At 63.5% G+C, this 57,209-nt stretch carries 55 protein-coding genes and 1 tRNA gene (1 of these 56 running past the window's edge); 18 read left to right on the top strand and 38 right to left on the bottom strand.

The window, feature by feature from the left end:
- The 7 genes from QRM57_RS15690 to QRM57_RS15660 form a co-directional block, all read right to left on the bottom strand.
- Positions 1-981, bottom strand: partial view of a peptidoglycan D,D-transpeptidase FtsI family protein gene (locus QRM57_RS15690; protein WP_235520429.1) — the 5' portion only. It extends 816 nt beyond the left edge of the window; the window shows 981 of its 1,797 coding nt (coding positions 1-981); the start codon lies at positions 979-981; its stop codon lies beyond the left edge, outside the window.
- 42 nt (positions 982-1,023) lie between these two features.
- A complete protein-coding gene (gene ftsL / locus QRM57_RS15685) occupies positions 1,024-1,680 on the bottom strand; it encodes a cell division protein FtsL (RefSeq protein WP_235520428.1) in 657 nt (218 codons plus the stop codon).
- Positions 1,677-2,675, bottom strand: coding sequence for a 16S rRNA (cytosine(1402)-N(4))-methyltransferase RsmH (gene rsmH / locus QRM57_RS15680; protein ID WP_257371317.1), 999 nt, complete (start codon positions 2,673-2,675; stop codon positions 1,677-1,679). Before rsmH ends, ftsL begins: the two co-directional genes overlap by 4 nt.
- 166 nt (positions 2,676-2,841) lie before the next feature.
- Positions 2,842-3,273, bottom strand: a complete 432-nt coding sequence (gene mraZ, locus QRM57_RS15675) for a division/cell wall cluster transcriptional repressor MraZ (RefSeq protein WP_211711325.1) — start codon at positions 3,271-3,273, stop codon at positions 2,842-2,844.
- Positions 3,274-3,740: 467 nt separating this feature from the next.
- Positions 3,741-4,109 (bottom strand): SCO2097 family morphological protein, encoded by a 369-nt coding sequence (locus QRM57_RS15670; RefSeq protein ID WP_257371316.1) that lies wholly within the window; start codon positions 4,107-4,109, stop codon positions 3,741-3,743.
- A 238-nt stretch (positions 4,110-4,347) separates the two neighbouring features.
- Positions 4,348-5,610 carry a DNA polymerase IV gene (dinB, locus tag QRM57_RS15665; protein ID WP_257371315.1) on the bottom strand — a complete coding sequence of 421 codons (1,263 nt, stop codon included), beginning with the start codon at positions 5,608-5,610 and terminating at the stop codon, positions 4,348-4,350.
- 92 nt (positions 5,611-5,702) lie between these two features.
- Positions 5,703-5,969 (bottom strand): hypothetical protein, encoded by a 267-nt coding sequence (locus QRM57_RS15660; protein ID WP_257371314.1) that lies wholly within the window; start codon positions 5,967-5,969, stop codon positions 5,703-5,705.
- Between QRM57_RS15660 and QRM57_RS15655 the strand changes: the two genes are divergently transcribed.
- Together QRM57_RS15655 and QRM57_RS15650 are read left to right on the top strand one after the other, a co-directional pair.
- Positions 5,968-6,258: a hypothetical protein gene (locus QRM57_RS15655; RefSeq protein ID WP_257371313.1), complete on the top strand. Its 291-nt coding sequence runs from the start codon at positions 5,968-5,970 to the stop codon at positions 6,256-6,258. The genes QRM57_RS15660 and QRM57_RS15655 overlap by 2 nt on opposite strands.
- Positions 6,255-7,349, top strand: coding sequence for a polyprenyl synthetase family protein (locus tag QRM57_RS15650; RefSeq protein ID WP_257371312.1), 1,095 nt, complete (start codon positions 6,255-6,257; stop codon positions 7,347-7,349). The genes QRM57_RS15655 and QRM57_RS15650 overlap by 4 nt, the downstream gene beginning before the upstream one ends.
- Before the next feature lie 116 nt (positions 7,350-7,465).
- Here the strand turns inward: QRM57_RS15650 and QRM57_RS15645 are convergent, their stop codons facing one another.
- Entirely contained in the window at positions 7,466-7,819 is a 354-nt protein-coding gene (locus QRM57_RS15645; RefSeq protein WP_235520422.1) for an Rv2175c family DNA-binding protein, read from the bottom strand.
- 255 nt (positions 7,820-8,074) lie between these two features.
- On the opposite strand from QRM57_RS15645, the gene QRM57_RS15640 reads away from it, so the two are divergent.
- Both QRM57_RS15640 and pknB read left to right on the top strand, forming a co-directional pair.
- On the top strand, positions 8,075-9,433 hold the full coding sequence (locus tag QRM57_RS15640) for a lytic transglycosylase domain-containing protein (protein WP_257371310.1): 1,359 nt from the start codon (positions 8,075-8,077) through the stop codon (positions 9,431-9,433).
- 78 nt (positions 9,434-9,511) lie between these two features.
- Positions 9,512-11,563 carry a Stk1 family PASTA domain-containing Ser/Thr kinase gene (pknB, locus tag QRM57_RS15635; protein WP_284987247.1) on the top strand — a complete coding sequence of 684 codons (2,052 nt, stop codon included), beginning with the start codon at positions 9,512-9,514 and terminating at the stop codon, positions 11,561-11,563.
- Positions 11,564-11,634: 71 nt separating this feature from the next.
- On the opposite strand, the gene QRM57_RS15630 is transcribed toward pknB, so the two are convergent.
- Positions 11,635-13,038, bottom strand: a complete 1,404-nt coding sequence (locus QRM57_RS15630; RefSeq protein WP_235520419.1) for a class II 3-deoxy-7-phosphoheptulonate synthase — start codon at positions 13,036-13,038, stop codon at positions 11,635-11,637.
- Between the two features lie 66 nt (positions 13,039-13,104).
- Positions 13,105-13,896, bottom strand: coding sequence for a lysophospholipid acyltransferase family protein (locus QRM57_RS15625; RefSeq protein ID WP_257371307.1), 792 nt, complete (start codon positions 13,894-13,896; stop codon positions 13,105-13,107).
- Positions 13,897-14,005: 109 nt separating this feature from the next.
- Here QRM57_RS15625 and QRM57_RS15620 point away from each other — a divergent pair, with 109 nt between their 5' ends.
- The 3 genes from QRM57_RS15620 to QRM57_RS15610 are packed head-to-tail and all read left to right on the top strand — an operon-like array spanning position 14,006 to position 16,135.
- Positions 14,006-14,794: an alpha/beta hydrolase gene (locus QRM57_RS15620; protein WP_284987304.1), complete on the top strand. Its 789-nt coding sequence runs from the start codon at positions 14,006-14,008 to the stop codon at positions 14,792-14,794.
- A complete protein-coding gene (locus QRM57_RS15615) occupies positions 14,791-15,594 on the top strand; it encodes an alpha/beta hydrolase (RefSeq protein WP_284987246.1) in 804 nt (267 codons plus the stop codon). The genes QRM57_RS15620 and QRM57_RS15615 overlap by 4 nt, the downstream gene beginning before the upstream one ends.
- Positions 15,581-16,135, top strand: a complete 555-nt coding sequence (locus tag QRM57_RS15610) for a hypothetical protein (RefSeq protein ID WP_284987245.1) — start codon at positions 15,581-15,583, stop codon at positions 16,133-16,135. Before QRM57_RS15615 ends, QRM57_RS15610 begins: the two co-directional genes overlap by 14 nt.
- Before the next feature lie 46 nt (positions 16,136-16,181).
- Here the strand turns inward: QRM57_RS15610 and QRM57_RS15605 are convergent, their stop codons facing one another.
- A complete protein-coding gene (locus QRM57_RS15605) occupies positions 16,182-17,240 on the bottom strand; it encodes an ROK family protein (RefSeq protein ID WP_284987244.1) in 1,059 nt (352 codons plus the stop codon).
- A gap of 186 nt (positions 17,241-17,426) precedes the next feature.
- Between QRM57_RS15605 and QRM57_RS15600 the strand changes: the two genes are divergently transcribed.
- On the top strand, positions 17,427-19,238 hold the full coding sequence (locus tag QRM57_RS15600) for an AMP-dependent synthetase/ligase (protein ID WP_284987243.1): 1,812 nt from the start codon (positions 17,427-17,429) through the stop codon (positions 19,236-19,238).
- A gap of 84 nt (positions 19,239-19,322) precedes the next feature.
- Here the strand turns inward: QRM57_RS15600 and QRM57_RS15595 are convergent, their stop codons facing one another.
- A complete protein-coding gene (locus tag QRM57_RS15595) occupies positions 19,323-22,718 on the bottom strand; it encodes a pyruvate carboxylase (RefSeq protein ID WP_284987242.1) in 3,396 nt (1,131 codons plus the stop codon).
- Between the two features lie 302 nt (positions 22,719-23,020).
- On the opposite strand from QRM57_RS15595, the gene QRM57_RS15590 reads away from it, so the two are divergent.
- Entirely contained in the window at positions 23,021-23,830 is an 810-nt protein-coding gene (locus QRM57_RS15590) for a ParA family protein (protein ID WP_284987241.1), read from the top strand.
- 89 nt (positions 23,831-23,919) lie between these two features.
- Here the strand turns inward: QRM57_RS15590 and QRM57_RS15585 are convergent, their stop codons facing one another.
- From QRM57_RS15585 to gcvH, 5 genes are all read right to left on the bottom strand, one after another.
- Positions 23,920-24,513, bottom strand: a complete 594-nt coding sequence (locus tag QRM57_RS15585) for a MerR family transcriptional regulator (RefSeq protein ID WP_011774391.1) — start codon at positions 24,511-24,513, stop codon at positions 23,920-23,922.
- A 236-nt stretch (positions 24,514-24,749) separates the two neighbouring features.
- Positions 24,750-25,253 (bottom strand): bifunctional nuclease family protein, encoded by a 504-nt coding sequence (locus tag QRM57_RS15580; RefSeq protein WP_231339091.1) that lies wholly within the window; start codon positions 25,251-25,253, stop codon positions 24,750-24,752.
- Positions 25,253-25,969: a transcriptional regulator FtsR gene (ftsR, locus tag QRM57_RS15575; protein WP_257371341.1), complete on the bottom strand. Its 717-nt coding sequence runs from the start codon at positions 25,967-25,969 to the stop codon at positions 25,253-25,255. The genes QRM57_RS15580 and ftsR overlap by 1 nt, the downstream gene beginning before the upstream one ends.
- A 20-nt stretch (positions 25,970-25,989) precedes the next feature.
- A complete protein-coding gene (locus QRM57_RS15570) occupies positions 25,990-26,466 on the bottom strand; it encodes an FHA domain-containing protein (protein ID WP_235520410.1) in 477 nt (158 codons plus the stop codon).
- 133 nt (positions 26,467-26,599) lie between these two features.
- Positions 26,600-26,986, bottom strand: coding sequence for a glycine cleavage system protein GcvH (gene gcvH, locus QRM57_RS15565; RefSeq protein ID WP_211711344.1), 387 nt, complete (start codon positions 26,984-26,986; stop codon positions 26,600-26,602).
- A gap of 117 nt (positions 26,987-27,103) precedes the next feature.
- On the opposite strand from gcvH, the gene QRM57_RS15560 reads away from it, so the two are divergent.
- Positions 27,104-27,262, top strand: coding sequence for a hypothetical protein (locus tag QRM57_RS15560; RefSeq protein WP_284987240.1), 159 nt, complete (start codon positions 27,104-27,106; stop codon positions 27,260-27,262).
- Positions 27,263-27,342: 80 nt separating this feature from the next.
- On the opposite strand, the gene QRM57_RS15555 is transcribed toward QRM57_RS15560, so the two are convergent.
- Positions 27,343-28,551, bottom strand: a complete 1,209-nt coding sequence (locus tag QRM57_RS15555) for an MFS transporter (RefSeq protein ID WP_284987239.1) — start codon at positions 28,549-28,551, stop codon at positions 27,343-27,345.
- A 174-nt stretch (positions 28,552-28,725) separates the two neighbouring features.
- On the opposite strand from QRM57_RS15555, the gene QRM57_RS15550 reads away from it, so the two are divergent.
- Positions 28,726-29,172, top strand: a complete 447-nt coding sequence (locus QRM57_RS15550; protein ID WP_284987238.1) for a MarR family winged helix-turn-helix transcriptional regulator — start codon at positions 28,726-28,728, stop codon at positions 29,170-29,172.
- Between the two features lie 127 nt (positions 29,173-29,299).
- Here QRM57_RS15550 and QRM57_RS15545 read toward each other — a convergent pair.
- The 10 genes from QRM57_RS15545 to QRM57_RS15500 form a co-directional block, all read right to left on the bottom strand.
- Positions 29,300-29,376, bottom strand: a tRNA-Pro gene (locus QRM57_RS15545).
- A 141-nt stretch (positions 29,377-29,517) separates the two neighbouring features.
- A complete protein-coding gene (der, locus tag QRM57_RS15540; RefSeq protein ID WP_235520406.1) occupies positions 29,518-31,068 on the bottom strand; it encodes a ribosome biogenesis GTPase Der in 1,551 nt (516 codons plus the stop codon).
- 10 nt (positions 31,069-31,078) lie between these two features.
- Complete coding sequence (locus QRM57_RS15535) at positions 31,079-31,813, bottom strand: lysophospholipid acyltransferase family protein (protein ID WP_257371300.1); 735 nt, start codon at positions 31,811-31,813, stop codon at positions 31,079-31,081.
- Complete coding sequence (cmk, locus tag QRM57_RS15530; RefSeq protein ID WP_257371299.1) at positions 31,803-32,516, bottom strand: (d)CMP kinase; 714 nt, start codon at positions 32,514-32,516, stop codon at positions 31,803-31,805. The genes QRM57_RS15535 and cmk overlap by 11 nt, the downstream gene beginning before the upstream one ends.
- Positions 32,516-33,622, bottom strand: a complete 1,107-nt coding sequence (locus tag QRM57_RS15525) for a prephenate dehydrogenase (RefSeq protein WP_257371298.1) — start codon at positions 33,620-33,622, stop codon at positions 32,516-32,518. The genes cmk and QRM57_RS15525 overlap by 1 nt, the downstream gene beginning before the upstream one ends.
- A gap of 3 nt (positions 33,623-33,625) precedes the next feature.
- Complete coding sequence (locus QRM57_RS15520) at positions 33,626-34,837, bottom strand: pseudouridine synthase (RefSeq protein WP_211711352.1); 1,212 nt, start codon at positions 34,835-34,837, stop codon at positions 33,626-33,628.
- A gap of 149 nt (positions 34,838-34,986) precedes the next feature.
- Positions 34,987-35,643: an SMC-Scp complex subunit ScpB gene (scpB, locus tag QRM57_RS15515; RefSeq protein WP_235520402.1), complete on the bottom strand. Its 657-nt coding sequence runs from the start codon at positions 35,641-35,643 to the stop codon at positions 34,987-34,989.
- A complete protein-coding gene (locus QRM57_RS15510; protein ID WP_284987237.1) occupies positions 35,636-36,553 on the bottom strand; it encodes a segregation and condensation protein A in 918 nt (305 codons plus the stop codon). Before QRM57_RS15510 ends, scpB begins: the two co-directional genes overlap by 8 nt.
- A gap of 27 nt (positions 36,554-36,580) precedes the next feature.
- On the bottom strand, positions 36,581-37,480 hold the full coding sequence (locus tag QRM57_RS15505) for a ParA family protein (RefSeq protein ID WP_257371296.1): 900 nt from the start codon (positions 37,478-37,480) through the stop codon (positions 36,581-36,583).
- Between the two features lie 252 nt (positions 37,481-37,732).
- Positions 37,733-39,079, bottom strand: coding sequence for a cation:dicarboxylate symporter family transporter (locus QRM57_RS15500; RefSeq protein ID WP_235520399.1), 1,347 nt, complete (start codon positions 39,077-39,079; stop codon positions 37,733-37,735).
- A 139-nt stretch (positions 39,080-39,218) separates the two neighbouring features.
- Between QRM57_RS15500 and QRM57_RS15495 the strand changes: the two genes are divergently transcribed.
- The 6 genes from QRM57_RS15495 (at position 39,219) to QRM57_RS15470 (ending at position 45,952) form a co-directional block, all read left to right on the top strand.
- The gene (locus QRM57_RS15495) at positions 39,219-40,865 is read left to right on the top strand and encodes a sensor histidine kinase (RefSeq protein ID WP_284987236.1); all 1,647 of its coding nucleotides are present in this window, start codon (positions 39,219-39,221) and stop codon (positions 40,863-40,865) included.
- A complete protein-coding gene (locus QRM57_RS15490) occupies positions 40,862-41,575 on the top strand; it encodes a response regulator (RefSeq protein ID WP_284987235.1) in 714 nt (237 codons plus the stop codon). The genes QRM57_RS15495 and QRM57_RS15490 overlap by 4 nt, the downstream gene beginning before the upstream one ends.
- Before the next feature lie 72 nt (positions 41,576-41,647).
- Positions 41,648-42,289 carry a GntR family transcriptional regulator gene (locus QRM57_RS15485; RefSeq protein ID WP_284987234.1) on the top strand — a complete coding sequence of 214 codons (642 nt, stop codon included), beginning with the start codon at positions 41,648-41,650 and terminating at the stop codon, positions 42,287-42,289.
- A 26-nt stretch (positions 42,290-42,315) separates the two neighbouring features.
- Positions 42,316-43,836, top strand: coding sequence for an MmgE/PrpD family protein (locus tag QRM57_RS15480; RefSeq protein WP_284987233.1), 1,521 nt, complete (start codon positions 42,316-42,318; stop codon positions 43,834-43,836).
- Positions 43,837-44,742 carry a methylisocitrate lyase gene (gene prpB, locus QRM57_RS15475; RefSeq protein WP_284987232.1) on the top strand — a complete coding sequence of 302 codons (906 nt, stop codon included), beginning with the start codon at positions 43,837-43,839 and terminating at the stop codon, positions 44,740-44,742.
- A 70-nt stretch (positions 44,743-44,812) separates the two neighbouring features.
- Positions 44,813-45,952 (top strand): bifunctional 2-methylcitrate synthase/citrate synthase, encoded by a 1,140-nt coding sequence (locus tag QRM57_RS15470; protein ID WP_284987231.1) that lies wholly within the window; start codon positions 44,813-44,815, stop codon positions 45,950-45,952.
- Positions 45,953-46,030: 78 nt separating this feature from the next.
- On the opposite strand, the gene QRM57_RS15465 is transcribed toward QRM57_RS15470, so the two are convergent.
- Positions 46,031-46,525: an 8-oxo-dGTP diphosphatase gene (locus tag QRM57_RS15465; protein WP_284987230.1), complete on the bottom strand. Its 495-nt coding sequence runs from the start codon at positions 46,523-46,525 to the stop codon at positions 46,031-46,033.
- 57 nt (positions 46,526-46,582) lie between these two features.
- On the opposite strand from QRM57_RS15465, the gene QRM57_RS15460 reads away from it, so the two are divergent.
- Positions 46,583-47,338, top strand: a complete 756-nt coding sequence (locus QRM57_RS15460; protein WP_284987229.1) for a hypothetical protein — start codon at positions 46,583-46,585, stop codon at positions 47,336-47,338.
- A gap of 21 nt (positions 47,339-47,359) precedes the next feature.
- Here the strand turns inward: QRM57_RS15460 and xerD are convergent, their stop codons facing one another.
- From xerD to QRM57_RS15415, 9 genes are all read right to left on the bottom strand, one after another.
- Entirely contained in the window at positions 47,360-48,319 is a 960-nt protein-coding gene (xerD, locus tag QRM57_RS15455) for a site-specific tyrosine recombinase XerD (protein ID WP_235520390.1), read from the bottom strand.
- A 2-nt stretch (positions 48,320-48,321) separates the two neighbouring features.
- Positions 48,322-48,984 (bottom strand): NUDIX domain-containing protein, encoded by a 663-nt coding sequence (locus QRM57_RS15450; RefSeq protein WP_284987228.1) that lies wholly within the window; start codon positions 48,982-48,984, stop codon positions 48,322-48,324.
- 27 nt (positions 48,985-49,011) lie between these two features.
- Positions 49,012-50,757, bottom strand: a complete 1,746-nt coding sequence (gene pyrG / locus QRM57_RS15445; protein WP_235520388.1) for a CTP synthase — start codon at positions 50,755-50,757, stop codon at positions 49,012-49,014.
- A gap of 132 nt (positions 50,758-50,889) precedes the next feature.
- Positions 50,890-52,629, bottom strand: coding sequence for a DNA repair protein RecN (gene recN / locus QRM57_RS15440; protein ID WP_284987227.1), 1,740 nt, complete (start codon positions 52,627-52,629; stop codon positions 50,890-50,892).
- Positions 52,630-52,632: 3 nt separating this feature from the next.
- Positions 52,633-53,655, bottom strand: coding sequence for an NAD kinase (locus QRM57_RS15435; RefSeq protein ID WP_284987226.1), 1,023 nt, complete (start codon positions 53,653-53,655; stop codon positions 52,633-52,635).
- Between the two features lie 13 nt (positions 53,656-53,668).
- A complete protein-coding gene (locus QRM57_RS15430) occupies positions 53,669-54,481 on the bottom strand; it encodes a TlyA family RNA methyltransferase (protein ID WP_284987225.1) in 813 nt (270 codons plus the stop codon).
- Between the two features lie 3 nt (positions 54,482-54,484).
- Positions 54,485-54,733, bottom strand: a complete 249-nt coding sequence (locus QRM57_RS15425) for a hypothetical protein (RefSeq protein ID WP_235520384.1) — start codon at positions 54,731-54,733, stop codon at positions 54,485-54,487.
- Positions 54,734-54,742: 9 nt separating this feature from the next.
- Positions 54,743-55,729, bottom strand: a complete 987-nt coding sequence (locus QRM57_RS15420) for an HAD-IIA family hydrolase (protein ID WP_284987224.1) — start codon at positions 55,727-55,729, stop codon at positions 54,743-54,745.
- The coding region (locus QRM57_RS15415) for a hypothetical protein (protein WP_284987223.1) at positions 55,722-57,209 on the bottom strand (1,488 nt) is incomplete at its 5' end. The genes QRM57_RS15415 and QRM57_RS15420, both read right to left, overlap by 8 nt.

Below are 57,209 nucleotides of genomic sequence, written 5' to 3'. Positions count from 1 at the left end.
GATCACAGCCGCGGCGGTGATCATTTTCTCCACAGAACCCGGCTCGTATGCGGCTGTCACAGAGCGCACGCCGCGGTCCTTGGCATCGACCTTGCCCGGATCATTCGGGTCGGGTGCGTTGGTGTCGGCCAATGCGATGAGGTTGCCGGTCTTGGTGTCCATGACGATGATCACGCCCCACTCGGCGCTGAGCTTGTCGACCTGGTTCTGGATAGCTTGCTGGGCAAAGTACTGGATGTCGGTGTTGAGGGTCAGTTTGACGTCACTGCCATCCACGGCAGGGGTCAGCTCGTCAGTTGCCACCGGAATCCGGAGGCCATCTGCACCAATTTCAAAGACGCGCTTTCCCTCGGTGCCTCGCAGCACATCATCCTGTGTCTGTTCGATGCCGGCCTGACCGCTGGTGCCATCCTGCAGGAACCCTATGACTCCGCCGGCCACGCTGCCATTGGGATAAACCCGCTTGCTGACACCTTCTGCCACGATTCCAGGAATCAGGAGTTTGGAGATCCGGTCCTCGAGCTCCGGTTTGACGTCCTTGGCCACCACCGCATACTTTTTGTCGCCGGTCAGGGCATCACGGACTTTGCCCTCGTCGGCTCCCAGCAGGGCAGCCAGTTCGGAGATTCCCTGGTCCCGGGTGACGACGTCGAGTTCTTCGGTCTTCTCGTTATAGCGCTTGAACGAAGCCGTGTTGGTGTTCTGGACCTGGTCCACCACGATGTTGTAGCGAATCACGCTGCTGGCCAGGACCGTGCCTTTGGAGTCTACAATCTTGCCCCGTTCGGCGGGCAATACCTGGGGTGTCAGTCGGCTCGCAAGGGCGGCTTCGGCCATTCCGCCCACGTCAAGTCCCTGCACCATGAACAGCTTGCCGCCCACTACAAGCAACAGCGTCAGCATGATGCCAAGGCCAACACGCAGCCGCTTCCTTGCCGCCGGCGTCTTCGGTTTTTTCGATGTGCCGGGGTTCTGCGCCACGTGGATTCCTTGCTGCTGGCCTTAATTCAATGGACTGATGGGCTACTGCCCTGGTGCCTTCTGCTGCGGAGCAGGTACCGATCCCCCGTGCAGTTCCACCGGCGGGGTTGCTGCCGTCCCAGCCGCCGGAGCGGCAGGCGTGGGGGCCGGAGCGGCCGGTGTTACTGGCTTGAGGTTCTCCAGCGGGTCCTTGGTAGTCACCGACGGAACAACATCAAGCATTCCTGCCACCGCGGGAGGAGCGAGCTGCGCACCGGGCTTGTCCCCCTTAACCGCAGGAGTCGCCTTTCCCGTAACTGTCATGGTGTCCACATCGATCTGGCCTTTCGCCGTGGACGGTACCATTCCCAATTCTGCAGCCTTCGCGGCCAGATTCTGCGGAGCTTCGTAGTTCTGCTTCTTCTGTGTCAGATCCTGGTTTTCCTTGTTAAGGGACGCGGCTTCCGCTTTGAGCTGCACCAGTTGGTACTGCGCTGTAGACACTGAAATGTTGAGTACCAGGACGGTCAGCAGCGCAGCTGCCATGGCCACGAAGCACAGGACGACGAAGGGCGTCCTCCGCTTCCCGGGCGCACTGCGGACCAAGGAAAGCGGTGTGCGTGCCTTCCTCGGCGCATCCGGCTTTCCCGCGGGAACTGGCAATGCGCGTGCCGTGTTGCCCACTACGGAGGGCGATGTCTTCGCTGCGGCGCTGCTCATGCGTCTCTCCTTGGTTTGATACGCTCCACTGCCCTGAGGCGGGCAGATGCCGCACGCGGGTTTTCAGCGATTTCTGCTGCTGTAGGCACTTCCGTACCTTTGGTGATGGTCTTGAGTTCGGGTTTATGCTCTTCGAGCTCAACCGGGAAGCCGAGTGGTGCGGAGGACTTCGATCCGGACTGGAAGACAGATTTGACGATCTTGTCCTCCAGGGAGTGGTAGGACATCACCACGATCCGTCCGCCCATGGCCGTGGAAGCCACGGCAGCCGGTACCGCTCTCTCCAGGACGTCGAGTTCTTCGTTGACTTCGATCCTCAGGGCTTGGAACGTTCGCTTCGCGGGGTGTCCCCCACTTTTGGCAGCGGCGGCGGGTACGACGCTGCGTATTTGCTCCACCAGCTCCCCGGTCGTCGCAAAGGGCTTTTCGGCCCGCGCGTTGACGATCCTGTTGGCGATCCGGCCGGCAAACTTTTCCTCACCCCATTTGCGGATAATGCGCACCAGCTCGTCTTCGCTGTAGTTGTTCACCACATCCGCTGCTGTCTGGCCACGGCTGGTGTCCATCCGCATGTCCAGCGGAGCGTCATAGGAGTAGGCGAAACCGCGTTCACGCTCGTCCAGCTGCAGGGAGGAAACCCCCAGGTCCATGAGGATCCCGTGCACCTCCGGAATGCCGAGATCGGCGAGAACGTCCTCGATCTCGTCGTAGACGGCGTGGACAAGGTCTATCCTGTTCGAGAACGGTTCCAAGCGGGCCCCGGCGAGGGAGAGGGCCTCTTCGTCGCGATCGATGCCAACAAGGTGAAGATCGGGAAAGCGCTGGAGCATCGCCTCGGAGTGGCCACCCATGCCGAGCGTGGCGTCGATGGCAACCGGCGTCCTGCCCAGCTTCCTCGCGGCTTCGAAACCAGGGGCCAGCAGGTTGATGCAGCGGTCTTTCAGGACGGGCACGTGGCGCTCCGATGTGGGCTTTGCCGCGTCCTGCTCTTCCACGCTGCCTCCTCTTTCCTTAGTGCTTGCACGCTGATTCTTGAATCGGATCCCCATCCGCGCCTATTGTCCTGCCGGCCTGGCTCAGGGGAAGTTGAGCCAGGAAGACTGTCCAATGGGCGGCTGGAGATCCCATCCAAGAAGCGGGATCCCTGCTCACTCAGCCCGGTTAGAAGAACCCGGGCAGATTGTCGTCATCCGTTTCCGAGAAGGCAGCTTCCTTCTCGTTGAGGTACTCATTCCAAGCTTCTGCATCCCAGATCTCCGCACGGGTACCGGCACCAATCACTGCCAGTTCCCGACCGAGGCCGGCATACGTCCGGAGCGCCGGCGGAATCGTCACGCGCCCCTGCTTGTCTGGTACTTCGTCCGAGGCCCCAGACAGAAAAACCCTGATGTAGTCGCGAGCCTGCTTGGAGGACAGTGGCGCCTCCCGCATCGACTCGTGAATGCGCTCGAATTCCTTCTGGCTGAAGACGTAGATGCAGCGCTCCTGGCCCCTGGTGAGGACCAGTCCCTCGGCAAGCTCCTCACGGAACTTGGCGGGAAGAATGATTCGGCCCTTTTCGTCGAGACGTGGTGAGTGAGTGCCCAAGAACACTGGCCCCACCGCCCCTCAGTCAAGGTGCCCGCACATGCCCAACACTGCCACTACCCTCTTATGTTCTCCACTTTACTCCACAACGCCCCACAGTCAACGCACGTTTGGACGTTTCTCCACCACTTTGAAATTCGAGCGGCCAATAAACCCGCGGATTTTGGGGAAGGGAGCACAGTGGAGGGCTGCGGGAGACCTGTCCCGGGCCGCGGCAGCCCGGGGGCACGCACAGGCGCCCCAACAGAGGGAATGGCGCGGAATGATGGGCCGGGTGGTGGGAAGTGGAGTGCCGCAGCTGGAGCCAGGGAATGCCCTGACCGGCATAAGCCGTGGGCAAGCGGGCGAAGACGCAAAGGGCCGGTTAAACGCGGAAAGACCCGCAGGGCGGGTCTTTCGTTATCCCCTGGCGGTAGTCAGGAGATGCATAAATCACTTGCTGAGGGCCTTCGCCGGCCGAAGGGAGCCGGAGTTCAGTTGTCGTCGCGGCGGCGTTCGTCCCAGCGTTCTTCGAGGCTGCTCATGAACGTGCTCTTGGGCTTGGCCTTTCCTGACCTTGCCTTGCCGCCTTTACCGAAGGCCGAACCGCGCAACGTGGCGAAGTACACCCCGGCGCCCATGACGACGAACCCCAGGACGCCTATGGGAATGGCTTGGATGGACACCCCAACCAGCAGGAGGAGGATACCTGCGATAGCGCCGAGCACACCGATGATCACATGCCGGGTTGACCAGCTGCGTATGGGATCCGAGCCCATCGTGTTGGCAAACTTCGGATCGTCCTCATGAAGTTGCTTCTCCAGTTGCTCAAGCAGCTTCTGTTCGTGCTCCGAGAGGGGCATCGCGACCTCCTTTAGTCAGCCAGCGTCTGGACATAACGCGTCCTGTGCGTCTGTTTCCAAAACGATCGGACCAGGGGAATCGTTCCCAAAATACTCTCTGGGTTCAGCGGGCATTCGGGGACCGACTGTTGAGGAAACAGTTTGTCCAGACGATCTAAATCTCTGTAATAAATAGGATAGTTTGTCGGACGCCGATCTGAAAGACACGCACCAGGTGAGCAAGGCGCCCTCCCGGGGATCAGGTCCCTGCTGGGGGCTTACCGGGTTCCAAAAGCCGGGCAGGCAGCAAAGTCCTGGAACCAAAGCGTTCAGACACACGGTCCAGGGCCTGCTCCGCAGCACGCCAGTTATCGTCCCTGCGGTCAAGGCTCAACTGCATGGACGTCTGCCCGGCCGGCTCCAGTTGCTCAGCCCGTACCCCTACCAGGCGGACGCTCATGGATCGCGACCCCAAGGACTCCAGCAGCTGCACCGCGACCTGGTAGATCAACTGGGCGCTGTCCACGGGAGTCTGCACAGTCCTGCTCCGCGAAACAGTGGAGAAATCGGAGTAACGAAGTTTGAGGGCAATGGTCCTCGCGAGCATGCCGGAGCTGCGAAGCCGCGAAGCCGTCCTATGGGACAGCCGCAGCAACTCCCGGTGCAGTAACGCGTTATCTCCCGTGTCCACTGCAAACGTTTCCTCGGCGCCGATGCTCTTTTCGAGCCTTGTCGGGGTTACCGGACGGGGGTCTATTCCCATGGAGAGCCGGTGGACATGCTCACCACTGGCCCCAAGCACCTTCTTTAAGGATGCGGGCGGCGTCGCGGCGACATCAGCAACGGTCCGGATACCCAGCCGGGCCAGTACCTCTCCGGTCTTCCCACCCACACCCCACAAGGCATTGACGGGCAGGCTGTGCAGGTAGGGAACCGTGTCGTCGGCATCGATTTGCAGGATCCCGTCCGGCTTGCAGCGCGTTGAGGCGATCTTGGCCACGAACTTGGAGGCAGCAATGCCCACTGAGGCGGTAATCCCCAGCTCCGATTCGACCCTGCGGCGGATCAGGTGCCCGATCTCAAGCGGCGTTCCCAGCCGCCTGATGGCACCACCCACGTCAAGGAATGCCTCGTCGACGCTCAGGGGCTCCACCAGCTCAGTGATCGAGGCGAAGATCTCCATCAATTGTGCCGAGACCTCGTAGTAGACCTTGTGCCGGGGATTGATAATGACTGCCGAAGGGCACCGCCTCATGGCGATGGACATGGGCATCGCGGATTTCACGCCAGTCGCCCGGGCCTCATACGAGGCGGACAGGACCACCGAACGTTCAGCCGGGAAACCAACGATCACCGGCTTGCCCCGAAGCTCCGGGCGGCTGCGAAGTTCCACCGAGACAAAAAAGGCATCCATGTCCACATGAAGTATGCTGGTTCGCCTCAGTTCCCGCAGGGCATCTCCAGCGCTGCGGGCGGATCCGTCGCCGGCACCTTGGGCGCTACCGAATGCTTCCTGCCTCACAACGGCAATACTATGCCCGCCCACTGACTAAACTGGAGGCACAATCCGGCTCAGCCCCAGGAAGGATACCCTGTGAAGCTCTTTGGAACTCCTCAAACGCGAGGGTTTGCCCTGCTCGCAGTAAGTGTCGCAGTGGCGGCCTCAGCCTGCACACCGTCGACCGGGGGTTCAGCAGCTCCATCCCCAAGCGACGCGGCTTCGGCGTCGTCCTCGTCCTCATCGAGCGCCGCGCCGACTCCGTCCGGCTCCGCCACCTCCTCAGCCACAGCATCCCCGGGCACAACCGCTCCGGCTCCCGATGCGACCGCCACGGTGAATGCCTTGGTCCCCGGCTTCCCGCAGCAACTGATTCCAGTCATGCCCAACACGTCGGTCCGCTCAAGCAGCGTGGACAAAAAGGACGCCCTGACCAACGTGGCCCTCGTCGGCACTGTTAAAGCGCCTCCTGAAGGGGTGGTGGACTACTACAAGTCCTCACTTGAAGCCCAGGGATTCAAGCTGGTTCCCGGCCCCGAAGCCGTGGGCAATGTCACCTCCCTTGACTTCATCCGGGGCGACGGGGAGACCGTCAACGTCTCAATCCGGCAGAAGGAGGGTGTTTCCACCTTCACCATCGGAGCCAATGTGGCAGCAGGATCCGTCAAGTGACGGTTTCCGCCCAGGTGTCCTCCGAACAAACAGAGTTCGTCAGTGCCGTTGCCGGGAAACTCAACGGCTTCCTTTCGGGCCAGCAGGACCTCATGGCCGGTGTCTCGGCCGACGTCGCACCACTCATCGGTTCCATTTCCCAGCTGGTCACCGGAGGAAAGCGCCTGAGGGCGCTGATGTGCTACTGGGGTTGGCGGGGCGCGGGCGGCGGCGCCGGCGATCCTGACATCGTCATGGCCGGGTGCGCCCTTGAACTGTTCCAGGCCGCAGCGCTGATCCACGACGACATCATCGACCGTTCCGACACGCGGCGGGGCGGGCCAAGCGTCCATAAGAGATTCAGCCAACTCCATGAGGCCCAGGGGTGGGCCCTGGACAGCGGGCGATTCGGCGACGCCGCGGCCATCCTGACCGGGGATCTCTGCCTGTCCTTCAGTGAGGAGTCGTTCACCGGTATCGGGACACGTGCGGCGTCCGGCACCCCGGCCCGCGGGATCTTCAACGTCATGCGCGCAGAGGTGATGGCCGGCCAGTACCTGGACATCCTTGAAGAAGTGGCCGGACCCGTCCGCGACCGCGTGGGATCCGTGGACCGGGCCAAGTCGATCATCCGGTACAAGTCTGCGAAGTACTCCACCGAACATCCCCTTGCCCTGGGCGGGGCATTGGCGGGAGCCCCGGCGGAGCTCCTGCGGGCCTACTCGGAGTTCTCCTTGCCGCTTGGCGAGGCCTTCCAGATGCGGGACGACGTCCTGGGAGTTTTCGGCGATCCTGAAACCACCGGTAAACCAGCAGGGGACGACCTCCGCGAAGGAAAAAGGACCGTCCTTGTAGGTTTCGCCATCAACCAGGCTGGGCCAGCCGAAGCCGATTACCTTGACCGCACCTTAGGCAATCCCGGGCTCGGAGCGGAAGAAGTGGAAGCGATCAGGCGAATCATTATCGAAAGTGGCGCGCTCGAGGCTACGGAGGCGCTCATTGCCGAACTCAGCTCGCAGGCCTTTGCAGCCCTGGAGCGATTGCCCCTTCAGGAAGTTCCGCTGATGGCGCTCAGCCAGCTTGCCGAAGCAGCTGTGAGCCGCGCGGCCTGACCGCCGGCGCACGTTGCCGCCGCAGGGTCAGCCGGCCCCACAAAACATGACGCGTACGACGACGGTGGAGACCGTCGTCGTACGCGTTTAAGTGTGTTTTACCCCAGGGCGCGGCTTTACCAGGCCAGTGACTGGGCGCGGCGCCTGATCTCGGTCTTGCGCCCTTCCCGCAAGGCGTCTATGGGCCGTCCCCGCAGCGACTCGTCAGGGGTGAACAGCCAGACAATCAGCTCTTCGTCGGTATATCCGGCGTCGCTGAGAACCGCGACCGTCCCCTTCAGGCTGTCAACGACGTGACCGTCCTGAATAAACAGGGCCGGGATCGAACGGACATTCCGTTCTCCCCGCCTGATGGCAACTATGGCGCGCTCATCCAGAAGTCCGTGGACCTTGGTGATGGAAACTTCCAGCAGTTCGGCGACATCCGGCAAGGGCAGCCAGTCGGAAACAAGGCTTTCTACATTACTCACGGAACAAGGTTGCCACGCCGCCCCGCCCCTCGCCTAGCCGGAGGACGACGACGATACCGGCCGGTGCGGTGAACGCCCCCAATTCTGTCGGATAAATCGGGAAGCATAATCCATTACGTCCCGAATTGTTGTGCCGATGAAATAAGTGTGAGAGATTCACACTGATCACTCTTGCACCATTGATAACATCAGTAACATTGGTAACACTGACAACAGCGCAAACAATCGCCCCGCTGTTGAGATGAGGACACTTTCATGACGACGCCCCGCTCGCCGAAACGAACCATGAGCATGCCGGTCATTGCGGCAACCACGGCTGCGCTTCCCGCCGTGGTCTTGTCCTCGTTGGCCTTGGCGCAACCTTCCATTGCGGCGCCTGCCCCGCAGCAGCCCCGGAAGATTCCGGCCACCCTTGCGGCAGCCATGAAGGCCCAGGCAGCCAACACCGGCACCGTGATACCGGCCCAGGCCGTCGCGGCTACGCTTCCCGCGACCCTCCGCCCGATGGCCCCGTCGGTACCGGACACCTACACCATCGTCCGCGGCGACACCATCAGCGCAATTGCCCGCCGGTTCAACCTGGACACAAACGCGGTGCTTGAACTGAACAAGCTCACGGCAACCACGCTGATCTTCCCCGGGCAGACCATCAAGCTCACCGGGACAGCTTCGGCCGCCCCGGCGCAGCCTTCGGCGCCGGCAGCCCCCAGCACGCCCAGCACCCCGGGGAACGGCGCCGTTTACACGGTGGTCTCCGGCGACACCCTGAGTGCGATCGCTGCCAAGCACGGCGTGCCCTTGTCCAGCATCTTCAGCTGGAACAACCTCAGCGGCAGCTCCATCATTTACCCGGGACAGAAGATCAAGGTCAGTGGCGGGTCCGCTCCCGCTGCGCCCACAGCGCCTTCGGCCCCCGCAACGCCGGCGCCGGCACCCACCACCAGCGCAGGTTCGTACATCATCAAGGCCGGCGACACGCTCAGCTCCATCGCCTCACGGAATGGCGTTTCCCTGGCTGCGTTGATGAGTGCCAACAACGTCACGGCCACCACCGTGATCTATCCCGGCCAGAAACTCACCATTCCCGGCGCGGGCACCAGCCTCCAGCCCGCGGGTGAGACCAAGCCGCTGGTTCCCAGCACCTTCCTTGGTTTCACCTACCCTCCGGCGGTCGTCAGTTCCGCCAACGAGAACAAGGCGCTCCTGAACGCCTCCCCGGTGCCCACCCGCGCCGAAATGAAGGGCATTGTGGCCGACACCGCGCGGCGTATGGGTGTGAGCCCGTCCTTGGCCCTGGCCTTCGCCGAGCAGGAGTCAGGCTTTGACCAGCGGGCCGTATCACCGGCCAACGCGATCGGCACCATGCAGGTCATCCCCTCCTCAGGGCAGTGGGCCTCCGACCTGGTGGGCCGGAAACTTAACCTCCTCGATCCGTATGACAACGCCACGGCCGGCGTTGCCATCATTCGGGCGCTCATTGCGACGAGCAAGGATCTGGACAACGCAATCGCGGGTTACTACCAAGGCCAATACTCGGTCAGCAAGTACGGAATGTACGACGACACCAAGCGCTACGTCGAGTCGATCAAGGCCCGCCAGCGCACCTTCGGCTAGGTCTTTCCCAGCACCTCGGAAGGGGCCCGCATCCTGCGTGGATTCGGGCCCCTTCCCCGTCTCGTTTAGGATCGTAAGGTGCAAGAACCAACGCAGGACCACCTCATCGGGACTACCGTCGACGGCCGATATACGGTCCGTTCACGCCTCGCAAGGGGTGGAATGTCCACCGTGTACTTGGCTACGGACCTACGCCTCGAGCGCGACGTAGCCGTCAAAGTCCTGCACCCGAACCTGGCCAACGATCCCACCTTCCTGCAACGCCTGAGCCGCGAAGCCAAGGCTGCAGCCAGTCTCTCCCACCCGCACATCGTGGGGGTCCTGGATCAGGGCGAGGACGGCCATATCGCCTACCTCGTCATGGAATACGTCAAGGGACACACCCTTCGCGACGTCATGACTGAGCAAGGGGCCCTCCCGCCGCGACTCGCGTTGGCGCTGATCGATCCTGTCATTGAAGGACTCGCCGCCGCGCACGGCTCCGGGCTGATCCATCGCGACATCAAGCCCGAGAACGTCCTCATAGCCGACGACGGGCGCATCAAGGTGGCCGACTTCGGATTGGCCAGGGCAGTCTCAGCCAACACCAGTACGGGCGCCCTGATCGGTACCGTCGCCTACCTGGCCCCTGAACTTGTGCTGGGCCAGGCCGCTGACGCCCGCAGCGACATCTACTCCGCCGGCATCATGCTGTACGAAATGCTGACCGGGAAACAACCCTACGCGGGCGACTCACCCATCCAGGTGGCGTACCAGCACGTCAATTCCGTTGTCGGGCGGCCGTCGGACGTGGCTCCCGGACTGGCAGACGACCTGGACGAACTGGTTCAGTGGTGCACCGCCACAGATGCCGAAAACCGTCCCGTCGACGGCACTGCCCTGCTGACGGAGCTGCGCCACATCCGAACCACCCTCACCGATGAGCAGCTGGACCACAGGCAGTCCCCCGCCCCGACGCCGCACTCCCCTGCATACGCACCTGAATCGGCACCGGTAGGCAGTCCGGCCGGGAATCCCACCGAGGCCTTGGCGACCACGGCGTCGCCCACTGAGTTCATCTCACAGCAGCGCAATCCCACCACCATCATGGCGGCAGCGGGCTCGGGGCTCCAACGTTCCACACAGGATCCCACCGACCACGACCTGAACCAGCCCGGCAAGCGTGAGCTGAAAAGGATTGAACGGCAGCAGGCAAAAGACCGCGCCAGGGCGGCGGCGACTCCGGTCCGCCAACTCCGTGAAGGCAACCCACGCCGCCGCGGCATCATCTGGGCCGTCGTGATCGTCATCCTGGCATTGTTGGCAGCCACTGCCGGGTGGTTCTTCGGCATGGGTCCCGGGTCTCCCGGAACCATACCCGACGTCAAGAACAAGACCGTGGCGGAGGCCCAGCAGTTGCTCCGCACAGCCGGCTTCCAGTCTGAGCCGCGGGACGTGTTCGACGACGACATCCTGCCCGGTTACGCTGTGGGAACGGAGCCCAGATCCGGCGCGGAAGTCCGGAAATTCCAATCCGTCACAGTCTTCGTTTCCAAGGGTGCACAGCTCTTTCCGCTGCCGACGCTCACGGGAGGCACACTGGCGGAGGCCAAGACCGCCCTGAACGCGGCGCAAATGGCGCTTGGCAACGTAACCCAAGCCTTCGATGACAAGGTGCCGGCCGGCGTCGTGATCTCACAGGACCCCGCCACCGGCAAGGAAGTGCGGCATGGCACACCTGTGGCTTTGGTGGTGTCCAAGGGGCCGCAGCCGATTCCCGTCCCCGATGTCCGCGGTTTGGCGAAGGACGCCGCCATCAAGGCCCTCCAGGACGTGGGATTGAAGGCTGTGGTCGCCCCGGATAAGGTTTTCGACAAGTTACCCGACAATGGCGTCGTGTCGCAGTCCCCAGCGAACGGCACCCTGGTCAAGGGTGACACCGTGACGCTTACACTTTCCAAGGGCCCCAAGATGGTGAAAGTACCCAACTTTGTGGGAAAGAACGCCGATGCCGCAGAGAAAGAGCTCAAGAGCCTTGGTTTTGAAGTGCTCAGAAAACAAGATGTGGTGATCTTGAACCTCGTCCTGGTGCAGAACCCCGTCAACATCGAAGTTCCCGAGGGTTCCCCCATCACACTGACCGTAGTCTGATACCCAGGAAACAACAGAAGGCGCGGTCCCCTATCAGGGGACCGCGCCTTCTGCTTTGTCAGTTCATGGTGTCAGCGCTTGGAGAGGGCGCCCGCGACCAGGAACGCCATTTCCAACGACTGCATGTGGTTCAGGCGCGGGTCGCAGACCGACTCGTAGCGGTCCAGGAACGCGTCCTGGTCGATCGGATCGGCACCGCCCAGGCACTCCGCGACGTCGTCGCCCGTCATTTCGACGTGAAGGCCGCCCGGGACCGTACCTAGCGAGTGGTGGACCTCGAAGAAGCCACGGACCTCGTCAATGACGTCGTCGAAGTTGCGGGTCTTGTAGCCGTTGGGCGATGTGACCGTGTTGCCGTGCATCGGGTCCGTGACCCACAGGACCTGGGCGCCGGAGGCAGTCACACGCTCGACGACGGCGGGCAGCTTCTCGCGGATGTTCTTGGCACCCATGCGGGTAATGAAAGTGAGACGGCCCGGTTCGCGGTTGGGGTCCAACTTATCGATCAGGCGCAGGGCGTCATCACCGCTGGTGGTCGGACCAAGCTTGACGCCGATCGGGTTCCGGACACGGGACAGGAAGTCCACGTGGGCGTGGTCCAGTTCGCGGGTCCGCTCACCGATCCACAGGAAGTGCGACGACGTGTCGTACGGCAGGCCCGTGCGTGAGTCGATGCGTGTCAGCGCGCGCTCGTAGTCCAGCAGCAGTGCTTCGTGGCTGGCGAAGAATTCGACGCGCTTGAGTGCCTCAAAGTCGGCGCCACAAGAATCCATGAAGCTGATGGCCCTGTCGATGTCCCGCGCGAGGGACTCGTAGCGTGCGTGCGCAGGGTTCTCTGTGAACCCCTTGTTCCACTGGTGCACCAGGCGAAGGTCAGCAAAGCCGCCCTGTGTGAACGCCCGGATGAGGTTCAAGGTGGATGCGGAGGTGTGGTACGCCTTGAGCATGCGGCTTGCGTCGTGTGCACGTGACTCTGGAGTGAAGTCGTAACCGTTCACAATGTCGCCGCGGTATGCGGGGAGGGTCACGCCGTCGCGCGTTTCATCGTTGGAGGAGCGTGGCTTGGCGAACTGGCCGGCCATGCGGCCCATCTTGATGACGGGCATGGCGGCGCCGTACGTGAGAACGACAGCCATCTGGAGGATGGTCTTCACCCGTGCACTGATCTTGTCCGCCGTTGCTGCCTCGAACGTCTCGGCACAGTCTCCGCCCTGGAGGAGGAAGGCCTTGCCCTGGGCAGCGGCGGCGAGCCGTTCCCGGAGGACGTCCACTTCACCGGCGAAAACCAGCGGCGGCACCGCTGACAGCTCTTTGACGGAAGCCTTGAAGACCTCGGAGTCCGACCATGTTGGCTGCTGGGAGATCGGCAGGTCCCGCCAGGCGTCAAGCCCGGGATAGTTCGCAGCTCCGCTCTGGGCGGTGCTTGCGAGGGGGTCTGCAATGGCGGGTGCGGTGTTCGCGGTTAGCTCAGTCACCCTTAAAGAGTAGTAGCCTCCGGCGGCGTTGCGGGACTGAAGCCGTAACTGACGATGGCCGGTGCGTCACAGTCTCTCCGCTGATCCATTCGCCCCGCTCCGCGGTTCATCCCTGTCATCGGAGATGTCGGGGGTCGCGTCCTCGGCAACCTCGACTTTCCGGACCGGCTCAGGGCCTTTTCCGGCGAGCTGGGCCTTGACCACTGCTGCGTACTCATCCACGTATTCCTGACCTGAGAGGCGCATCAGGCTGGACATGATTTCATCTGTAACGGCCCGCTGGACCTGGCGGTCGTCCTCCATGCCGTAGTAGCGGCTGAAGTCCATCGGTTGCCCAAAGATGATGCCGATCCGGCGGATATTTGGCAGTCTCTTGCCGATGGGCTGGACCTTTTCGGTCCCGATCATGGCTACCGGCACTACCGGCACCCGCGTCTGAAGGGCCAGCTTGGCGACGCCCACCTTGCCGCGGTAGAGCCTGGCATCGGGGCTGCGGGTGCCTTCAGGGTAGATTCCCAACAATCCTCCGGACGCCAGTACATCCTTTCCTGCCTGAAGCGACATCTCCGACGCAGCGCCGCCCGAACGGTCCATGGGGAGCTGGTTGCTTAATCGGAAAAACATCGCCGTGAGCCGTCCTTTAATTCCCTTTCCAGTGAAGTACTCGGATTTGGCCAGGAAGATCACCGGGCGGCGAACCATCAAGGGAAGGAAGATGGAGTCGGAAAAGGACAAGTGGTTGGAGGCAAGGATGGCTGCGCCGTTGTCGGGAACGTTGTCCAGGCCCTTGACCCAGGGACGGAACAGAAGCTTGAGGATCGGACCAAGGAAGATCCTCTTCATGACCCAATAGAACACGTTAGTCCCCTCACGGCCGACGGTTGGCATGCTTCCGGCAACCCGGCCGGCACTCAACAGCAACCCTACTCCAGTGAGAAATCTCCAGAACAGTGACACGATGGGACGCATGACGGAACGCCCTTCACCTGCTGCGCCGCTCGCCTTCCACTATGCCGGGCATGGACCAAACGCCTCCACTGGCGTGGCCATCTGCCACGGTTTCACGGGCAGCCCCCTGAGCATGCTCCCGTGGGCTGAGTATCTGGCCTCCCAGGGATTTGCCGTCTCCGTGCCGCTGCTCCCCGGCCACGGCACCAGTTGGCATGACCTCGCAACCACCCGCTGGCAGGACTGGTACCGGACCTTCGAGCAGAGCTACCTTGAACTTGCTGGACAGACCAGGACCTGTTTTGTTGCCGGGCTGTCCATGGGAGGTGCCGTGGCACTTCGGGTTGCCGCCCTCCATGATGTTCCTGGCCTGGTGCTGGTCAATCCCGGCCTCAGCTTTTATGACAGGCGCGTGAAGTACGTGGGCGCCCTGAAGTATGTCATGCGGACCACCACCCCCATTGTGGAGGACTCACCGGCGCCGGCCACCGATGAGACGGGCGACTACTCCAAGACTCCCTTGAAGTCAGTGCACGAGCTGAAGAAGCTTTTCCGCGCCGCGACCCGTGGCCTGCCGGAAGTGCAGGCACCTGCATTGGTATTCAAATCGGCGGTGGATGGCGTCATCCCTCCAAGTTCCGTGGCCACCATCGAACGGCACATCGCTTCCTCGCGCCTGAAGGTCGTGACCCTTCCCCATAGCGGGCACGTAGCCACCCTGGATGTGGACGCGCCCACCATTTTCGAAGAATCCGCCAGGTTTTTCCGTCAGCACGCCGACGACAGAGTAGCCTCAGAGTCATCATGAACATGCTTCCGGATTTCTCGCCGTTCTCCAGCCAGTGGAACGGGATCGGGCCACGCGTTGGCGTTGTCATGTCCCATGGGTTCACTGGCAGCCCGCACAGCGTCAGGCCGTGGGCTGAACACCTGGCCGCTGCAGGCTACGCTGTCCGCCTGCCCCTGCTTCCGGGCCACGGCACCACCTGGCAGGACATGGCCACCCGTTCCTGGCGGGAATGGCACCGGGCAGTTGACGACGCATACCTCGAACTGGCGGCCGAGTGCGACTACGTCTTCGCTGCAGGCTTGTCCATGGGCGGTACCCTGGCCCTGCGCATCGCGGCCACCCGACCCGTAGCCGGCACTATCGTGGTCAACCCGGGACTGGTCCTCGATGACCCGCGTGCAGTGGTCGTAGCCGCGTTGAAGTATGTGGTGAAGTCGACTCCGGCCATCGCCAACGACATCCTCAAGCCGGACCAGGATGAAGGTGCCTACACCCGAACGCCGGTGGCTGCAGCCCATCAACTCAAGAAGATGTACAGGGACACTGCTGCCCTTCTCCCCCGCATCAATGCTCCTGTTCGTGTCTACAAATCAACAGTGGACAACGTCATCTCGAAGGCCAGCCTGGAACTCCTTCGTTCCCGCTCCAGCGCGCCTGTCGACATCCACTACCTGGCCAACAGCTACCACGTGGCCACGCTCGATAACGATGCCCCCGAGATCTTCCAGGGCACGGTGGACTTCATCCAAAAAACCGTTGCGAACCTGGCCGGACACGGAGCTTCCCCCGAAAAGGACACCGCCCATGAACAGGCCTGATCCCAACTCCGCCGATCAAAGCGCGAACAAGGATGACGACGCCGTATGGCTGGACCTCGTGGCCAGGCTGGAGGCCACGCCCTCGCCGTCCACGGAACACTCGGACCCACCACGTGAGGAGCCCGAGCCAGTCGACGGCGGACGGCCACAGCGGGGTACGGGCAAGGCGTTCAAGGACTTTGATCCGCTGGGACTAACGACGCCCGCTACTGAACCTTCGCCCGACGCGTCCGCGGTCCCGGACACGGGTGAGGGTGCAGGCCGGCCTTTGGGCCCCCGCGATTTTGAAGTCGAGGACCTGGACGATGCCTTTGTCCCCGAAGAGCCACCCAGTTTGGCGGGCACCGAGCCTTTGATCATGCTGGCTTGGGTCGGTGCCGTGGGAGGTCCCATCGCACTGCTGTTCACGGCCATGTTCTGGCGGTCCGCGCCACTGACCGCGGTGATGGGGATCGTCGCGGCCTTCGTGGTCTCGGTTGTCTACCTCATCATGCGGCTTCCGCAGGAAAAGAATGAGGACGACGACGGCGCCCGCCTCTAGGTGCCTGCGCCCCCTTTTGTCCTACGTCCCCTTTGGTCCTGCAAACTTAGCTGTGCGCGCGGCCGCTGACCCGCGATAGGTCTGCAGCACCGATCATCCCGGCCCGTGGACCGAGGGCGGCCAGGTCAATCCTGGCCATGGGGCGGAATCCGCGCCCGGTAAGGTTTTTGGCGAACGATTCCCGCGCCGGGCCAGCGAGCAACTCCCCTGCATCGCACAGCCCCCCGCCGATCACGAACGTTCCGGGGTCGAGGGCAGCTGCGAGGTTGGCCAGGCCCAGTCCCAACCATTCTCCCTGGTCGGCCAAAAGCTCCCGGGAGGTGGCGTCCCCGGCCAGGGCCAGGGATGTGACGGTGGCCCCGGTCATGTTCTCGGCCGTGCCACCTGCCCTTTCCAGGAGCGCCCGCCCCTCGGGAGAGTTCGTCCGGACCAGTTGCCGGGCTTCCCTTCCCAAGGCGTTGCCTGAGGCATACTGCTCCCAGCACCCTCGGTTACCGCATTCGCATCGGTGCCCTCCGGGGAAAATGATCTGGTGGCCGAATTCGCCGGCCACGCCGTATCGGCCGCGCTCCACCTTGCCATCCATCACCATGGCACCACCAATACCTGTACCCAAGGTGATGCACACCAAGCGGCTCTCACCGCGTCCTGCACCGAAGCGCCACTCTGCCCAGGCCGCCGCGTCGGCGTCGTTGGTCAGCAGGACCGGCCGCCGGAGCAGTTTTTGCAGGCTGTCCCGCAGCGGCTCATTGCGCCAGGCCAGATGGGGGCTGAAGAGGACCGTGCCGCCGTCGAGGTCCATCCACCCTGCAGCACCGATTCCCACCGAAGCGACACGGTGCCCGGCGCTGAGCTCGTCAACGAGCTCCACAATGGTCTGTTCCACAGCGCGGGGGTCGGCCCCTGGAGTCGAGCGGCGGGCTTCAGCGAGGACGCGCCCCTCCGCGTCCACCACGCCGGCCGCCACCTTGGTGCCGCCTATGTCGATCCCGATCGCCAGCCCGCGCCGGCCCATGTGGCTGCGGCGCGCACCCCAGGGAACATCCTTGAAGACCGGCGCTGGAGGCCTGAGTCGGGCACGGGAGCTGGACCTAATTGCGGGCATCCCATCATCCTATTCGCCAGCCCCCGCACAACGGGAACCGGGTGCTCCAGAAAGGGTCAAGTTGCTTGGATTGACAGGTGATCCGTAAAGTTACTCGCCAGTAGGTGAAATAGAACACACCTCCATGAGCGGGCATACTAGAGTGAAAGCAGCCCCTCGTGGCCCGTGCATATCAAAGGAGCTACCGTGCGTGAAATCAGTGTTCCTCCCCTCGTGAGCATCGCTCCGGACACCAACATCACGGACTTCGTGATCAGGGCAGCGGAGAAGGCGTCCAACCCTGCACTGTTTTCCAAGCTGGACGGCAACGCCCAGTGGCAGGACATTCGTGCCAAGGATTTCCTCGCGGACGCCCAGGCCCTTGCCAAAGGCCTGATTGCCAGTGGAGTGGGGCAAGGCGACCGCGTCGGAATCATGTCCAGGACCCGGTACGAATGGTCCCTCGTTGATTTCGCTATCTGGTTTGCCGGCGCAGTCTCTGTGCCCATCTATGAAACGTCCTCCCCCTCGCAGGTGGCGTGGAACCTGGGCGATTCCGGCGCAGTGGCGGCCTTTGGCGAAGCGGCACACCACGAGGACATCATCCGCCAGGCGGTTGCCGCGGAAGATATCAGCTCGGTAGCCAACGTGTGGCAGCTTGAGGGCACGGGACTTGATGCACTCCGCGCTGCCGGCGCGGGAGTATCCGATGACGAACTCGAAACACGACGTTCCGCCGCGGGGCTGGCTGACCTTGCCACCATTATCTACACGTCAGGCACTACGGGCCGTCCGAAGGGGTGCGAACTGACCCATGGCAACTTCGTGGAGCTTTCAGAGAACGCCCGTGCGTCCCTCCCGGGAATCATCAACGAAAACGGCAAGACCATCATGTTCCTGCCCCTGGCCCACGTGTTTGCCCGCTTCATCTCGGTCCTGGCCGTGGCCGGTGGCGTCAAGGTGGCCCACACCCCCGATATCAAAAACCTGCTGGCCGATCTGCAGAGCTTCCAGCCCACCTTCATCCTTGCTGTCCCCCGCGTCTTTGAGAAGGTTTACAACTCAGCGCTGACCAAGGCGGAGGACGGCGGTAAGGGTGCGATCTTCCACCGGGCCGTGGACACGGCGATCGCCTACTCCAAAGCCCGCCAGGCCGGGTCACTGGGGCTCGGGCTGAAGATCAAGCATGCCGTGTTCGACAAACTCGTCTACGGAAAGCTCCGGGATGCCATGGGCGGCCACGTGGCCCATGCCGTGTCCGGTGGCGGTCCCTTGGGGGAACGCCTGGGCCACTTCTTCCAGGGCATTGGACTCCAGATCCTGGAAGGGTACGGGCTCACGGAGACCACGGCCCCGATTTCGGTCAACACACCCTCCATGATCAAGATCGGCACAGTGGGCGCTCCCCTGCCCGGTAACTCCGTGAAGATCGCTGACGACGGCGAAATCCTTGCCAAGGGTGTTTGTGTGATGCGCGGCTACTTCAACCGGCCGGACCTGACTGAAGAGACCTTCACTGATGGATGGTTCCGCACGGGCGACATTGGCGAACTGGACAGCAACGGCTTCCTGAAGATCACTGGCCGGAAGAAGGAAATCATCGTCACCGCCGGCGGCAAGAACGTGGTTCCGGCCCTCCTTGAGGACCAGATCCGCGCCGATGCGCTGGTCTCACAGGTCCTGGTGGTTGGCGACAACCGCCCCTTCATCGGCGCTCTGGTCACCTTGGACGAAGAGGCCCTGCCGGGGTGGCTGGAACGTCACGGACTCCCCGCCAAGACCTCACTCGACGAGGCTGCCGGGCACGCGGTGGTCAGGGCCGCCGTGCAGGAACTGGTCAGCAAGGCCAACCAGTCTGTTTCCCAGGCCGAGGCGATCAAGTCCTTCCGGATCGTCACCGCCGACTTTACGGAAGCCTCAGGCCACCTAACCCCCTCCCTGAAGGTCAAGCGCGCCCAGGTCATGAAGGACTTTGACGCGATCATCGAGGAGATGTACTCGGCGCCCCGCGCCTCCTAGCGAACGCAGCCCACGGCGAACAAAAAAGTACCCCGTCCCACATTGATCAAGTCAATGCGGACGGGGTACTTTTTTGGCCGATTGCTAGCCGATCACCAGCAGCAGATCGCCACCTTGGACCTGCTCCACCGAAGAAATGGCGAGCCGCGAAACCGTGCCTGCCACCGGCGTCGTAATCGACGCTTCCATCTTCATGGCCTCAATGGTGGCAACGGTGTCGCCTGCGTTCACGACGTCCCCTGCCTTGACCGTGACGGTGACGGCACCGGCGAACGGAGCCGCTACCTGGCCCGGCTGCGCGGGGTCGGCCTTCTCCGCAGCCTTGACGTTGCTGACCACGGATCGGTCCCGGACAACCACGGGGCGGGACTGGCCGTTGAGGGTACACATGACGGTACGCATGCCCTTCTCATCGGCCTCGGACACAGCCTCCAGCTGCGCGATGAGGCGTACACCCTTCTCCAGCTCGATCACGTGCTCTTCACCGTGCTGGAAACCGTAGAGGTAGTCACGGGTATCGAGCACCGAGATGTTTCCGTAGCTTTCAACACTCTTCAGGTAGTCCTTGGTGGGCCCTGCGAAGAGGAGCCGGTTCAGCGTGTGCTGGCGGGTCTTCGAATCACCCTTGAGGGCGGCACTGTCCTCGGCGCTGATCTGCACGTCGCGGACCTTGACGCTGCGACCCTGGAGGGCCTTGGTGCGGAAGGGTTCCGGCCATCCTCCGGGAGGATTACCCAGTTCGCCCGACAGGAAGCCGATGACGGAGTCCGGGATGTCGTAGTTCTGCGGATTCTCGTTGAAGTCCGCGGGGTCTGCGTTCAGTCCCACCAGGTGAAGTGCGAGGTCGCCCACCACCTTGGAGGACGGCGTCACCTTGACCAGCCGGCCGAGGATCCGGTCAGCTGCGGTGTACATATCCTCGATGGCTTCGAACTGCTCCCCGAGGCCAAGGGCAATCGCCTGCTGGCGGAGGTTGGACAGCTGGCCACCAGGGATCTCGTGCTGGTAGACACGGCCTGTGGGACCCGGCAATCCTGACTCAAAGGGAGCGTAGACCCTGCGGACCGCTTCCCAGTAGGGCTCCAGGGCGCCCACATTGTCCAGGCTCAGTCCGGTGTCACGGGGAGTGTTGGCCAAGGCCGCAACCAGTGCGGACGCTGCGGGCTGGCTGGTGGTTCCCGCCAGGGAAGCTGCAGCTACGTCAACGGCGTCCACGCCTGCGTCCACGGCCGCCAGGAGGGTTGCCAACTGGCCGCCCGCGGTGTCGTGCGTGTGCAAGTGGACCGGAAGGTCGAACCGCTCACGCAGCGCCGAGACCAGCTTCGCGGCGGCTGCGGGACGCAACAAGCCGGCCATATCCTTGATCGCAAGGATGTGCGCGCCGGCGTCGACGATTTTTTGCGCGAGGTCCAGGTAGTAGTCAAGTGTGTACAGGTCCTCGTTGGGGTCAAGGAGGTTACCTGTGTAACACAAGGCCACTTCGGCCACAGCCGTGCCGGTCGCACGCACGGCGCGGATGGCCGGCGCCATCTGGTTCACGTCATTGAGGGCGTCGAAGATACGGAAGATGTCGATACCCGTGGCGGCGGCCTCGTTAACGAATGCCTCCGTCACCTCTTCCGGGTACGGGGTGTAACCCACGGTGTTGCGTCCGCGGAGGAGCATCTGGATACAGGTATTCGGCAACGCCTGGCGCAAAGCAGCCAAGCGGTCCCAGGGGTCCTCGCCAAGGAAGCGGAGCGCGACGTCGTAGGTCGCCCCACCCCAGGCTTCGACGGAGAGGAGTTCCGGCATCAGGGCCGTCACTGCGGGGCCGGCGGCCACCAGGTCACGCGTACGGACGCGGGTGGCCAGCAAGGACTGGTGGGCGTCACGGAAGGTCGTGTCCGTAACCGCCACGGCCTGCTGTTCGCGAAGAGCCTTCGCGAAGCCGTCCGGACCCAGCTCCAGCAACTTCTGGCGGGACCCTGAGGTGGGGACGGGGCCCTCGACGGCGGGTAGCTTGCTGGCAGGGTCGGAGTGGACCTTGAGCTCGCCGTTCGGCTTGTTCACTGTCACCTCCGCCAACCAAGTGAGCAGCTTGGTGCCGCGGTCAGCGGAGATGTGCGACTTGAGCAGTTCAGGGCGCTTGTCGATGAAGTCGGTAGCCACGTTGCCCGCGTTGAAGTCGGGGTCCGCGAGAACAGCCTGAAGGAAGGGAATGTTCGTGGAAACGCCGCGGATGCGGAACTCCGCCAGCGCCCGTCGTGCGCGGGCTACCGCAGCGCCATAGTCCCGGCCACGGCAGGTGAGTTTGACCAGCATGGAGTCGAAGTGCGGGCTGATCTCGGCACCCGAGTAGACGGTACCGCCGTCGAGCCTGACTCCAGCGCCGCCAGCGGAGCGGTATCCGGTAATCTTTCCGACATCCGGGCGGAAGCCGTTGGCCGGGTCCTCCGTGGTAATGCGGCACTGAATAGCCGCTCCCTTGATGGAGACCGAGTCCTGGCTCAGTCCGAGATCCGCGAGGGTCTCCCCCGAAGCAATCCGCATCTGGGCCTGCACGAGGTCGACGTCCGTGATCTCTTCGGTCACCGTGTGTTCCACCTGGATACGGGGGTTCATTTCGATGAAGACGTGCTGGCCGGCCCGTTCACCCTCGGTGTCCACCAGGAACTCGACCGTTCCGGCATTGACGTAGTTGAGGGCCTTCGCAAAAGCGACAGCATCGCGGTACAGCGCCTGGCGGATGTTCTCGTCCAGGTTTGGCGCAGGAGCGATCTCCACTACCTTCTGGTGGCGTCGCTGGAGTGAACAGTCACGCTCAAAAAGGTGCATGACGTTGCCCTCGGCATCAGCCAGGATCTGCACCTCGATGTGGCGCGGGCGCAGCACTGCCTGCTCGAGGAACATCGTGGGATCGCCAAAGGCGGCGTCAGCCTCGCGCATCGCGGACTGCAACGCCTCCGGCAAGGCCTCGCGTGTTTCCACGCGCCGCATGCCACGGCCACCACCACCGGCGACGGCCTTGGCGAAGATGGGGAACCCGATCTCGTCTGCGGCGGCAATGAGCTCATCAAGGTCCTTGGAAGGCTTGCTCGACTTCAGGACCGGGACGCCGGCTTTGCGTGCCGCTTCCAGGGCTGCGACCTTGTTGCCTGCCAACTCCAGCACCTCGGCCGGAGGACCGACGAAGGTGATTCCGGCGGCTTTGGCAGCACGTGCCAGATCCGGGTTTTCCGAAAGGAACCCATAGCCGGGGTAGATGGCGTCAGCGCCGGCTTCCTTGGCGACGCGGACAACCTCCTCCACGTCCAGGTACGCGCGGACGGGATGGCCCACCTCGCCGATCAAATAAGCTTCGTCGGCCTTTTGCCGGTGGATCGAGTTGCGATCCTCATGCGGAAAGACGGCTACGGTCTTGGCGCCCAGTTCATAACCAGCGCGAAACGCCCTGATCGCGATTTCGCCGCGATTGGCCACCAGAATTTTCGAAAACATACTTCTCCTGCATCATTGCGGGTGGATCGGTCGGTGGTCACAGTGTGTAGTGCCGCCAGCATCAAACACAAATCTTTGTGGCAACCATCACAAAGGAATCGTCATGTGGGCTGTATATGCGTGCGCGCGACCCGACGCCGTGCTATCGGGAGAGGTTCCGTTGGCCGCCCGGGCGCGTAGAAAGCGGGAATCCGTGGCGATGCACCATATGATGTTGAGGGGGTTCGGCAAACCCCGGCTCCGGTGCGTCCGGAGCCGAATCAGCGCGATACGGCAACCGGCGTTAGGTTTTGGTTTTTCAAGTGCAAGTAGTCAGCATCAGCAGCCTCAAAGGTGGCGTCGGAAAGACGTCCGTGACCACTGGCCTGGCGTCCGCGGCCCTCGCAGCCGGCATCCCCACCCTGGTGGTGGACCTCGACCCGCACGCCGACGCCACGACGGCCCTTGGCGTGCAGCCGGGCTCGCAACTGGACATCGGCAGGATGCTGAAGAGCCCCCGCAAAGCCAAAATCCAGGAGAACGTTGCCGGCAGCAGCTGGGTTTCCAACGGCTCCAGCAACGGCACGTTGGATGTCGCCGTCGGCTCGGCCTTCACTGGAATCTATGACCGACCGGACCTGGGGCGCCGCGATCTTCGCAGACTGTCCGCGGTGCTGGCGGGTACTGCCGCCTACGAACTTGTCCTGGTGGATTGCCCTCCGTCCCTCAATGGCCTGACGCGCATGGCCTGGAGCGCCAGCGACCGCGTGGTCCTGGTCGCTGAGCCGGGGTTGTTCTCCGTGGCCGGCACCGAGCGCACCATGCGCGCCATTCAGTTGTTCCGCCAGGAGTTCGCGCCCAACCTGGCCCCCGCCGGCATCGTTGCCAACCGGGTACGCACAGGATCGGCTGAGCACACGTTCCGCTTGGCCGAGATGGAATCCATGTTCGGGGAGCTGCTTTTGACGCCCCACATCCCCGAACAGGCCAACTGGCAGCAGATCCAGGGTGCTGCGCATTCGGTCCACCACTGGCCCGGTGACTCGGCCAAGAATTCCGCCAAGCTCTTCGACGCCCTCCTCCAGAATCTGCTGGAAGGCCAATCCGCCGTGCGGGACCGCCGTCAGCGGTAGCCTCCCCGCTACTACGCAACACAGAAAGGGCCTCTCCCCCGTGGGGAAGAGGCCCTTTCTGTGTCCTGCGAATTCTTTGTGGTTGGTTCCTAGCCGATGCGGCGCGCTACCCGCCGCTTGCTCAATTCGTCGTCCGGAAACGACTGCTCGGCGGCATGCTCGCTCGGAAGGGCGGCCAGGCTTCCCTCAACTTCCCGCCATACGCGCCCAACGGCGATACCAAATACACCCTGCCCGCCCTGCACCAGGTCAATGACCTCATCGGCTGACGTACATTCATACACGCTGGCGCCATCGCTCATCAGGGTGATTTGGGCGAGGTCCTCGACGCCGCGCTCCCGCAGGTGCTCCACCGCGGTCCGGATCTGCTGGAGGGAGACTCCAGTGTCGAGCAGGCGCTTCACCACTTTGAGGACCAGGATGTCCCTGAAGCCATACAGACGCTGCGAACCGGAGCCGGCCGCCCCGCGGACTGCAGGCTCAACCAGGCCCGTACGCGCCCAGTAGTCGAGTTGCCGGTACGTGATGCCTGCGGCTTTGCAAGCGGTGGGGCCGCGGTAGCCCGCGTCCTCGTCCAGCACAGGAAGGTCCTCTGTAAAGAGCAAACCTTGGGCGCCGGATGCGGGCGCAGCAATGCCGGCAGAGGACTGCTTCAGCTCGCCTGCTTCGCCTTTCGGACTCACGTGACCTCCTTGTTCTCAGTTCCCTTGGGGACGGTGCAGACACCCATACAACACCGAAATGCAGCATTGTAATTCCCGCAAGACGGCACCTTCCAGTGTGACTTGCGTGGGCATCGGATGCAACGGGAACTTGATACCTTCGACGTTAGGCCCGCGGAGGTCCGAAATCAAAGACCTTGGGCCCGAATTCACATCGTGTCGAAAGTTTCACCCTCAACTTTAGGCTTAGGGTGCCGTCAGCCCTCGAAATCCTCAGGCTCGACGTCATCGAGGAACTCACGGAAGCGGCGCATCTCACGCTCTTCGTCCACCGTTGGATCCGGTTCCGAGTCTTCGCCTTCGTCGTGTTCGGTAATGCGGACGCCGGCTTCTTCCATCACGGCATCGGCACACCAGATACGGCATTTGGCCCGCAAGGCAAGTGCCAACGCATCCGACGCGCGCGAACTGACTACCGTGCCGTCGTCGAACTGCAGTTGTCCGTAGAAGATGTTGTCCTCCACGGCGACAATGTTGACGCTGATGATCGAATGCCCCAAGGACTCCACCACGTCCACCAGGAGATCATGGGTCATGGGCCGTGGAGGGACGACGCCCTGCTGGGCAAGGGCAATGGCGCTGGCCTCAGGGGTACCTATCCAAATGGGAACATGACGCTCGCCATTGAGTTCCCGCAGGAGGACCAGCGGCTGGTTGGACGGCAGTTCGATCCGGACGCCGACGATTTCGACCTCGATCATCAGCCGTCCATCCGGGAAATGTGTCCGTGGACCAGGGCCCTGTGAAGAGTCAGGCAGAGGTCACTGATCTCGCGGGCGGCCTCGGCTGCCCGCGCTTGGGAAGCGGCGTCGCGGCGGGATGTCAACGGAGCGACAGCCCGTTCGACCAACCCAAATTCGCGTTCCGCAGCAGCCTGGAAAGGACGGAGGTGACGCGGTTCCAGCCCATGGCCCTCCAGTTGGACACATGCCCTGGCGACCTGAAGAGCATGTTCATCGAACTTCCCGCCGCTGTGGCTGATCAGTCCGAAACTCAGGAGCGACTCCAACAACGGCACGCTGGCGCCGGACTCGGCACGCAGTTGCTCTTCCGTCAGGGCGCGGGCACGCCCCTGCACGTCTGCCGCCATCTCGGCGGAGACCACCCGGGGAGAAACCGTGACGCCCGGCGGGAGGTTTTCGGGGCGCTCTCCACGGTCAATGGCGTCGAGGTAGTCCTTGATGACTTTGAGCGGCAAGTACTGGTCCCGCTGCAGGGCCAGCACAAAACGGAGCCGCTCCACGTCGTGATCGGCGTACTGCCTGTAGCCGGCAGGAGTCCTCTTGGGGTTAATGAGGCCCTTTTCCTCGAGGAAACGGATCTTGGACGCAGACATCCCTGGAAAGTCGTCGCTCAGCTGAGCAAGGACTTCCCCGATGTTAAGGACCTGCGGTCCGCGGCGGTCCGGCTGGGCAATAGCCACAGGCAGATACCCCGTCAGACTTGGCCTGCAGCGCGGACAGGGCTCAGGTAGTAGGTCAACCGGAACTTGCCGATCTGGACCTCATTGCCGCTCTTGAGCTGCACGCGGTCCACGCGGTCGTGGTTGACGTACGTTCCGTTAAGGCTGCCCATGTCCACCAGCTCAAAACCGGTAGCCGTCCGGAGGAACTGGACATGCTTCCGGGACACGGTGACATCGTCAAGGAAGATGTCCGCATCGGGGTGGCGTCCAGCCGTGGTGGTGTCTGCATCGAGCAGGAACCTGGCACCGGCGTTAGGGCCGCTGTGCGCGATCAGCAACGCCGAGTTCGGCGGCAAGGCGTCCACCGACGCCCGCTCCTCGGCACCCAGCTGGGGTGCGATGCTGGGCTCATCCCACGTTGGCGTGATGCTGATCGAGGTGGTCTCCGACGTAGGCTGCTCCTCCGCGCCGTTCCCGACATTGGCTTGATTCTGTTCGCCGCCAACCATGGAATTTCCTCCTCATCCGCTGGCATTTCCAAACCTGCCAGCACTTCCGCATCCCGGTACCGCCGGGCAAATCGGTTCCCGGCCCGCCGTACCCTCTCCCACAAGGGGAAACGGCCTGACGGGCCAGATAACTTTAGCCTACCTGTTGTTCGTACTCCGATGCACTGAGCAGGGAATCCACGGCATCTGCCTCGGCCAGTTTTACTTCGATCAGCCAACCTTCGCCGTAAGGGTCGGAGTTGATAAGGGCAGGGTCAGTATCAAGGGCGTCATTGCGGTTGATGACTTCTCCCGTCACCGGAGCGTAAATATCACTGACACTCTTAGTCGACTCAACCTCCCCCACCACTTGGTTTCCGGTGACTTTGGTGCCCGGTTCGGGCATCTGGGCGTACACGACATCGCCCAGCGCGTCCTGGGCGAAGTCCGTGATGCCAATCCGCACCACCCCTTCGGAGTCCGGGGCGGATACCCATTCGTGTTCCGCGGTGTAGGACAGGTCTGCTGGAATATTGCTCACGGGCGGCCTTTCATCGGGATATTGACGAATCTCGACGGCGGCCCGCAATGCTGGCCACCGCTGAAAGTATAGGCACATTTCCCCTGCACCCAAGGGGTCTCTGCCATGATTGACCCCATGACTGAACAAGCACAAGTACCAGCTCGGAAAAAGGGCAATGCGGGGGTCAAAGCCATTCTGGTACTGGTGGCATTGTTTGTCGCCACGGGCGCCTGCTTTATCCTCGGCGCAGTACGGCAGAGTCTTGGAGCGAGCGTCCCGGCCGGGATGTTTTAGAGCTTCGTCTTCACCCTCTGTCAAAACCCGCCACGGAATAGTCCGTGGCGGGTTTACTTTTTTGCCGGTAGGGCTGACGCTCAGGCGACAGTCGCCCCGCGTGGTTCGCGCTCGACGTCGGACGCTGCAGCAGGTGCCGGGACTCCCCCGCGCTTGGCTGCGGCTGCCGCAATGACCATGACCACAAGAGCTGCGACCGTGATGCCCGCGCCGGCCCAGATGGGCGAGGTGTAGCCGAGGCCGGCTGTGATGGTGACCCCACCAAGCCAGGCCCCCAGCGCATTGCCCAGGTTGAAGGCACCAATGTTCGCACCGGACGCCAACGTGGGCGCCGTGGAGGCGAAGTGCATGACCCGCATCTGCAGGCCCGGAACTGTCGCGAACCCAAACCCGCCCATCAACGCCAGGGATACCAGGGTGGCTATGCTGTTGGACGCAGTGAGGGCGAAGAACACCAGCACGAGGACCAAGCCCGCGAGAATTACGATGAGCGTCTTATCCAAGGCTTTGTCAGCTGCCTTCCCGCCGAGGAAGTTCCCCACAAAGAGTCCGCCTCCGAACAGCACCAGGAGCCACGGCACCGCATTGGACTCGAAACCGGAGACTTCGGTCAGGGTGAAAGCAATGTAGGTGAAAGCGTCGAACATTCCGCCGAAGCCCAGGATGGTGACCAGGATCGAGAGCCAGACCTGGCCGGACTTGAAGGCACCCAGTTCGCTGCGAAGGCCCTTGGTGGGTTCCGTGCTGGCCTTGGGGACCATGAGCGCGATGCCGAGGAGGGCGATGACGCCAATCGCAGTGATCGCCCAAAACGTGGAGCGCCAGCCGAAGTTCTGGCCCAGGAGGGTTCCAAAGGGCACGCCCAGCACATTGGCGGCGGTGAGGCCGGTGAACATGATGGCGATGGCTCCGGCCTTTTTGTGGGGCGCGACCAGGCTCGCGGCCACTACCGACCCGATACCGAAGAAGGCTCCATGGCATAGCGCGGCGACGATGCGTCCGATCAGCATGGCTGTGTAGCTGTCGGCGATCGCGGACAGGAAGTTGCCGGCAATGAACAGGACCAGCAAACCCATGAGGACAGGTTTGCGCGGCAGGCGGGTTACCGCAGCCGTCACCAGCAGGGCACCGACGGTGACGCTGAGGGCGTAGCCGGAAATGAACCAGCCGGCAGATGCCTCGCTGACCTGGAAGTCGGCAGCAACCTCCGGCAGGAGGCCCATGATCACGAATTCGGTCAGTCCGATGCCGAATCCGCCTAGGGCAAGGGCAATCAACCCTGCGGGCATGTGGAGCTCCTTATCTGGGTGGTTCCCACGGGAGTGGAAGTGCGCCCCCGGGAACCGTAGAATAATAGTTGCAGACGCTCTATATATAGTTGCACACGCTAGATACTTGCGCAAGCAACTACATTTGAGTGCGTCTGTCGGAGGCCAGCTAAACAACTGAGGAGCACAGCAAACATGGGCATCAAGGATGACGCCGTCGAGGTTCGGGCACAGGGCTGGCGAACCCTTGCGGCCCTGCATGGAAGCATCGAAGCGGAACTGGAGAAGGCACTCCAGGCTGCAAGCGAGCTGTCCGTCGTCGAATACACGGTCCTGGACGCCCTGAGCCGCCAGGACGGCTGGCACATGCGGATGCAGCAACTGGCCCGCGCCACGGCCCTGTCCAGCAGCGCCACTACCCGCTTGGTCAATCGGCTTGAAGATCGCGGGCTCCTCACCCGCATTCTGTGCGCAGACGACCGTCGGGGCATTTACACCGAGCTGACGGCAGCCGGTCAGAAATTGCTCGAGGCAGCCAAGCCGGTCCATGACGACACCCTGGCGGCGGCACTGGATGCGGCAGAGGCCGTGCCGGAGCTTGAACCCCTCGTCCGGGCGCTCGGCGCGCTGCAGAAGGCCTAGCCAGATCCCGGTCTTGTTCGCTTCCCCAGGCGTTGAACGCAGGGACCAACGGACAAGGCCGGGTGAACTTGGCATGTTAACGACCAAAGGCCGGAATCGCCGCGTTTCCGCGTGATTCCGGCCTTCATGGTCGGGCTGACAGGATTTGAACCTGCGACCCCTTGACCCCCAGTCAAGTGCGCTACCAAGCTGCGCTACAGCCCGCTGGTTCCACCGTTCTCCGCCTAAGTTTTCCTCCGAAGAGTCCCACCTAAGCAGTCCGGCCGAACCACCTCCAAAAGCTTACACGAAGTTGGAGGGTGCCAACGCCATCTCAGCCAAACTCGGCTGTGATGCCCGTCTCACTCATCGCTTCTTGCCACGCTTCTCGCGGACACGCATGTTGACTTCGATGGGCGTGCCCTCGAAACCGAACGTTTCGCGGAGGCGGCGGGTGATGAAACGGCGGTATCCCGGGTCCAGGAAGCCTGTGGTGAACAGGACGAACTTCGGCGGGCGGCTGGATGCCTGGGTGCCGAAGAGGATGCGCGGCTGCTTGCCACCACGGACGGGGTGCGGGTGCGCAGCGACCAGTTCGCCCAGGAACGCGTTCAGGCGTCCGGTGGGAATGCGGCGGTCCCAGCTCTCCAAGGCCGTGTCCAGGGCAGGGACCAAGCGGTCCTTGTGCCAGCCGGTCTTGGCTGAGATGTTGACGCGCGGCGCCCACTCGACGTGGGCCAGGTCCTGCTCGATTTCGCGTTCAAGGTAGCGCCGGCGTTCGTCGTCCAGCAGGTCCCACTTGTTGAACGCGAGAACCAGCGCACGGCCGGACTCGATAGCCAACTGGAGGATGCGGACATCCTGTTCACTGAGGACTTCGTCGACGGCAAGAAGCACGACGGCGACCTCCGCCTTTTCGAGCGCAGCCTGGGTACGCAAGGAGGCATAGAAGTCAGCACCCTGCGCCATGTGCTGGCGACGACGGATACCGGCAGTATCCACGAAGCGCCAGGTGCGGTCGCCGAGTTCGATGAACTCGTCAACAGGGTCACGCGTAGTACCGGCCAAGGTGTCAACCACTACACGCTCGGAGCCCGCAAGCTTGTTCAGGAGCGAGGACTTGCCCACGTTCGGGCGGCCGATCAGGGCGATACGGCGAGGTCCGCCGGTGCGGTCCACGCCTTCAACCAGGGAGTATTCGGGCAGCGTGTCCATGACGTGGTCAAGGAGGTCGGCGACACCGCGGCCGTGGAGCGCGGAAACGGGGTACGGCTCGCCAAAGCCAAGGCCCCACAGGGTAGCCGTATCGGCTTCCTGGGCGAAGTCGTCAACCTTGTTGGCCACCATGATGACCGGCTTCTTGCTCTTGCGGAGCATCTTCATGACGCCCTCGTCCGTGGCGGTCGCGCCCACGGCGGAGTCCACCACGAAGAGCACGGCGTCGGCGAGTTCCACAGCCATCTCGGCCTGCTCGGCGACCCGGGCGTGGATGCCCTTGGCGTCGTGCTCCCATCCACCGGTGTCCACGAGGGTGAAGTTGCGGCCGTTCCAGTGGGCCGAGTACATCACGCGGTCGCGGGTCACACCGGGGGTGTCTTCCACGACGGCTTCACGGCGGCCCAGGATGCGGTTGACCAGGGTGGATTTGCCCACGTTCGGTCGACCGATGATCGCAAGGACGGGGTCCAGCTTCAGGGGGCCTTCGTCGCCCTCGTCGCCGTACTCGCCACTGAGCAGCGCCGCATCTTCTTCATCGAGCTCGTAATCGTCCAGGCCCGCCCGGAGCGACGCGGCGCGGAGTTCGGCCTCCTCGTCATCCAGGGCAGCCAGGTTCTCCGCCACCTGGTCGGTGCCGGTGGGCGTGTATTCGTCGTCGCCGGCTCCGTGGAGTCCGGATTTTTGAGTCGTATCGCTCATTGCACTTTCCTTAGGGGTGGTCTGCCGGCGTCCCGGCTACTGCTGTTTGGCGGTGCTGCGAAGTGGGCGCTTCGGGCGCAGGCTCGCTGGGGAGGTCCTGGCCCGTGGCCCGGATGGCGTCCTGGACGTGTTCAGCCAGGGCCTCGCGGATGTCCGCAGCCGCCCTGTCCATTGAAACACGCCCGGGTTCGCCCTTCCGGCGCTTCACCGTGACTGGTTCGCCGAAGCTGACATAGAGCTTCCGGCGTGGTTTGGGGATATGGTCCCGATGCTCGTCGCCCTGGCGGGTTCCAAGAATGGCGACCGGAATGACTGTCGCGGCGGAGTTCAGTGCCAGCCAGGCAACTCCGCTGCTGATGCTTTCCGCCGAACCGCTCCCCCGGCTTCCTTCCGGGAGAATACCGACGCAATGACCGGCGTCGAGCAGTTTCTTACCCGTATGCAGGGCCGCGCGGTCGCCGGAACGGTCCACGGGGATCTGCCCGGAGCCCCTGAGGACCTTGCCGAGGATACCTGTGAACATCTCCTTCTTGACCAGGATGTGCATGGGACGGGGCGAAGCACCGAACATGACCGGGCCATCGAGGAAGCTGATGTGGTTGGCGGCGAAAACCACCGGGCCTGCCGCGGGCACGTTGCTTTTGCCCGTGACCTCTGTCCGGTAGACAACATGGTCAATGATCCATCCGATGGGTCGGCTCCAGAGCCGGCTCCATTGCGCGGGGAGCTGGTTCTTAGTCGCCATAAATGACCTTGCTGACAATAGCCAAGGCGGTATCCACTGTCTCCTCGAAGTCCAGGTCCGAAGAATCAAGTGTCACTACACCGTCGGCTGCCTGCGTGAAGTTCACTACCGTGGAGTCCTTGGCATCCCGCTGGATGACCTGGGCGGCAAGTTGTTCCTTGCTTTGCGTACCGCCCAACTGGATCCCACGACGCCGGAGCCGGGCTTCCTCGCTGGCGGTCAGCAGCATGCGGACCTCGGCATTGGGTACGACGACGGTGGTGATGTCGCGCCCCTCCACCACCATGCGGTGGTGGTGCTGTCCGATGAGGTCCCGCTGCCGGCGAATGAGTTCCGTGCGCGCACCAAGGGTGGTGGCGACCGCACTGACGGAAGAAGAAATCAGGGGGTCCCGGATCTCTTCCGTGATGTCCGTCCCGTCCACGGCTACATACTCCGTGGCGGTGGACGTGCTGATTTCCAACGGAATCTTCTTGGAGGCGTCCTCCACCGCTGCGCCGTCGTGAAGGTCCACCCCGGTCTTGAGGCAGTACCACGTCAGGGCGCGGTACATGGCGCCGGTGTCGAGGTACGCCAGCTTCAAACGCCGGGCCACCTCTTTGCTGACGCTGGACTTCCCCGAACCTGACGGGCCATCGATGGCTATCACCAAAGGCTTACCGGGGCGGGCGACCGTTTCCGGGCCAAAGAATTCTCGTGTCATTACTGGAGTACCCGCCATCCACGGTCAGTCAGAGCTTCAACAAGGAGATCGTGTTTGCTGGGAAGCACGGAGAGCTCCACCATGCCCACGTTTTGGCCCGACGAATGGTCCAGCCGGAGGTCTTCGACGTTGACACCGATTTCCCCAATCTCCGTGAGGAGGTGCGCGATCTGGCCCGGCTTGTCGTCCACCAGGATGGTGAGCCAGGAGTATGCCTGCGGGGGCCCTCCGTGCTTGCCCGGAATCCGGGCCTGCCCCGCGTTGCCCTCGCTGATGAGTTGCGCCAGGTCGAGGCGGGCACCAGGTGCCAGTGGCTCTTCCAGGGTTCCGATCAGGCGGTTCAGGTCCTCGCGGACACCATGCAGGATCGACACCACTTTCTCCGCGTTGCCACCCAGGATCTGCACCCACAATGTGGGATCGCTGGCTGCAATGCGGGTGGTGTCCCTGAGCCCGTTGCCGGCCAGGGACAACGCATGGAGCGGGGTCCCCTGAAGACGGCTGGCGAGCAGGGATGACATGATCTGCGGCAAATGCGACACCAGGGCAACGGCTTCATCGTGCTCGTCCGCGGTGAACTGCGAAACAGTCGCACCGAGGTCTCCCGCCAGCGAACGGGCTACCTGCAGGGCCGCGCTTCCGGTCTCCTCCGTGGGGCAAACAACCCACGGCATGGACGTAAAAAGCTCACCGCGCGCCGCAACCGGACCGGACTTTTCACGGCCGGCCATGGGATGGGTGCCCACATACCGAGTGAGATCGACGCCCCGCTCCCGGAGTTCGCCCTGGATGCCGGCTTTCACGCTGGCGATGTCGACGACGACGGCGGACGGGTAGTCCACCAGCGCCCTCTCCACCACATCGGCCGTGACGTCAGGCGGTGCGGCAACCACGACAAGCTGAGGCTGCTCGTCAAGCTCGGCCAACGGGCGGCCCGCGCCGATATCCACGGCAACCGCCTGGTTGGTCGGTGATGGGTCAAAAAGGAACACGGGAACCCCGCGTCCGCGCAGGCCCAGGCCTATGCTGGCCCCAAGCAGGCCTGTACCGAGAACGACGACCGGGCCATCGAGATGGCCCCGGCCGTGCGTACCGAATGCCGACATGCCCTAGAGCCCTACGGATGCCAGGAGGTGCCCGACTTCCTGCCTGCCGAGGTTGCGGATGCTGCCCTGTCGCTGGTCGCCCAAACCGATGGGACCGACCTTGACACGGACCAGCCGCTCCACCGGGAAACCGACGGCGTCGAACATGCGACGCACAATACGGTTCTTGCCGGAGTGGAGGACAACCTCGATCAGGACGTGGCCGGGAGTGGAGTCAACCAGCTTGAACGAGTCCACAGCTGCTACGCCATCTTCGAGCTCGACGCCGTTCTTAAGCTTGGCGCCGACGCCCTGCGGGAACGGGCCACGCACCTGCACCAGGTATGTCTTGGGTACCTCATAGGAAGGGTGCGTCAGGCGGTTGGCGAGTTCGCCGTCGTTCGTCAGCAGCAGCAGTCCCTCGGTGGCGACATCGAGGCGTCCGACGTGGAACAGTCGTTCGCCCTTGTTCTTGTTGTTCTTGAGGAAGTCGCTGATGCAGGGACGGCCCTCGGGGTCTTCCATGGTGGAAACGACGCCCTTGGGCTTGTTGAACACCATGTAGACGAGTGTTTCGTCCAGCTGGATCCGGATGCCGTCAACGTGGATCACGGCAGCCGTGGGGTCCACGCGCATGCCAAGCTCGGTGGTCACCACGCCGTCAACCTCGACGCGACCTTCGAGGATCATTTCCTCACACACGCGGCGGGAAGCCACGCCGGCCTGCGCCATGACCTTCTGCAGGCGTACGCCGTCTACGTCGTGGAGGTCCGACTGCGGGACTTCCTGTCGCGGGCCGCGGTTGCGGCCCGGCTTGCGGATGGGGCCCAGGTTCTGGCCGAAGCGTTCGCTGCCGAACGCCTTGGAGCCGAACTGCTTTGCCTGCTTCGGCTTGGGCTTCAGCGCGCCCGGAGTACCGGGAGCCTTGCCAAAGCCGGGCTTGTTGGAGCCGGGCTTACGGAAAGGCTTGGCTGGCCTGGCGGCCTGGCCACGATCGTAATCGCCGGCCGATGTGGGGTTGTCGGGATCGAAGGGAGCCGCTTCGCGCGGCTTCGAAGCCTTGAAGGGGCGGCCCTCGCCCTGGGTGAAGTTGCGCTTTCCAGCGCCGGCGCTGCCGCCGCGGCCGGAAAAGCCGCCGGCGTTGGAGCGGCCTGCGCCGCCCTTGGCCTCATTGCGTCCGGAGCTGTTGCGCCCCGAACCGTTACGTGGTGAACTCTGGCGTCCCGCCTGTGTCATGACCCGTCCTTGTGTAGTAATGGCCGGCATTTGGTGTTGAAATCAACACTAGCCAGCCGGACAGACATCGTCTGCCCCTTGTTGCTGTGCACCTTGTTGCGGTGCGTGTGTCCGTATTAAGTTCTGGTGCCGCCGTCTGTGGCCGTTGGCTACATCCGGGTGGCGTCGTAGTACTCGTCGATCCCTTCCAAACCAGGAAGGTGGGGCGAGAGCTGGGGCAGTTCCGCCACCGAGCCAATGCCCATCCGTTCAAGGAAGTAGGAGGTAGTCCTGTACAGGACCGCCCCGGATTCGGGATCGTTTCCGGAGTCCTCGATCAAACCACGCTGGGTAAGAGTCCGGACAACGGAATCAACGTTGACGCCGCGAATCGCGGACACCCGGGCCCTGGAGACCGGTTGCCGGTAAGCAATAACCGCCAGGGTCTCAAGCGCAGCCTGAGTCAGCCTGGTGGTCTGCCCTTCAAGGACGAACCTGCCCACGATGTCGGCAAAATCCGACCGTGAATAGATCCGCCACCCTCCGGCGACGTTCCGCAATTCAAAACCCCGGGGTGCAGTGCTGGCATCGGCAAAGCCGACAGCATCCACGTCCGGGGCTTTAACAGTATAGCCGCTATACTCCCGCTGCAGGTCATGCAGCAAATCCTCGACGACGGCGACCGTCACGTTCAGTCCTGCTGCCAGCTCTTCGGTGGTGGCCGGTTCGTCGATGACCATAAGGACAGCTTCCAACGCAGCACGGGCTCCACCTGGCAGTCTTTCGAGCGCAGCCAGCCCGTCCGGCTCCATTTCCTGCTCACTCATTGTTACTGTCTCCATCGTTCCCGGATTCGTCGGCGCCTGGCATTGGCCCGTATTCCTCACTCAGGCTGGAACTGTCCCACGCGGCATCATCACCGGTCCAGCGCACCGTCAGCACGGCAAGGGGCTCGGGTTGCTCGAAGGCAACCACCCGGTCCCGGAACATTTCCAGCAATGCCAGGAAGCGCGCCACCACCGTCAGGGTGCTCTCGGCATCGGCTATCAGCGCGTTGAAGGTCAGGGGTGCGCCCAGCTTCAAGCGATATCCCATGATCTCCGCCTGCTCCTTCACGCTTACCGGCGGGGCATGAAGGTGGTCCAAGCCTACTTCCGGGGCCACCGTGTCCTTGGGCTTGAGTGCCTTGGCCGCCAGTTCCGCGAACTGTCCGGGCGTGTGCCGCCACACGAGCTCCGGGAGCAATGCCGCGAAATGGCTTTCCAGGGCCACCTGCCGCGGGTAGCGGAGTGCCTCCTCTTCCAGGGTCCCGCCCAGTATCCCGGCGATTTCCTTGAAGGCCTTGTATTGCAGGAGCCGGGCGAACAAAAGGTCCCGGGCCTCGAGGAGTGCAATGTCTTCCGCGTCTTCCACCTCGCCGGCGGGAAGGAGGCGCGCCGCCTTCAGGTCCAGCAACGTTGCGGCGATGACCAGGAACTCGCTGGCTTCGTCCAACGCCCAGTCCTCCCCCAGTTCCTGCAGGCGGCGGATGTACTTGATGAACTCATCGGTGACGGTGGCCAACGCGACTTCGGTGATATCCAGCTTGTGCTTGGATATCAGGCCCAGAAGGAGGTCGAAGGGCCCAGTGAAGTTGGCCAGCCGAACCTCGAAGCCCGGCTTCCGGGCCTCGGAGGTGCCGGCGTCGGACGCGGCCTCCCCAACGGCCGGTGGCGCGGCCGTGGGAGTGTCAGTCATCGGGGCGAGCGACGGTACCACCGTCGGCTACGGCGCGCCGCCGCGCGAAATCAGTTCCTTGGCGAGGCGGCGGTAGGCGTCTGCGCCAATGTGGTTACCGGCGTAGCTGGTGATCGGCTCGGCCGCTACGGTGGCATCGGCGAACTTGATGGAGCGTTTGATGACGGTCTCGAAGACTTTGTCGCCGAAGGCTTCAACCAGGCGCGAGATCACTTCGCGGCTGTGCAGGGTGCGGGCGTCGTACATGGTTGCCAGGACACCGTCCACCTGCAGGCGCGGGTTGAGGCGGTCCTGCACCTTTTCGATGGTCTCCACCAGGAGTGCTACCGCACGCAGGGCGAAGAACTCGCAGATTAACGGGATGATGACTCCGTGTGCTGCCGTCAGCGCATTGACGGTCAGGAGGCCCAGCGACGGCTGGCAGTCGATCAGGACGACGTCGTAATCGTCTTCGACGCTCTTCAGTGCGCGGTCCAGGACCTGCTCGCGCGCTACCTCGTTCACCAACTGGACTTCGGCCGCGGAGAGGTCGATGTTGGCGGGGAGGAGGTCCACGCCTTCCACTCCGGTCTGCTGGATGGCGTCACGGATACTGACCTTGCGGTCCATGAGGACGTTATAGACGGTGAGGTCGAGCTCGTGCGGATTCGCACCCAGCCCAGCGGACAGGGCTCCCTGGGGGTCGAAGTCCACCAGGAGGACACGCCGGCCATACTCTGCGAGCGCAGCCGCGAGATTGATGGTGGACGTGGTCTTGCCGACGCCACCCTTTTGGTTGACCATGGCGATGACTCTCGCCGGGCCGTGGGAGGCCAACGGAGCGGGTTCCGGAAATTCGCGGTAAGGGCGCCCGGTGGGCCCCATGACGGCGTCTTCCAGATCGAGCCCGGTACCTTCCAGCGTTGCGGAACCCCGTTCGATGCTCACGTATCCAACCACTCTTTCGACGACGATCTTCCCTGCTGCTGCGCCCCCGGCTACAGCGCTACTACCCACCAAGGCTACAGGCCCCGACACGGTATTCCGGGGAACTTGACATTGGCCGCGTATTGAGCCTTGACCCTCTAGTTGAAGTCGAAGGTTCTGGTTCACGACGCCGGGTCCGGCCTGGGGAGCACCGAAGGCCGGCACCCCAACAGGTGCCGGCCTTCGTTTCATTGAGTGCTTCGCGGTGCGGTGCTAGACCGTTGCTTTTTCCCGGGACTCACCCTCGGGGGCAGTTTCCTCATCGCTGCCATGGGCGATCATGGTCTGCTCGTCGAAGGGTTCGTTGCCGGAGAGGACGCGCTCCACCTGGCTGTTGTCGATTTCCTTGACCCAGGTGCCGATCAGGACCGTGGCCACGGCGTTGCCCGTGAAGTTGGTCAAGGCGCGGGCTTCGGACATGAAGCGGTCGATTCCGACGATCATTCCCACGCCGCCCAAGAGCTCTGGCTTGTGTGCCTGAAGGCCGGCGGCCAGTGTTGCCAGGCCTGCACCGGTGACACCGGCAGCGCCCTTGGAGGCGATGATCATGAAGATGAGCAGGGAGATCTGGGCGCCGAGGTCCAGCGGCGTGCCCATGGCGTTGGCGACGAACAGGGACGCCATGGTCAGGTAGATGGCCGTACCGTCCAGGTTGAAGGAGTAACCCGTGGGTACCGTGACGCCAACGACCGGCTTGGAGACACCCAGGTGCTCCATCTTGGCGATGAGGCGGGGCAGGGCAGCTTCGGAGGAGGACGTGGAGAAGATGAGCAGGTATTCGCGGGCCAGGTACTTCATGAGCCGGAAGATGTTGACGCCCGCGACAACCCGGAGCAGCGTTCCCAGGATAACCACGATGAACAGTGCGCAAGTGATGTAGAAGGCCAGCATCAGGGTGAACATGCTGAAGATGGCTTGTGCACCAGTTGCACCGACGACGGCGGCGATGGCACCGAAGGCGCCGACGGGAGCCAGCCACATGATCATGATGAGGATACGGAAGACCAGCCGTTGTCCGTGGCCAATGGCCTTCAGGATGGGTGTGCCTTCCTTGCCCATCTTCTGCAGGGCGAAACCAACCAGGATGGCAGCCAGCAGGGTGGGCAGGACGGGGATGTCACCGGGGATAATTCCGAGGAGGAAGTCCGCGGTGCTGTCCGTTGCGGCCTTCTTGTTCGGGTCATAGGGGGTCAGCTTGAGTCCCTCGCCCGGGTGGATGAGGTTTCCGACGACCAGGCCGATGGCCAGGGCGAAGGTGGACATGGCCACGAAGTAGCCCAGGGCCAGTCCGCCGACCTTACCGACGGTTGCGGCCTTGGCGATCGAACCGATGCCCAGGACGATCGTGCAGAAAATGACGGGGGCGATCATCATCTTGATGAGCTTGATGAAACCGTCACCCAGGGGCTTGAGGGATTTTCCGACCTCGGGGAACAGCAGGCCGACTACGGCGCCCAGCACCACGGCCAGGATGACGGCGATATACAGGTAGTGGGACTTGTCGAGCCCCTTACGTCCACCTTTGGCAGCGACTGCCGACTCTCCTCGTTGAGAGGTCATGGGATTCTCCTTCTGGATACTGTGTAAGGCGCTGCGGTCCTGCACTGATGTCCAATCCGCTGCCCTTGTGTGATATCCATCATTGAGCCGCTGGTGACACACATCACCATTGCGGTCATATTGGTCATGGGAGGTCCTCGTGTTTCACAGCTGGAGCATCGCCCGCCGTCTGTTTGTGGCGAACCTGCTGTTCGTCCTGGCGCTGACGGCGGCTTTCGGTGCGTTTTCCTTGCTGGAGGCCAGGGACCGTGCTTACGGAGACGCAGGCAGCCGAATGCGTGCCATATCGACATCCATCGCCAACAATCCGCTTGTCCTTCAGGCCGCGTCCTCGGGGGATCCCTCTGCCGTTCTTCAGCCGTACGCCCTGAAGGTCATGAGTGAGGCCGATGCGGACTTCATCACGATCATGGCTCCTGACCGGACGCGCTGGACCCATCCCCGGGCCGAGGAGCTGGGCAAGCCATACATCGGAACCATTGAGCCTGCCCTGGCAGGCAACACGTTCACTGAGGTCACTGCCGGGACCCTGGGGCCCTCGGTCCGGACCATCTCGCCTGTCAAAGACCAAGACGGCACGGTCAAAGCGCTCGTGGCCGCCGGGGTGACCGTGCGGACCGTGGACACTGACGTCGCCGATCGTTTGGCGGTGATCGGCGGCATCGCCCTGGTGGTGCTGACCTTTGGCTCCATCGCTTCCTGGCTGCTGGGACGGTACCTGCGTTCGGTGACACGCGGCTGGGGTCCGGAACAGCTGGCCCAACTCTTCGCCTACTACGAATCCGTCCTGCACTCCGTTCGCGAGGGACTCATCCTGGTGGACACTCGAGGCAAAGCCGTGATGTACAACGACCAGGCGGCGGAACTGCTGGGCCTTGAACCGTCCGACGCCGATCGGTCCCCTGCTGCTGCCCCACGGCTGGCCGACCTGCCGTTCGATGGAAGCCTGCGGGCGCTGTTCGAGTCCGGGCGGCCGGCCCATGATGAAATCCACCTCACGGGCTCTCGGATTTTGGTGGTCAACCAGGCCCCGGCGGTGGCGCCTGTGCCTGGGCGCAGCAGGCAGAAGCCGGCCGTTTACGGCACGGTAGCCACCATCCGCGACCGCACCGAGATTGAGTCCTTGGGTACTGAGCTGCAGACCATGAAGACGTTGTCCGACGCCTTGCGGGCCCAGACCCACGAACACGCAAACCGGCTGCACATGATCGTCTCGCTGCTGGAGTTGGGCCGCACTCCGCAGGCCTTGGATTTCGCCACGAAGGACCTCGAGTTGAGCCAGCAGCTCACCGATGACATGGTGGCGTCCGTTGACGAACCGGTCATGAGTGCCCTGGTCATGGGTAAGGCTGCAGAAGCCCATGAGCGCGGGGTGGAACTGCTGGTCCGCACCTCCGGAAGCTCCGGTGTCCGCGGGCTTGAGATCCAGGACCTGGTAACCATCCTCGGCAACCTGCTGGACAACGCGATCGACGCCGCTGCCGCCGGTGAGTCCCCGCGTTCGGTGGAGCTGGACGTGGAAGCGGGCGCTGCCGCCGTCGAATTTACGGTGCGGGATACCGGCAGTGGCATCAATCCCGATTCCATTGACGACGTGCTCCAGTACGGCTTCAGCACCAAATCGCCGGCAGCAGGTACGGGAGGAGCCCATGGCCGCGGGGTCGGGCTGGCCTTGGTCAGGCAGGCTGTGCAGCGACTGAACGGTACGATGACCATCAGCAATCCCGGCGGTGCACAGTTCCATGTTGTGCTTCCTGTGCCGGATCCCGAGGAAGAGCAGGCATGACAGACATCCGCGTCCTGGTGGTTGAGGACGAGCCGATAGCGTCCGATGCCCATTCCGTCTATATCGGCCGCCTCGACGGTTTCACCTTGGTGGGCACCGCACCGGATGGACAGTCGGCCCTGCGGATCCTGGGCGAATTCGCGGCATCCGGCGAACCGGTGGACCTGGTGCTGCTGGACATGAACCTGCCTGACCTGCACGGCCTGGACGTGGCCCGCCGCATGCGGTCGGCCGGCGTCTTTGCCGACATCATCGCGATTACGGCTGTCCGGGAATTGAACATCGTGCGCAGTGCCGTGTCGATCGGCGTCGTGCAGTACCTCATCAAGCCCTTTACCTACGCAACGTTCGCGGACAAGCTGGGCAGCTACCGGGCGTTCCGTGACCAGCTGGCAGGTTCCCTGTCCGGGATTTCCAAGGGCGGGGCCTCCCAGAGCGACGTGGACCAGGCGTTCGCGAGCCTTCGCGCCCCGACGGAGTTGCCGCTGCCCAAGGGGCTCTCCGGGTCGACGCTGGACTCCGTGAAGGATCTGGTCAAGACGCGGCAACAGCCGGTCTCGGCCAGCGAAGTCATGGAGGCGCTCGGAATGTCCCGCGTCACCGCCCGCCGGTACCTGGAGTACTTGGCCGACGCCGGGACGGTTACCCGGGCAGCACGGTATGGCACCCCGGGGCGCCCCGAAAACGAATACGGTTGGAACCGAAGCTAGTTTCTGTATACACAGAGGGCTAAAAATCATCCGACTGTCGCTTTGACACCAAGCTGTGTATACACTGATGCTATGCGCGCCAGTGACCGGGCCTACACTGCCCTCAGGGAAGACATCATCGAATGGCGCCTTCGTCCGGGCACGGTCCTGGCGGAGGTGGAGCAGTCCGAGCGCCTCGGCGTGTCCCGCACACCGGTCCGCGAGGCGCTGGGCCGGCTCACCGCTGAGGGATTGACGACGGCGGCAGGAGGCCGCGGCGTCGTCGTTACCGATATCTCACTGGAAAACATCGACGAACTTTTCGAACTGCGCGAGACCCTCGAAGTGCGGGCTGCGGGGCTGGCCGCCGAACGCGGCGAGCCCGGGATCTTCACCGAACTCCACGCCCAACTGCTGTTGGCCCCCGAACTCCTCACCGAAACCGATCCCGCACGCCACGACTACTACGCGCTGGTTGGCCGGCTGGACGATGCCATAGACGCCGCCATTTCGAACACGTATATGGCCCACGCCATGCGCAGCCTCCGCGTCCATCTGGTCAGGGTCCGCCGCTTGGCAGCTGACGACTCCGCCCGGCTTCACGCGGCCGCAGGAGAACACGCCGCCATCGCAGAAGCCATCGCCGCCGGCAACCCCCGGCTGGCCGAAGCCGCAACCACACTTCACCTGCACCGCAGCCTTACCCACGTCAAAGCTACCCACACGCCTGCCTAGAAACACCACTGCCTAGAAGGAGCACCATGGTTAAGAACAATCACGTCCGTGTCTACAAGAGCGAAGAGAACCTCCCCCGCGAGGAACAACTGGCCCACAAGATCGCCGTGGTCGCCGCCGACCCCGTCGACGTTACGCCCGAGGTCACCGACATGGTGATCAACCGGATCATCGACAACGCCTCAGTGGCCATCGCCTCGCTGAACCGCGCACCGATCGTCGCTGCCCGCGCCCAGGCCCTGACCCACGGCCCGTCCGCCAACGGCAATGGCGCCCACATTTTCGGTATCAGCGAGCAGGTCTCCCCCGAGTGGGCGGCCTGGGCCAACGGCGTGGCTGTGCGCGAACTGGACTACCACGACACCTTCCTGGCTGCTGATTACTCCCACCCGGGCGACAACATCCCGCCGATCCTGGCAGTCGCACAGCACGTGGGCTCCAACGGCGCCGACCTGGTCCGTGCCATCGCCACTGGTTACGAGATCCAAGTGAACCTGGTCAAGGCGATCTGCCTGCACAAGCACAAGATCGACCACGTTGCCCACCTCGGCCCGTCCGCCGCCGCCGGTATCGGCACGTTGTTGGGTTTGGATGTTGAAACGATCTTCCAGTCGGTGGGACAGGCCCTGCACACCACCACCGCCACCCGGCAGTCCCGCAAGGGCGAAATCTCCACCTGGAAGGCCCACGCCCCCGCGTTCGCAGGGAAGATGGCCGTAGAAGCCGTGGACCGCTCCATGCGCGGGCAGACTTCCCCCGTGCCGATCTACGAAGGCGAAGACGGCGTGATCGCCTGGATGCTGGACGGCCCGGACGCCTCCTACGAGGTTCCGCTGCCGCTGCCCGGCGAAGCCAAGCGCGCCATCCTGGACACCTACACCAAGGAACACTCCGCCGAGTACCAAGCCCAGGCGTGGATCGACCTCGCCCGCAAGCTGAACCGCGAGCACCCCGAAGCCACCGATCCCGCTAACGTGAGGTCCGTGCTGATCAAGACCAGCCACCACACCCACTACGTGATCGGTTCCGGAGCTAACGATCCCCAGAAGTACTCCCCCACCGCATCCCGCGAAACCCTGGACCACTCCATCCCGTACATCTTCACCGTCGCACTCCAGGACGGCGCATGGCACCACGTTGACTCTTACGCCCCCGAACGGGCCGCCCGCCCGGACACCGTGGAACTCTGGCACAAAGTCACCACCGTGGAAGACCCGGAGTGGACCCGGCGTTACCACTCCCTGGACATCGCTGAGAAGGCCTTCGGCGGTTCAGTGGAAATCACGCTGACGGACGGCACGGTCATCACCGATGAGATCGCCGTGGCGGACGCCCACCCCCTTGGTGCCCGGCCTTTCGCCCGAGAGCAATACATCAACAAGTTCCGCACCCTCGCTGCGGGACTGGTCGAAGAAGCCGAAATCGAAAGGTTCCTCACCGCCGTCGAACGCGTCACCGAACTGGGCGAAGGCGAACTGGACCAGCTGAACATCACCGCAGCCCCCGGCGTGATCGACCTCAACAACGCACCCAAGGGACTGTTTTAAATGCTGTACTCCAAAGTCACCCCCGAACAGAAGCGGCTGAAACTCCGGGAACTGCTGGCCTCCGGGACCGTGCAGCAGTTCCCGGGAGCCTTCAACCCGCTCTCGGCCCGGCTCATCGAGGAAAAGGGCTTCGCCGGCGTCTACATCTCCGGCGCCGTCCTCGCCAATGACCTCGGCCTGCCGGACATCGGCCTGACTACCCTCACCGAGGTAGCAACGCGCGCCGGGCAGATCGCCCGTATGACCGATTTGCCGTCGTTGGTGGATGCCGACACCGGATTTGGCGAACCGATGAACGTGGCCCGATCCATCCAGGAACTCGAAAACGCCGGCCTGGCCGGTTGCCACATCGAGGATCAGTTCAACCCGAAACGCTGCGGACACCTGGACGGCAAGAACGTCGTTGACATCGACACCGCGACCAAGCGGATCCGTGCCGCCGCAGACGCCCGCCGGGACCCGAACTTCCTCATCATGGCGCGCACCGACATCCGCGCAGTCGAAGGAATCGAGGCTGCTCAGGACCGCGCCCGCGCTCTTGTGGACGCAGGCGCCGACGCCATCTTCCCCGAAGCCATGCAGGACCTGGGCGAGTTCCAGGCCATCCGTGACGCCGTGGATGTGCCCATCCTGGCCAACATGACGGAGTTCGGAAAAAGCGACCTTTTCACCGTCGACCAACTCCAAAGCGTTGGCGTGAACATGGTCATCTACCCCGTGACGCTCCTCCGCATTGCGATGGGCGCTGCAGAGCGTACTCTGGAATCGATCAAGGCTGCGGGGACCCAAGAGGCTGAAGTGGAGAACATGCTCACGCGTGCCCGCCTCTACGAACTCGTGGACTATGAGGCATACAACCAGTTCGATACCGGCGTATTCAACTTCAAGGTTCCTGGCATCCGCTAGGTTCCAGTTTCATCAAGGGGAACGCAGGGTCCCATCACCGGGCCCTGCATCATGAACGAAGGAGTTCAGCATGGCAGCTGAAGACATCAAAAAGGGCCTTGCCGGCGTCGTGGTGGACTACACCGCCGTCTCGAAGGTCAACCCGGACACGAACTCGCTGCTGTACCGCGGGTATCCCGTCCAGGAACTCGCCGCCAAGTGCAGCTTCGAAGAAGTTGCCTACCTGCTGTGGAACGGCGAACTGCCCAACGAATCGCAGCTCGCCGAGTTCACGGCCCGCGAACGCGCAGGACGTGCCCTCGATCCCGTCGTCAAGACGGTCATTGATACCCTGCCCACCACGGCACATCCCATGGACGTCTGCCGCACGGCAGCGTCCGTGCTTGGCGCCAGGCACGAACTGGCCGAGGATTCCTCACCCGAAGCCAACATGAAGAAGGCCATCGACCTCTGGGCTGCCATGCCTGCTGTCGTGGCGTACGACCAGCGTCGCCGGCGCGGCGAGGACGTCGTGGAACCACGCGAAGACCTCGACTACTCGGCGAACTTCCTGTGGATGACGTTCGGCGAAGAACAGGTTCCCGAAGTGGTTGAGGCGTTCAACGTCTCGATGATCCTTTACGCAGAACACTCCTTCAACGCCTCCACCTTCACCGCCCGGGTGGTCACATCCACCCTCGCGGACCTGCACTCGGCCGTGACCGCCGCGATCGGCGCCCTCAAGGGCCCCCTGCACGGAGGCGCCAACGAAGCCGTCATGCATACCTTCGATGAGATCGGCATCCGCAGCGAAGAATCGCTGGACGAAGCCGCATCCCGGGCGAAGACCTGGATGGAAAACGCCTTGGCACAGAAAAAGAAGGTGATGGGCTTCGGGCACCGCGTGTACAAGCATGGCGACTCCCGGGTACCCACCATGAAGGCCGCGCTGGACAAGATGATCGCGCACTACGGCCGGCCCGAACTCCTGGGCCTCTACAACGGCCTTGAACAGGCCATGGATGAGGCGAAGGCGATCAAGCCCAACCTTGACTACCCGGCCGGCCCCACGTACCACCTCATGGGCTTCGACACGCAGACCTTCACGCCCTTGTTCGTGGCCAGCCGCATCACGGGATGGACCGCGCACATCATGGAGCAGGTTGCTTCGAACTCCCTGATCCGTCCGTTGAGCGAATACAACGGCCCGGAAGAGCGGCACGTGCCCTAAGTTTTGCGACCTTAAAGCAGAAAAGTACGACGGCGGTCCGGTCACCTTGAGGTGACCGGACCGCCGTCGTCCGAGGTACTAAACCGGACCCACCCAAGCCTCGGTGCGGACGTCCGCCACGTTTTCGTTGTCGGCGGCCAAGGCGACGCGCACCGCGATACGCTGCCCGGAAATCATGGCCGGCAACCAGTGCTCAGCGTCTGCCCACATACGTTCCACGGGAAGGCGGTCAACAGGGAACCAGGCGGGCGCGATCTCCACGCTTTCGATGGGCTCCCCGTCCCAAGCGCGGGTGAGGAACACGGTAGTGGCCATGTTCCACTCGGGCCTGGCCGGAAAAACAAAATCAACTGTCCCTGCCGGAACAAGGTCCTCCGGTGCCACGACGACGCTGATTTCCTCCATGACCTCACGACAGGCAGCCTGCTCTGCAGTTTCGCCGTTTTCCAGGTGTCCTCCGACGCCCACAACCTTGCCGCGGCCGAAGCCTGTCTTCTTGGTGCCGAGCAGCACGTACTCACCGTCCGCGGCATTACGAAGGAGGAAGCACAAAGTCACCTGGGCTGCAGTCATGGTGACTACCTTAACCTGTACTCCCGCAGCCATGGCCGCCATTGCTACAGTGAGCCCATGAGCGAAGGCGTGGGTGACGTGGGCGCCGTCGTGGGCGACGTCGATAAGGTACCTGAGGCGTCCAACAAAGGCGGGGCCGCTGCCCTGACACCCGGCACCGGTACGACAGAACGGGACAGCTGGCTTCCGCAATGGCTCGTGGCCCAACCGCTTTACGCGGGCTGGGCCTGGACGGTCCTGTGGGCCGGCCTCATTGTCCTGGACGAGGTGGTGGATCTGGCTGGCTGGACCTGGTACCTGCTGGTCCTCGCCGCCGCATTGCCCACCCTGATCTCAACTTTGGTGGTTCTTTATGCAACGCCACGCCGGCACCTCAAGGCAGTGGACGCGACGGTCCTGGGGCATTTCTTTGTCCGTTTCCTGGCGCTCGTCGCAGCCTTCATGGTCTGGGCGGCTTCGGTGGTCATGAGCGCATCGATCTCCACCACCGTGCAGTCCGTGATCGGTGACTCGGAGAAGGAAGTCACGGCGCTCGGGTTCAACCTGATGCTTGCTGCCGTTCCGCTGGTTCTCTCCGTGCTCTGGATGGCATTCATTGTCAGGTGTGCATGGTTCCTGCGGCGGCTCCGCGGCTGGCGGCAAATACCGGTCAAAACCCGGGTGCCCAAGAAGTTCCTCAAGGGACGCCCCCGGCTCAAGCGGGTGGTGGTTGGCCTGGCCCACCCCGGGTTGTTGCTGGTCGCAGGCCTGGGGACCTCTGTGCTGGCCCTGTTTATCGGGGCCGCGGAGTTCACGCTCAACGTCATCGGCTAGCCCCGGCACAGGAATGATCTGTTAGCCCAGTGCCCTTGGGTGGGCCGCTGCGTAGATTTCACGCAGAGTGTCCGCTGTGACCAACGTGTAGACCTGCGTGGTGGTCACTGACGCGTGCCCCAGGAGTTCCTGCACCACCCTGACATCCGCTCCCCCTTCAAGCAGGTGGGTGGCGAAGGAGTGCCGCAGGGTGTGCGGTGAAACATCCTTGGTGATGTTGGCTTTCTCGGCCGCTGCTTTGAGGATGGTCCAGGCGCTCTGCCTGCTGATCCGCCCGCCACGGGCATTGAGGAACAGCGCCGGAGTCCCTTTACCTTTGGCAGCCAGTAAGGGCCTGCCCCTGACGACGTACGCACCAACAGCCCGGGCGCCGTAGGAACCCATGGGCACCAACCGCTCCTTGGAACCCTTGCCGAACAACCTGACGATCGCGGGTTCACCCCCGGAGTCTTCGAGGGATACGTCGTCCACGTCCAGGCCGACGGCTTCGCTGATGCGGGCACCCGTGGAATAGAGGAACTCAAGGAGCGCGCGGTCCCTGAGTCCGGTAGGCGTGTCCGTGCCGGCGGCCTCCAGTATCCGCGTGACTTCGCCTACGCTGATCGCTTTCGGGAGCCTCTTTCCCGGCATCGGTGGGTGGACATCACTGGCGGGGTCCGTCGTCGTGGTTCCTTCCAGCGCCCAAAACTTATGCAGGCCGCGGACGGCTACCACTGTCCGTGCTGCGGAGCGGACGCCCAGGGCCGCTGCGCCGTCCGAGCCATCGGACAACGCCTGGACGAATGCCGTGACGTGATGGCGCGTGATATTGCCGGGACGCTCGATCCCTTGCGCCGCCAGGAAGTTCGAGTACCTTGCGAGGTCGCGACGGTACGCGGCCAACGTGTTCGCTGCCAGCCCCTTTTCCACGCCGACGTGCTGCAGGTAATCGGTGACTGCCCGGTCAATGGCAGTGAGGGTGCGGGCAGGCGCCTCCGCCATGCTCAGCGCTGGCTCGGATGTGCGGGCCAGGGCGCGTTCGCAGGACGGAGCTTGGTGAATCCATCGGCCTTCGCTGCTGCGGCCGCAAGGATGCCCAGCACCGCCGAAGGGTTGTGCAGCCGGCCCTCGAGGACGGCTTGGACGGCATCTTCCAGCGGGACCCACTGAAGCTCGATCTCGGCCTCTTCGTCAGTCCTGACGTGCCTGTCCGCTTCCGGAACGTCCGTGATCCCGCGGGCCAGGTAGATCCGTACCGCTTCGCTGGAAGAGCCCGGTGAATTGAAGAAGTCCACCAGGACATTCCAGGTAGCCGCAACCAGATCCGCTTCCTCGGCCAACTCCCGCGCTGCACCGACCACGAAATCTTCGCCTTCGACATCCAGCAACCCGGCCGGGATTTCCCACAGGTCCATGCCCACCGGATGCCGGTACTGCTTGAGCAGCAGGATCTCGCCGTCCACGTTCATGGGAAGGACAGCGACGGCGCCCGGATGGTCAATGTAGTCACGGACCAGGGTGTCCGTGTCTTCGCTGAGCTGGAACGAGTCACTCACTACGTCCCAAATGCGGCCTTCGTAAACCTTGTTGGTAGACAAAAGACGGCGCGGGCTCGGCATGTCCGAAACCTGCCTTGATGTGCGGGGGGTTTCAGAGATACCGGGCATCGCGCCGTCCTTCGCTAGTACGTTTATTTACTTGGCCGCTACCGCGCGGGCACCGGTCTTCGTTGCCACCGGTGCGCCTTCGCGACGTTCCAGGGCAGCCTTGACCAGGCCTGCGAACAGCGGATGCGGGCGCGTGGGGCGGGAGCTGAGCTCCGGGTGCGCCTGCGTTGCAACATAGTACGGGTGGACTTCGCGGGGAAGCTCCACGTACTCCACGAGCTTGCCATCGGGAGAGGTCCCGGAGAACACCAGGCCCTCGGCAGCAATCTGCTCGCGGTACTTGTTGTTGACCTCGTAGCGGTGCCGGTGGCGTTCGCTGACCGTGGTGGTGCCGTACGTCTCGGCAATGACCGAGCCTTCGTCCAGTTTGGCTTCATAGAGGCCCAGGCGCATGGTTCCGCCGAGGTCTCCCTTGCCGTCCACAATGTCCAGCTGCTCTTCCATGGTGGCGATGACCGGGTACTTGGAATCGGGCTCGAACTCGCTGGAGGAAGCCCCTTCCAGGCCAACCACGTTGCGGGCATACTCGATCACCATGCACTGCAGCCCCAGGCACAGGCCGAGGACAGGGAGCTTGGATTCGCGGGCGAACTTCAAAGCGCCAAGCTTGCCTTCGAGACCACGGATCCCAAAGCCGCCGGGAACGCAGATGGCGTCCACGCCGGCCAGGGACTTGGTGGCACCCTCAAGGGTTTCGCACTCGTCCGAAGGCACCCAACGGATCTTGACCTTCGCTTCGTTGGCGAAGCCGCCGGCACGAAGGGCTTCAGTCACCGAAAGGTACGCATCCGGAAGGTCGATGTACTTGCCCACCAGGGCAATCTCGACCTCGTGCTTGGGGTTGTGGACAGCTTCAAGCAGCTTGTCCCACTTGCTCCAGTCGACGTCCTTGAAAGGCAGGTCCAGGGCACGAACTATGTAGGAGTCCAGGCCCTGCGAGTGCAGTGTCTTGGGGATGTCGTAGATGCTGGGAGCGTCAGCGGCGTTGACCACGGCGTCGATGTCGACGTCGCACATGCGGCCGATCTTCTCGCGCATGGCTTCAGGCACCTCGCGGTCCGAACGGATCACGATGGCTTCAGGCTGGATACCAATGGAGCGGAGGGCTGCCACGGAGTGCTGCGTTGGCTTGGTCTTCAGTTCCTGGGAAGGGCCGATGTACGGCACCAGCGAAACGTGGAGGAAGAAGACGTTGTTGCGGCCCACGTCCTGGCGGACCTGGCGGGCCGACTCAAGGAACGGCTGCGACTCGATGTCGCCCACGGTGCCACCGATTTCGGTGATGATGACGTCCGGAGCGTTCTTGCCCTCTGCGGGCAGGCGCATGCGGCGCTTGATTTCATCGGTGATGTGCGGAATGACCTGCACCGTGTCTCCGAGGTATTCGCCGCGACGCTCCTTGGCGATGACCGTGGAGTAGATCTGGCCGGTTGTGACGTTGGCCGAACCTTCGAGGTTTTCGTCGAGGAAGCGCTCATAGTGTCCGATGTCGAGGTCGGTTTCTGCGCCATCATCCGTCACGAATACTTCGCCGTGCTGGAAGGGGTTCATCGTGCCCGGATCCACGTTCAAGTAGGGATCGAGCTTCTGCATTGTTACAGACAAACCGCGTGCCCGCAGGAGGTGGCCGAGGCTGGAAGCCGTCAGACCCTTACCGAGCGAGGACGCCACACCACCGGTGACGAAGATGTGTTTGGTCGTCTTGGACGAGCCCGGGAACCGGGAATTTACACGGGAATTTGATCGCTGCACCACGGAATTCGAGCTTATCATCAATTACGCCTTCCAAGCGTCTGTTCGGATTCCCCAAATGGTCAATAGTTGCCCAGGACTGCCAGGCAATCAAGAGCCACCGGGGCTTGGGGAGCGGCGATGTGATGGTGCTCGCACTGCCCGTAGCGGTGTTCAAGCCCGCTGCGGCAGGAGTTTCGCGTCGTCCAACAATTCCTGGGCATGTGCCTGCGCGGACTCGGAGTCTTCCTGCCCGGCCAGCATCCGGGCAAGTTCCTTCACCCGTTCCTCCTCGCTCAGCAACTGAACGTCACTGGAGGTGAACCCGGTGGTGGTCTTCCCGTCAGATCCCCGCACGGAGGTTTTGGTGACACGGATGTGCTGATCGGCGAATGCCGCCACCTGCGGCAGGTGGGTTACCACCAGCACCTGGACGTGGCGGGCCAGCATGGCCAGCCTGCGTCCAATCTCGACGGCGGCACGGCCACCCACGCCTGCGTCCACCTCATCGAAAACAAAGGTCGGAACGGGGTCCACTGCCGCCAGCACTACCTCGATGGCCAGCATGACCCGCGAGAGTTCACCACCGGACGCTCCCTTACCCAGCGGCCGGGCAGGGGCGCCCGAATGCGGCTGCAGGAGGAAAGCGATCTCATCGGTACCCCACGAGCCCAACACGCCGTTGCCGTCCACCTCGATGACCAAGGTAGCGTCTGCCATGGCCAAGGCCTTCAGTTCGGCGCTGACGCGCCCTGAGAGGTCCTTGGCGGCCTTGAGGCGGGCTTTGCTGATTGCTGCTGCCTGCTTCCGGAGGGTGGCCTCCGCGGATGCCACCTCTGCGTCCAGGGACTCGATCCGGCTTGAGTCGTCCTGAAGCTCATCCAGCCGCGTCCGCGCCGTGGCAGCCCACTCCAGCACCTCGTCAATGCTCGGGGCATATTTACGGATCAGCTTGGCCAGCGCCGCCCTGCGGTCCTCGATTTCGGACAGTCGTTCGGGCCCCTCCGTATCCAATGCGGCCTGGTAGCTGGACAGGTCCGCGGCAATGTCATTGAGCAGGAACCCGACCTCCGCCAGCCTTGCAGCGGCAGACCTCAGCTCCTCATCATGATCAGCGACGTTCTCCAACGTTCGCTTGGCTGCGTCAACCATGGACGTGGCGTCCCCAGCGTCACCGAATTCCTCGGCGATGAGGGATTCATGGGCGGCCGCGGCCGCCAACCGGAGTTCTTCGACATTCGCCAGCTTCACAGCCTCGGCCTTGAGGGTTTCGTCCTCGCCAGGCTGCGGATCAACGTCGTCTATTTCCTTGAGGGCAACGTCCAGGGACTCCGCTTCACGGAGCCGTTCACGGGCCTCGCTGCGCAGGGTATCAAGTTCGGCCTGGATGGCTTTCCAGTGGTTATACAGCTCCTGGTACTCCCCCAGGCTCTTTGCCAGGGGCGCACCGGCAAAGCGGTCCAAAGCATGGCGTTGGGCTGTTGCGCTCTTGAGCCGGATCTGGTCCGACTGCCCGTGGACCACTACCAGGCTCTCCCCCAGCTCGGCCAGCACCCCCACAGGTGCCGCGCGCCCGCCAACGTATGCGCGGCTGCGGCCGTCGGCACCAACGGTACGGGCCAGCAACAGTTCAGCCACGCCGTCGAACTCCTCAGCCTCACCGCCAGCCTCTTTGGCGCGCTCCACGGCGCTGTGCGCCGGATCAAGCTTCAGTACGGCCTCGGCGGACGCGGACTTGGCGCCGCTGCGAACAGCCCCGGCGTCAGAGCGGGCACCGAGAAGAAGCCCGACGGCGGTCACCACCATGGTCTTACCGGCGCCGGTTTCGCCCGTCACGACGCTCAGGCCGGGGCCCAACGGCAGGGCGGCGTCGGTGATGACGCCGAGGTCACGGATTCGGAGTTCTTCAAGCATGGTTCACTTCGCATTCGTGGGTTCGGAGGGTTCACCGTGCCCTGGGTCCCGCGGGCTGGGCAAAGGTGCCGGTGTCAGCGTCCTGATCACCGGGATGGGGCCGGTGTGGACTTCGCCCCTGCGGGGAGCCGGGCCACGCCAGCCATGGATGGGAAGCTCGAACTTGCGCACGAGCCGGGCCGAGAACGGAGTCTTGTGTGTGCGGGCGAGCCGCACCGGGGTAGCTGAGCGCGTCACTTCCACGCGCGCACCCGGAGGCAGATCCACAGATCGTCGCCCATCGCACCAGAGCACCCCCAACGCATCCGTCCGGTTCATGATTTCGACGGCCAGCTTGGAACGCGGCGAAACCACCAGGGGCTTGGCGAAGAGGGCGTGCGCGCTGATCGGAACGATGACCAGGGCTTCAACCTCCGGCCACACCACGGGACCACCCGAAGAGAACGCATAGGCTGTGGAACCCGTAGGAGTCGCCATGACCACGCCATCACAGCCGAACGACGTCAAGGGCCGCTCATCCACCTCCGTGACAACCTCCAACATGCGTTCGCGGTTGGCTTTTTCGATGGCGGCCTCGTTCAAAGCCCACGTGTGCCAAATCTTCTGGCCCTTGATCCAGACCTGAACGTCGATGGTCATGCGTTCTTCCACCGTGTACTGCCGGCTGGCGATCCACTCGACCGTTTGGGCGAGGTCGGCCCGCTCACTTTCTGCCAGGAAGCCCACGTGCCCCAGGTTGACCCCAAGCAGTGGCACATCGACCTCCCGGACCAGCTCGGCCGCGCGAAGGATGGTGCCGTCACCGCCCAAGACCATGACCAACTCCACGTCCTCCAGGCTGACGTGGTCATTAAGGATCTCGATCGGGGTATCCAGGGCGCCGAAGAACCGCTCGATATCGGCAAGCTCAGACTTTTGGAGCACGGGAACCAAGCCTGACGAGTGCAGCTGCGTACACGCATCCCACGCTGCGCGGAGCGATTCCTCCCGCCCTGTGTGGGCAAGGACCAGTACACGCCTGCTCATCGGGTTCTGCTTTCTAGTGGTTCGGCCAGAGTTTCTCGATCAACGCGGCAACGGCTGCGTCCCGCTCTTCGATCTTAGGCAACACCGCAGACATCCTGCGTTTCATCCACAGGAAGTATTCAACATTTCCGTCCTGGCCAGGCAATGGACTGGCCGCCAGGTCCTGCAGATCCAGCCCGGCGTCCACCGCAGCATGGGCCACCTGGGCAACCGCCCGGCGTCGTTCATTCTCCGAGGTGACCACTCCCGACCGGCTCAGCCGCTCCTTGCCAACCTCGAACTGCGGCTTCACCATCAGGACCATGTCGCCACCGGGTTCAGTGCATTGGGCAAGGGGGTAGACCACCAGCGTCAACGAAATGAAGGACAGGTCCGCGACCGTCAGTTGTGACAGCCCGCCGATCTGTTCGGGCGTCATGTACCGGACGTTGAGGCCCTCATGGACGTCAACGCGGGGGTCCTCGCGCAGGTACGGAACCAACTGGCCGTGCCCGACGTCCACGGCCACCACCCGCGCGGCCCCTTGCCTCAGCAGCACGTCAGTGAACCCGCCGGTGGAAGCACCGGCGTCGAGACACCGCTTGCCGGTAACCACGACGGCGGGAAACGCCTTAAGCGCGCCATCCAGCTTATGGCCGGCGCGGCTGGCGTAGATGTCCTCGAGGTGGGCTTCGACAATGAGTTCCGTTGCCGCGTCGACGTGGAGCGCAGCTTTGGCCAGGACCGTGCCGCCGGAACTGACCTTCCCGTCGCTGATGAGTTTGGCAGCGTGGGTCCGGGACCTCGCCAGCCCACGGGAGACGAGTTCCTGATCAAGTCGTGCCATGTGCTAGCTGTCGCCTTCCGGGCGGTTGTTCGAAGGTGCTGAAGGCAGACCTGGTTCAGCATCCAGGGCTTCCAAGAGGGAGTCGTGGATGCCGGCGTACAGTTCGCCGTGGCCAGAAACCGGCGACTCCGCAACGTCCGCCAACAGGCCGAGGGCTCTGTCCACCAATGCGTCACCTGTCGGCGTCGTGTCGGCGGGCCACTGGACTACCGCATCCGCCTCAGGCACGGGGGCATTGCTGGGTTCGGTCATCGCACCAGTCTAGTGACTTTGCCATTCCAGCTTTGGAGCCTTCGCCACGTCGGACGCCGGAACGGCAGCCCACCAAGCGGCACACGCCGCCCGCCAAGCATCGATGTCCGCTTCGTCCCCGGTAACAGTGACCGTGCCGTCCACTGCAACTGCGGACGCTGCACCGCAACGGAACGCACCGTCCTCGCTCAGGACCTCCGGGTAAGGGACATAGAGCCCTTCCAGGTCCGCCAACAGGTAGTCGGGGCGCTCATCCGTGCGCGCAGCCAGGATGGTGTGCGTGGTATCCACGCCGGTGAGGACAGCCGCCGTCGCAAATCCTGCGCGTTTGCCGCCCAAAATGTCCGTGTCCAAGCGGTCGCCCACCACCAGGGGACGATCCGCGTTAAGCCGCTTCGCGGCAGCATGGAAGAGCGGCGCCTCGGGTTTGCCGGCCACCAAAGGCGTCTTGCCCGTAGCGGCAGCTACCGCGGCGACGAGGGTTCCGTTGCCCGGCGCCATGCCCCGGGCCTGCGGAATCGACATGTCAGTGTTGGTCGCGAACCACATGGCTCCGCCGGCCACCACATACGAGGCCTCGGCCAGATCCTTCCAACCGATCTCCGGATTGAAGCCCTGCACCACAGCTACAGGGTCCTCGTCTGCGCTATGCACGGGCTTGAGGCCAACCAGCTCGATCTCATGGGCCAGTGCTGCGCTGCCTGTTATCAGGACATGCGCCCCCGCAGGCAGCACGGAAGCAAGAAGCTCCCCTGCTGCCTGGGAGGAACTGACCACTTGATGGTCCTCAGCCGGAGCGCCCAGCTCACGCAAATGCGCGGCGACCTGGGCGGGGGTCCGTGAAGCGTTGTTCGTGACGTAACCCAGGCCAACACCCACGGTCTCGAGACGCTTCAACGACTCCACGGCTCCCGGGATGGCGTGCGGTCCTGCATAGACCACGCCATCCAAATCGGAGAGGACAGCATCAAAGGATGAGATCAGCGAATCAGCCATTCCGGGAGTCGGCGTTCTCGTCGTCAGACTCTTCGTTGCCAGTCTCGTCCGCCTCGTCCGCCTCGTCCGCCTCCGCGGAATCGATATCCGACTCGGCATCGTTGGACTCAAAGTAGTCCGACTCCGCGTCATCGAGTTCGACCTCGTCGTGCTCAACGTCCGCTGCCGCCGCCTCGACGATGACCGTCTCAGTCTCAGGCTTCACGACGTCGGCGTCCCGGGCCGGCTTCTCGAAGCGCGGCTTACGCGCGGCTTCTTCTTCCCGCTCGTCCCAGCCCAGGTCAACAATTTCGGGTTCAGCGAAGTCCCCAACGCCGAGCGCATTCTCAGCAACCAAGGCCTGGCGGGCCCACTTCTCGGACTCCTCAGTGCGGCCCACTGCGGCCAAAGCCTCTGCGTAGGCGCGGAAAAGGCGCGGGCTGTACGAGAACGCCCTGTTAATGTCCAGCTGCGGGATCTCCAGTTCGCTGACAGCAGCGTCCAGCTGGTCCAGGTCCGCACGGGCGCCCGATGCCACAATGGCAAGCTCCACCTTGCCCGGAGCGTCAAGGTCCTGCGCCTCAGGAGAGCGAACCATATCCAGGGCACGGTCCGGACGGCCCAGGCCACGCTCACAGTCAGCCATCACCGGGAGGTGGACGTTCGAACCACTGATGCGGCGGTAGGTGCGGAATTCACGCAGAGCCTCACCATAGTGGCCGGCAGCGTAGGCCGTCAGCCCGACAGCTTCACGGACCACAGAGAGACGTCCACCGCGACGGCTTGCAGCCAACGCGTGCTGGAAAGCAAGCTCAGGCTCAATGTCGATCAGGCGGCCAGCCATGACCAGGTGCTTTGCAACCCAGCCCGCGCTCTGCTCCTCGAGGGTCTTGATTTGGTGGCCCGTGGCGCGGTCCAGTTCCTTACCCGTAACGTCGTCGTCGATCTCAGGAGAGCGTTCGCGGTCAGGGCGGTTTGCGCTGCGGATGTCCTTGGCGTTCGGAACCCGGGCAGGACGCTCTTCCCAGGAGTTGCCGCGGTCGTTGCCGAACGAGCGGCGGTCACCATCACGGGCCGGACGGTCACCACGGTCGTTGTTGAAGGGGCGGCGGTCGCCACTGTCGCGGCGGGGGCCGTCGAAGTTCCGCGGGCCGCGCTCAGGACGATCACCGAACGGCTTACGGTCACCACGGTCATTGTTGAACGGAAGGCGCTCACCATCACGGGCCGGACGGTCACCGCGGTCGTTGTTGAAGGGGCGGCGGTCACCACCGTCGCGAGCCGGACGGTCTCCGCGGTCGTTGTTGAAGGGGCGGCGGTCGCCATTGTCGCGGCGGGGGCCGTCGAAGTTCCGCGGGCCGCGCTCAGGACGATCACCAAAGGGCTTACGGTCACCACGGTCATTGTTGAACGGACGGCGGTCGCCATCACGGGCCGGACGATCGTTACGATCACCGAACGGCTTACGGTCACCACGGTCACTGCCGAACGAACGGCGCTC

The organism is Arthrobacter sp. fls2-241-R2A-172 (genome assembly GCF_030208885.1).
Lineage (GTDB): Bacteria > Actinomycetota > Actinomycetes > Actinomycetales > Micrococcaceae > Arthrobacter.
The sequence above is the reverse complement of the archived record's forward strand: the minus strand, read 5'-3'. Positions and strand labels throughout refer to the sequence as shown.

Coding starts and splice junctions, on each gene's coding strand:
- QRM57_RS15535 (WP_257371300.1), bottom strand. CDS start 31,813: ATGGCGACTAAGAACCAGCTCCCCGCGCAATGGAGCCGGCTCTGGAGC.
- QRM57_RS15510 (WP_284987237.1), bottom strand. CDS start 36,553: ATGACTGACACTCCCACGGCCGCGCCACCGGCCGTTGGGGAGGCCGCG.
- QRM57_RS15655 (WP_257371313.1), top strand. CDS start 5,968: ATGCCCAACACGTCGGTCCGCTCAAGCAGCGTGGACAAAAAGGACGCC.
- QRM57_RS15420 (WP_284987224.1), bottom strand. CDS start 55,729: ATGGCTGATTCGCTGATCTCATCCTTTGATGCTGTCCTCTCCGATTTG.
- QRM57_RS15610 (WP_284987245.1), top strand. CDS start 15,581: ATGAACAGGCCTGATCCCAACTCCGCCGATCAAAGCGCGAACAAGGAT.
- QRM57_RS15570 (WP_235520410.1), bottom strand. CDS start 26,466: ATGGTTGGCGGCGAACAGAATCAAGCCAATGTCGGGAACGGCGCGGAG.
- QRM57_RS15520 (WP_211711352.1), bottom strand. CDS start 34,837: ATGACACAGGCGGGACGCCAGAGTTCACCACGTAACGGTTCGGGGCGC.
- QRM57_RS15595 (WP_284987242.1), bottom strand. CDS start 22,718: ATGTTTTCGAAAATTCTGGTGGCCAATCGCGGCGAAATCGCGATCAGG.
- scpB (WP_235520402.1), bottom strand. CDS start 35,643: ATGAGTGAGCAGGAAATGGAGCCGGACGGGCTGGCTGCGCTCGAAAGA.
- QRM57_RS15450 (WP_284987228.1), bottom strand. CDS start 48,984: ATGCCCGGTATCTCTGAAACCCCCCGCACATCAAGGCAGGTTTCGGAC.
- QRM57_RS15525 (WP_257371298.1), bottom strand. CDS start 33,622: ATGTCGGCATTCGGTACGCACGGCCGGGGCCATCTCGATGGCCCGGTC.
- QRM57_RS15660 (WP_257371314.1), bottom strand. CDS start 5,969: ATGACTGGAATCAGTTGCTGCGGGAAGCCGGGGACCAAGGCATTCACC.
- QRM57_RS15470 (WP_284987231.1), top strand. CDS start 44,813: ATGGCAGCTGAAGACATCAAAAAGGGCCTTGCCGGCGTCGTGGTGGAC.
- QRM57_RS15425 (WP_235520384.1), bottom strand. CDS start 54,733: ATGACCGAACCCAGCAATGCCCCCGTGCCTGAGGCGGATGCGGTAGTC.
- cmk (WP_257371299.1), bottom strand. CDS start 32,516: ATGACACGAGAATTCTTTGGCCCGGAAACGGTCGCCCGCCCCGGTAAG.
- ftsL (WP_235520428.1), bottom strand. CDS start 1,680: ATGAGCAGCGCCGCAGCGAAGACATCGCCCTCCGTAGTGGGCAACACG.
- QRM57_RS15460 (WP_284987229.1), top strand. CDS start 46,583: ATGAGCGAAGGCGTGGGTGACGTGGGCGCCGTCGTGGGCGACGTCGAT.
- QRM57_RS15480 (WP_284987233.1), top strand. CDS start 42,316: ATGGTTAAGAACAATCACGTCCGTGTCTACAAGAGCGAAGAGAACCTC.
- QRM57_RS15560 (WP_284987240.1), top strand. CDS start 27,104: ATGACTGAACAAGCACAAGTACCAGCTCGGAAAAAGGGCAATGCGGGG.
- QRM57_RS15485 (WP_284987234.1), top strand. CDS start 41,648: ATGCGCGCCAGTGACCGGGCCTACACTGCCCTCAGGGAAGACATCATC.
- QRM57_RS15550 (WP_284987238.1), top strand. CDS start 28,726: ATGGGCATCAAGGATGACGCCGTCGAGGTTCGGGCACAGGGCTGGCGA.
- QRM57_RS15490 (WP_284987235.1), top strand. CDS start 40,862: ATGACAGACATCCGCGTCCTGGTGGTTGAGGACGAGCCGATAGCGTCC.
- QRM57_RS15620 (WP_284987304.1), top strand. CDS start 14,006: ATGACGGAACGCCCTTCACCTGCTGCGCCGCTCGCCTTCCACTATGCC.
- QRM57_RS15435 (WP_284987226.1), bottom strand. CDS start 53,655: ATGAGCAGGCGTGTACTGGTCCTTGCCCACACAGGGCGGGAGGAATCG.
- recN (WP_284987227.1), bottom strand. CDS start 52,629: ATGCTTGAAGAACTCCGAATCCGTGACCTCGGCGTCATCACCGACGCC.
- der (WP_235520406.1), bottom strand. CDS start 31,068: ATGAGCGATACGACTCAAAAATCCGGACTCCACGGAGCCGGCGACGAC.
- prpB (WP_284987232.1), top strand. CDS start 43,837: ATGCTGTACTCCAAAGTCACCCCCGAACAGAAGCGGCTGAAACTCCGG.
- xerD (WP_235520390.1), bottom strand. CDS start 48,319: ATGGCGGAGGCGCCTGCCCGCACCCTCACTGCCATTGACCGGGCAGTC.
- QRM57_RS15615 (WP_284987246.1), top strand. CDS start 14,791: ATGAACATGCTTCCGGATTTCTCGCCGTTCTCCAGCCAGTGGAACGGG.
- QRM57_RS15670 (WP_257371316.1), bottom strand. CDS start 4,109: ATGCCCCTCTCGGAGCACGAACAGAAGCTGCTTGAGCAACTGGAGAAG.
- QRM57_RS15605 (WP_284987244.1), bottom strand. CDS start 17,240: ATGCCCGCAATTAGGTCCAGCTCCCGTGCCCGACTCAGGCCTCCAGCG.
- QRM57_RS15640 (WP_257371310.1), top strand. CDS start 8,075: ATGACGACGCCCCGCTCGCCGAAACGAACCATGAGCATGCCGGTCATT.
- QRM57_RS15465 (WP_284987230.1), bottom strand. CDS start 46,525: ATGACTGCAGCCCAGGTGACTTTGTGCTTCCTCCTTCGTAATGCCGCG.
- QRM57_RS15430 (WP_284987225.1), bottom strand. CDS start 54,481: ATGGCACGACTTGATCAGGAACTCGTCTCCCGTGGGCTGGCGAGGTCC.
- pyrG (WP_235520388.1), bottom strand. CDS start 50,757: ATGATAAGCTCGAATTCCGTGGTGCAGCGATCAAATTCCCGTGTAAAT.
- QRM57_RS15580 (WP_231339091.1), bottom strand. CDS start 25,253: ATGATCGAGGTCGAAATCGTCGGCGTCCGGATCGAACTGCCGTCCAAC.
- QRM57_RS15500 (WP_235520399.1), bottom strand. CDS start 39,079: ATGACCTCTCAACGAGGAGAGTCGGCAGTCGCTGCCAAAGGTGGACGT.
- QRM57_RS15555 (WP_284987239.1), bottom strand. CDS start 28,551: ATGCCCGCAGGGTTGATTGCCCTTGCCCTAGGCGGATTCGGCATCGGA.